The sequence below is a fragment of the Pseudomonas lijiangensis genome, assembly GCF_018968705.1.
GTDB classification, from domain to species: domain Bacteria; phylum Pseudomonadota; class Gammaproteobacteria; order Pseudomonadales; family Pseudomonadaceae; genus Aquipseudomonas; species Aquipseudomonas lijiangensis.
On sequence record NZ_CP076668.1, the window covers coordinates 916,963 to 974,633 of the forward strand.

The 57,671-nt window shown below is 57.5% G+C and carries 45 protein-coding genes, 4 tRNA genes, 3 rRNA genes and 1 pseudogene (2 of these 53 only partly in view); 27 read left to right on the forward strand and 26 right to left on the reverse strand.

All coding sequences use genetic code 11. From position 1 onward, the window contains the following. The 3 genes in view from mrcB to KQP88_RS04015 are tightly spaced (at most 16 nt apart) and all read left to right on the forward strand, a layout consistent with a single transcriptional unit that may run on beyond the window. Nucleotides 1–2,316 carry the 3' portion of a penicillin-binding protein 1B gene (gene mrcB / locus KQP88_RS04005; RefSeq protein ID WP_216704912.1) on the forward strand. It extends 9 nt beyond the left edge of the window, so only the last 2,316 of its 2,325 coding nucleotides appear in the window; its start codon lies off the left edge, out of view; its stop codon occupies nt 2,314–2,316. 16 nt (nt 2,317–2,332) lie between these two features. Then, the gene (locus tag KQP88_RS04010) at nt 2,333–3,070 is read left to right on the forward strand and encodes a tetratricopeptide repeat protein (protein WP_216704913.1); all 738 of its coding nucleotides are present in this window, start codon (nt 2,333–2,335) and stop codon (nt 3,068–3,070) included. Next, on the forward strand, nt 3,070–3,396 hold the full coding sequence (locus KQP88_RS04015) for a YqcC family protein (protein WP_200994733.1): 327 nt from the start codon (nt 3,070–3,072) through the stop codon (nt 3,394–3,396). Before KQP88_RS04010 ends, KQP88_RS04015 begins: the two co-directional genes overlap by 1 nt. Here KQP88_RS04015 and KQP88_RS04020 read toward each other — a convergent pair. Then, on the reverse strand, nt 3,393–3,812 hold the full coding sequence (locus KQP88_RS04020; RefSeq protein ID WP_200994732.1) for a DUF4124 domain-containing protein: 420 nt from the start codon (nt 3,810–3,812) through the stop codon (nt 3,393–3,395). The genes KQP88_RS04015 and KQP88_RS04020 overlap by 4 nt on opposite strands. A 401-nt stretch (nt 3,813–4,213) precedes the next feature. Here KQP88_RS04020 and KQP88_RS04025 point away from each other — a divergent pair, with 401 nt between their 5' ends. The 11 genes from KQP88_RS04025 to rrf all read left to right on the forward strand — a co-directional run bounded on the left by KQP88_RS04025 (nt 4,214) and on the right by rrf (nt 15,951). Then, nucleotides 4,214–5,938, forward strand: coding sequence for an acetolactate synthase 3 large subunit (locus tag KQP88_RS04025; RefSeq protein WP_025258537.1), 1,725 nt, complete (start codon nt 4,214–4,216; stop codon nt 5,936–5,938). A gap of 2 nt (nt 5,939–5,940) precedes the next feature. Continuing rightward, entirely contained in the window at nt 5,941–6,432 is a 492-nt protein-coding gene (gene ilvN / locus KQP88_RS04030) for an acetolactate synthase small subunit (RefSeq protein WP_025258538.1), read from the forward strand. 53 nt (nt 6,433–6,485) lie between these two features. Further along, nucleotides 6,486–7,502 (forward strand): ketol-acid reductoisomerase, encoded by a 1,017-nt coding sequence (gene ilvC / locus KQP88_RS04035; RefSeq protein ID WP_200994731.1) that lies wholly within the window; start codon nt 6,486–6,488, stop codon nt 7,500–7,502. Between the two features lie 145 nt (nt 7,503–7,647). After that, a complete protein-coding gene (pssA, locus tag KQP88_RS04040) occupies nt 7,648–8,505 on the forward strand; it encodes a CDP-diacylglycerol--serine O-phosphatidyltransferase (protein ID WP_117166407.1) in 858 nt (285 codons plus the stop codon). A gap of 63 nt (nt 8,506–8,568) precedes the next feature. Further along, nucleotides 8,569–9,582 (forward strand): protein-methionine-sulfoxide reductase catalytic subunit MsrP, encoded by a 1,014-nt coding sequence (gene msrP, locus KQP88_RS04045; RefSeq protein WP_200994730.1) that lies wholly within the window; start codon nt 8,569–8,571, stop codon nt 9,580–9,582. Then, on the forward strand, nt 9,582–10,202 hold the full coding sequence (gene msrQ, locus KQP88_RS04050) for a protein-methionine-sulfoxide reductase heme-binding subunit MsrQ (protein ID WP_216705885.1): 621 nt from the start codon (nt 9,582–9,584) through the stop codon (nt 10,200–10,202). Before msrP ends, msrQ begins: the two co-directional genes overlap by 1 nt. A 508-nt stretch (nt 10,203–10,710) precedes the next feature. Further along, nucleotides 10,711–12,249, forward strand: a 16S ribosomal RNA gene (locus tag KQP88_RS04055). 122 nt (nt 12,250–12,371) lie between these two features. Continuing rightward, nucleotides 12,372–12,448: transfer RNA gene (locus KQP88_RS04060), tRNA-Ile, on the forward strand. 29 nt (nt 12,449–12,477) lie between these two features. Continuing rightward, a tRNA-Ala gene (locus KQP88_RS04065) sits at nt 12,478–12,553 on the forward strand. 256 nt (nt 12,554–12,809) lie between these two features. After that, nucleotides 12,810–15,702: ribosomal RNA gene (locus tag KQP88_RS04070) — 23S ribosomal RNA — on the forward strand. 133 nt (nt 15,703–15,835) lie between these two features. After that, a 5S ribosomal RNA gene (gene rrf / locus KQP88_RS04075) occupies nt 15,836–15,951 on the forward strand. The 16S, 23S and 5S rRNA genes sit together here with 2 tRNA genes alongside, the layout of an rRNA operon. Nucleotides 15,952–16,000: 49 nt before the next feature. On the opposite strand, the gene KQP88_RS04080 is transcribed toward rrf, so the two are convergent. Further along, entirely contained in the window at nt 16,001–16,909 is a 909-nt protein-coding gene (locus KQP88_RS04080; RefSeq protein WP_198726613.1) for a LysR family transcriptional regulator, read from the reverse strand. A 133-nt stretch (nt 16,910–17,042) separates the two neighbouring features. Here KQP88_RS04080 and KQP88_RS04085 point away from each other — a divergent pair, with 133 nt between their 5' ends. Together KQP88_RS04085 and KQP88_RS04090 are read left to right on the forward strand one after the other, a co-directional pair. Next, nucleotides 17,043–18,098, forward strand: coding sequence for a tartrate dehydrogenase (locus KQP88_RS04085; protein ID WP_216704914.1), 1,056 nt, complete (start codon nt 17,043–17,045; stop codon nt 18,096–18,098). A 92-nt stretch (nt 18,099–18,190) separates the two neighbouring features. Then, on the forward strand, nt 18,191–19,528 hold the full coding sequence (locus KQP88_RS04090; protein WP_216704915.1) for a dicarboxylate/amino acid:cation symporter: 1,338 nt from the start codon (nt 18,191–18,193) through the stop codon (nt 19,526–19,528). A 27-nt stretch (nt 19,529–19,555) separates the two neighbouring features. Here KQP88_RS04090 and mksF read toward each other — a convergent pair whose 3' ends face one another. The 3 genes from mksF to mksB are packed head-to-tail and all read right to left on the reverse strand — an operon-like array spanning nt 19,556 to nt 24,349. Next, nucleotides 19,556–22,378: an Mks condensin complex protein MksF gene (gene mksF / locus KQP88_RS04095; RefSeq protein WP_200995340.1), complete on the reverse strand. Its 2,823-nt coding sequence runs from the start codon at nt 22,376–22,378 to the stop codon at nt 19,556–19,558. Next, nucleotides 22,375–23,079, reverse strand: coding sequence for an Mks condensin complex protein MksE (mksE, locus tag KQP88_RS04100; RefSeq protein ID WP_117182218.1), 705 nt, complete (start codon nt 23,077–23,079; stop codon nt 22,375–22,377). Before mksE ends, mksF begins: the two co-directional genes overlap by 4 nt. Beyond that, entirely contained in the window at nt 23,069–24,349 is a 1,281-nt protein-coding gene (gene mksB, locus KQP88_RS04105; RefSeq protein WP_216704916.1) for an Mks condensin complex protein MksB, read from the reverse strand. The genes mksE and mksB overlap by 11 nt, the downstream gene beginning before the upstream one ends. A gap of 144 nt (nt 24,350–24,493) precedes the next feature. Between mksB and KQP88_RS04110 the strand changes: the two genes are divergently transcribed. The 3 genes from KQP88_RS04110 to can all read left to right on the forward strand — a co-directional run bounded on the left by KQP88_RS04110 (nt 24,494) and on the right by can (nt 26,481). Next, nucleotides 24,494–25,300, forward strand: a complete 807-nt coding sequence (locus tag KQP88_RS04110) for an energy transducer TonB (protein ID WP_216704917.1) — start codon at nt 24,494–24,496, stop codon at nt 25,298–25,300. After that, nucleotides 25,293–25,745 (forward strand): ribosomal protein S18-alanine N-acetyltransferase, encoded by a 453-nt coding sequence (gene rimI, locus KQP88_RS04115; protein ID WP_117166920.1) that lies wholly within the window; start codon nt 25,293–25,295, stop codon nt 25,743–25,745. Before KQP88_RS04110 ends, rimI begins: the two co-directional genes overlap by 8 nt. A 100-nt stretch (nt 25,746–25,845) precedes the next feature. Next, complete coding sequence (gene can, locus KQP88_RS04120; RefSeq protein ID WP_038399747.1) at nt 25,846–26,481, forward strand: carbonate dehydratase; 636 nt, start codon at nt 25,846–25,848, stop codon at nt 26,479–26,481. A gap of 136 nt (nt 26,482–26,617) precedes the next feature. On the opposite strand, the gene KQP88_RS25500 is transcribed toward can, so the two are convergent. The 3 genes and pseudogenes from KQP88_RS25500 to KQP88_RS04130 form a co-directional block, all read right to left on the reverse strand. Continuing rightward, on the reverse strand, nt 26,618–27,496 hold the full coding sequence (locus tag KQP88_RS25500) for a methyl-accepting chemotaxis protein (RefSeq protein WP_374011528.1): 879 nt from the start codon (nt 27,494–27,496) through the stop codon (nt 26,618–26,620). A gap of 204 nt (nt 27,497–27,700) precedes the next feature. Then, a pseudogene (locus KQP88_RS25505) lies at nt 27,701–28,291 on the reverse strand (MCP four helix bundle domain-containing protein); the annotation flags it as partial. Between the two features lie 115 nt (nt 28,292–28,406). Continuing rightward, nucleotides 28,407–29,060, reverse strand: coding sequence for an HD domain-containing protein (locus KQP88_RS04130; protein WP_216704919.1), 654 nt, complete (start codon nt 29,058–29,060; stop codon nt 28,407–28,409). 141 nt (nt 29,061–29,201) lie between these two features. On the opposite strand from KQP88_RS04130, the gene KQP88_RS04135 reads away from it, so the two are divergent. The 4 genes from KQP88_RS04135 to KQP88_RS04150 all read left to right on the forward strand — a co-directional run bounded on the left by KQP88_RS04135 (nt 29,202) and on the right by KQP88_RS04150 (nt 31,955). After that, on the forward strand, nt 29,202–29,543 hold the full coding sequence (locus KQP88_RS04135) for a zinc ribbon domain-containing protein YjdM (protein ID WP_025258553.1): 342 nt from the start codon (nt 29,202–29,204) through the stop codon (nt 29,541–29,543). A gap of 124 nt (nt 29,544–29,667) precedes the next feature. Further along, complete coding sequence (locus KQP88_RS04140; protein WP_200995345.1) at nt 29,668–30,111, forward strand: thiol-disulfide oxidoreductase DCC family protein; 444 nt, start codon at nt 29,668–29,670, stop codon at nt 30,109–30,111. Further along, nucleotides 30,104–30,493, forward strand: a complete 390-nt coding sequence (locus KQP88_RS04145) for a DoxX-like family protein (protein ID WP_216704920.1) — start codon at nt 30,104–30,106, stop codon at nt 30,491–30,493. The genes KQP88_RS04140 and KQP88_RS04145 overlap by 8 nt, the downstream gene beginning before the upstream one ends. Nucleotides 30,494–30,746: 253 nt before the next feature. Continuing rightward, nucleotides 30,747–31,955, forward strand: a complete 1,209-nt coding sequence (locus tag KQP88_RS04150; RefSeq protein WP_216704921.1) for a sugar transporter — start codon at nt 30,747–30,749, stop codon at nt 31,953–31,955. 51 nt (nt 31,956–32,006) lie between these two features. On the opposite strand, the gene pcsA is transcribed toward KQP88_RS04150, so the two are convergent. The 4 genes from pcsA to KQP88_RS04170 form a co-directional block, all read right to left on the reverse strand. Next, nucleotides 32,007–32,726: a phosphatidylcholine synthase gene (gene pcsA / locus KQP88_RS04155; RefSeq protein WP_200995348.1), complete on the reverse strand. Its 720-nt coding sequence runs from the start codon at nt 32,724–32,726 to the stop codon at nt 32,007–32,009. A gap of 137 nt (nt 32,727–32,863) precedes the next feature. After that, a complete protein-coding gene (locus KQP88_RS04160) occupies nt 32,864–34,879 on the reverse strand; it encodes an alkaline phosphatase D family protein (protein WP_216704922.1) in 2,016 nt (671 codons plus the stop codon). A gap of 186 nt (nt 34,880–35,065) precedes the next feature. Next, nucleotides 35,066–37,456, reverse strand: coding sequence for a TonB-dependent siderophore receptor (locus tag KQP88_RS04165; RefSeq protein ID WP_216704923.1), 2,391 nt, complete (start codon nt 37,454–37,456; stop codon nt 35,066–35,068). A gap of 409 nt (nt 37,457–37,865) precedes the next feature. After that, nucleotides 37,866–37,942 (reverse strand) — tRNA-Met (locus KQP88_RS04170). 662 nt (nt 37,943–38,604) lie between these two features. Here KQP88_RS04170 and KQP88_RS04175 point away from each other — a divergent pair. Next, the gene (locus tag KQP88_RS04175; protein WP_200995366.1) at nt 38,605–40,662 is read left to right on the forward strand and encodes a methyl-accepting chemotaxis protein; all 2,058 of its coding nucleotides are present in this window, start codon (nt 38,605–38,607) and stop codon (nt 40,660–40,662) included. A 106-nt stretch (nt 40,663–40,768) separates the two neighbouring features. Here KQP88_RS04175 and KQP88_RS04180 read toward each other — a convergent pair whose 3' ends face one another. The 6 genes from KQP88_RS04180 to KQP88_RS04205 form a co-directional block, all read right to left on the reverse strand. After that, on the reverse strand, nt 40,769–42,763 hold the full coding sequence (locus tag KQP88_RS04180; protein WP_216704924.1) for a putative bifunctional diguanylate cyclase/phosphodiesterase: 1,995 nt from the start codon (nt 42,761–42,763) through the stop codon (nt 40,769–40,771). Between the two features lie 328 nt (nt 42,764–43,091). Further along, nucleotides 43,092–43,982, reverse strand: coding sequence for a glucose-1-phosphate thymidylyltransferase RfbA (gene rfbA / locus KQP88_RS04185; RefSeq protein WP_200995368.1), 891 nt, complete (start codon nt 43,980–43,982; stop codon nt 43,092–43,094). After that, the gene (gene rfbD / locus KQP88_RS04190) at nt 43,979–44,884 is read right to left on the reverse strand and encodes a dTDP-4-dehydrorhamnose reductase (protein ID WP_095067191.1); all 906 of its coding nucleotides are present in this window, start codon (nt 44,882–44,884) and stop codon (nt 43,979–43,981) included. Before rfbD ends, rfbA begins: the two co-directional genes overlap by 4 nt. Next, complete coding sequence (gene rfbB, locus KQP88_RS04195) at nt 44,881–45,957, reverse strand: dTDP-glucose 4,6-dehydratase (RefSeq protein WP_216704925.1); 1,077 nt, start codon at nt 45,955–45,957, stop codon at nt 44,881–44,883. Before rfbB ends, rfbD begins: the two co-directional genes overlap by 4 nt. A gap of 99 nt (nt 45,958–46,056) precedes the next feature. Then, nucleotides 46,057–46,368, reverse strand: coding sequence for a DUF7693 family protein (locus KQP88_RS04200; protein WP_122320377.1), 312 nt, complete (start codon nt 46,366–46,368; stop codon nt 46,057–46,059). Then, a complete protein-coding gene (locus tag KQP88_RS04205; protein ID WP_216704926.1) occupies nt 46,369–47,280 on the reverse strand; it encodes a LysR family transcriptional regulator in 912 nt (303 codons plus the stop codon). Between the two features lie 103 nt (nt 47,281–47,383). On the opposite strand from KQP88_RS04205, the gene KQP88_RS04210 reads away from it, so the two are divergent. After that, nucleotides 47,384–48,574, forward strand: a complete 1,191-nt coding sequence (locus KQP88_RS04210) for a TDT family transporter (protein ID WP_216704927.1) — start codon at nt 47,384–47,386, stop codon at nt 48,572–48,574. Nucleotides 48,575–48,681: 107 nt separating this feature from the next. On the opposite strand, the gene ychF is transcribed toward KQP88_RS04210, so the two are convergent. The 8 genes from ychF to KQP88_RS04250 form a co-directional block, all read right to left on the reverse strand. Next, complete coding sequence (gene ychF, locus KQP88_RS04215) at nt 48,682–49,782, reverse strand: redox-regulated ATPase YchF (RefSeq protein ID WP_200995371.1); 1,101 nt, start codon at nt 49,780–49,782, stop codon at nt 48,682–48,684. 21 nt (nt 49,783–49,803) lie between these two features. Next, nucleotides 49,804–50,388 carry an aminoacyl-tRNA hydrolase gene (gene pth, locus KQP88_RS04220; RefSeq protein ID WP_025258595.1) on the reverse strand — a complete coding sequence of 195 codons (585 nt, stop codon included), beginning with the start codon at nt 50,386–50,388 and terminating at the stop codon, nt 49,804–49,806. 164 nt (nt 50,389–50,552) lie between these two features. Next, on the reverse strand, nt 50,553–51,158 hold the full coding sequence (locus KQP88_RS04225) for a 50S ribosomal protein L25/general stress protein Ctc (protein WP_200995372.1): 606 nt from the start codon (nt 51,156–51,158) through the stop codon (nt 50,553–50,555). 137 nt (nt 51,159–51,295) lie between these two features. Continuing rightward, entirely contained in the window at nt 51,296–52,237 is a 942-nt protein-coding gene (locus KQP88_RS04230; RefSeq protein ID WP_025258597.1) for a ribose-phosphate pyrophosphokinase, read from the reverse strand. Between the two features lie 46 nt (nt 52,238–52,283). Continuing rightward, nucleotides 52,284–52,358: transfer RNA gene (locus tag KQP88_RS04235), tRNA-Gln, on the reverse strand. A gap of 40 nt (nt 52,359–52,398) precedes the next feature. Further along, on the reverse strand, nt 52,399–53,247 hold the full coding sequence (gene ispE / locus KQP88_RS04240; RefSeq protein ID WP_216704928.1) for a 4-(cytidine 5'-diphospho)-2-C-methyl-D-erythritol kinase: 849 nt from the start codon (nt 53,245–53,247) through the stop codon (nt 52,399–52,401). Nucleotides 53,248–53,249: 2 nt separating this feature from the next. Beyond that, a complete protein-coding gene (gene lolB, locus KQP88_RS04245; RefSeq protein WP_216704929.1) occupies nt 53,250–53,867 on the reverse strand; it encodes a lipoprotein insertase outer membrane protein LolB in 618 nt (205 codons plus the stop codon). A gap of 4 nt (nt 53,868–53,871) precedes the next feature. Beyond that, on the reverse strand, nt 53,872–55,599 hold the full coding sequence (locus KQP88_RS04250; protein ID WP_074569149.1) for a tetratricopeptide repeat protein: 1,728 nt from the start codon (nt 55,597–55,599) through the stop codon (nt 53,872–53,874). A 227-nt stretch (nt 55,600–55,826) separates the two neighbouring features. Here KQP88_RS04250 and hemA point away from each other — a divergent pair, with 227 nt between their 5' ends. Beyond that, nucleotides 55,827–57,104, forward strand: coding sequence for a glutamyl-tRNA reductase (gene hemA / locus KQP88_RS04255; protein ID WP_216704930.1), 1,278 nt, complete (start codon nt 55,827–55,829; stop codon nt 57,102–57,104). Further along, nucleotides 57,101–57,671: the 5' portion of a peptide chain release factor 1 gene (gene prfA, locus KQP88_RS04260; RefSeq protein ID WP_200995376.1), read on the forward strand. 512 nt of this gene lie beyond the right edge of the window; the window shows 571 of its 1,083 coding nt (coding positions 1–571); it begins with the start codon at nt 57,101–57,103; its stop codon lies beyond the right edge, outside the window. The genes hemA and prfA overlap by 4 nt, the downstream gene beginning before the upstream one ends.

Consider the following 57,671-nt stretch of genomic DNA (forward strand, 5'->3'; position numbering starts at 1 on the left):
TCTCGCACTTCTCGTACTTCCAAAAAACCAGCTCCCCGTGGCCTTCCCAAGTGGTTGGGCTGGGTGCTGAAGCTCAGTATTGTCGGTTTTGTGGCGCTGGCTTGCGTTGCCGTTTACCTGGACGCTGTGGTCCAGGAGAAGTTTTCCGGCAAGCGCTGGACCATTCCGGCCAAGGTCTACGCCCGGCCTCTGGAATTGTTCGTCGGCCAGAAACTGAGCCGCGATGACTTTCTCATCGAACTCGACGCGCTGGGCTATCGTCGCGAAAGCGTGGCCAACGGCCCGGGCGCGGCTGCAGTCAACGGCAATACAGTCGACCTCAATACCCGTGGCTTCCAGTTCTACGAAGGCACCGATCCCGCCCAGCAGGTTCGCGTGCGCTTTTCCGGCGACTATGTTGCGGACCTGACCTCTGGCAGCACCGGTGCAAAACTGGCGGTAGCCCGTCTTGAACCGCTGATGATCGGCGGCCTGTATCCGAAAAACCTGGAAGACCGGATCCTGATCAAGCTCGATCAGGCACCGCCTTATCTGCTCGATGCCCTGGTGACCGTCGAAGACCGTGACTTCTATAGTCATCTCGGGGTTTCACCCAAGTCCATTGCCCGTGCCATCTGGGTCAATACCTCGCAAGGGCAGATGCGTCAGGGCGGCAGTACGCTGACCCAGCAGTTGGTCAAGAACTTCTACCTGACCAATGAGCGCAGCCTCACGCGCAAACTGACCGAAGCCATGATGTCGGTATTGCTGGAACTGCATTACAGCAAGCAGGAAATTCTCGAGGCTTACCTCAATGAGGTGTTCGTCGGTCAGGACGGTCAGCGTGCGGTGCATGGTTTCGGTCTGGCCAGCCAGTACTTCTTCAGCCAGCCATTGTCGGAGCTGAAGATTCATCAGGTGGCGTTGCTGGTCGGTCTGGTCAAGGGGCCTTCCTATTACAACCCGCGTCGCAATCCCGAGCGTGCTCTGGAGCGTCGTAATCTGGTTCTCGACTTGCTGGAGCAACAGGGCGTTGCTACTGCGCAAGTGGTCGAGGCGGCCAAGAAGATGCCTCTGGGCGTGACCAAGACCGGCAGCCTTGCGGACAGCTCGTTCCCGGCATTCCTCGATCTGGTCAAGCGTCAGTTGCGTGAAGACTATCGCGACGAAGACTTGACCGAAGAAGGGCTGCGAATCTTCACCAGTTTCGATCCGATCCTGCAGATGAAGTCCCAGGCGGCCATGGACGATACGTTCAAGCGACTGGCCGGGCGCAAAGGGTCGGACGAAGTGGAAGCGGCCATGGTCGTGACCAATCCCGAGACTGGCGAAGTGCAAGCCTTGCTGGGCAGTCGTCAGGCCGGATTCGCCGGGTTCAACCGTGCCATCGATGCCGTGCGGCCTATCGGCTCGCTGGTCAAGCCGGCGATCTATCTCACCGCGCTTGAGCGCCCGAGCCAGTACACCCTGACCAGTTGGGTGGCCGACGAGCCGTTTCAGGTCAAGGGTGCGGATGGCCAGGTCTGGAAACCACAGAACTACGATCGCAAGGCCCACGGGAATATTTTCCTGTACCAAGGTCTGGCGCATTCCTACAACCTCTCGACGGCCAAGCTGGGCCTTGAGCTGGGCGTGCCCAACGTATTCAAGACCCTCGCCAAGCTGGGTGTGACACGCGAGTGGCCAGCGTATCCTTCCATGTTGCTGGGTGCTGGCGGCTTGAGTCCGATGGAAATCGCCACCATGTACCAGACGATTGCCAGCGGCGGCTTCAATACCCCGATGCGCGGTATTCGCAGCGTGTTGACGGCCGAGGGTGAACCGCTCAAGCGTTACCCGTTCCAGATCGAGCAGCGTTTCGATCCGGGCGCCATTTATCTGGTGCAGAACGCAATGCAGCGGGTGATGCGCGAAGGGACCGCCAAGTCGGTCTACAGCGTCCTGCCATCGACCTTGAATCTGGCGGGCAAGACCGGCACCAGTAACGATTCGCGCGACAGCTGGTTTGCAGGTTTCAGTCAGGATCTGCTGGCAGTGGTGTGGATGGGGCGTGACGATAACGGCAAGACACCGTTCACCGGTGCCAGTGGCGCCTTGCAGGTCTGGACCAGTTTCATGCGCAAGGCCGATCCTCTGCCGCTGGACATGGCAATGCCGGATAACGTGGTCCAGGCCTGGGTCAATGCCCAGACCGGTCAGGGGACGGATGCCAATTGCCCGAATGCCGTACAGATGCCGTATATTCGCGGCAGTGAACCTCAGCCCGGTGCCTCCTGTAGTGGTAGCCCGGCACCCGCCGCTGAAGTGCTGGACTGGGTCAAGGGTTGGTTGAATTAAGCAATGAGGGTGTGACGTGAATAAATGGTTGATTCCGGCTGTAACGACCCTGGCGTTGCTCAGTGGTTGTTCCAGCGTGCAGCGTGGCTCGATCCCTGTCGTGGATTCGGGCTCCAGGGTTTCTAACAGCGAGCGTGTTTCGGCTTCGCGCAATACAGCTTATCGAGCCAATACTGCCCAGGCTCCGCAGACCCAGGCCGTGCCTCAGGATTCCGGTGTGGTCGTGATGGTTCCGGGCAGTGGTGGTGCCGGTGCAGGTGCTGGCCAGAGCTTCTCTGCGCCTTCATCCCAGTCCTCGTTCACCATCGACACGCCTCCGGTTGCTCAGCAGCCAGTCAATTCGGCTCCGGTGAGCAACTACAGCATGCCGGCTGCGTCGGCACCGACCGGTATTCCGTCCGGTTCGTCCGGCCTGTCGGCTGACGAGCAACTGGATGGTCCGGTACTGGCTCTGTTGACCACCGCTCAGCAGCAGCAAGGCAGCGGCGACCTCAACGGTGCTTCGTCGAGCCTTGAGCGTGCCCAGCGAGTGGCGCCACGCGAGCCGCAAGTGCTTTATCGTCTGGCTCAGGTGCGTCTGGCCCAGGGTGATCCAGCCCAGGCAGAACAACTGGCCCGTCGCGCCCTGACCTATGCCAATGGTCGTGCAAGCCTGCAGGCGAGCCTCTGGGAACTGATCGCCCAGTCTCGTGAAAAGCAGGGTGATGCGGCTGGCGCAGCGCTGGCGCGTCAGAAAGCCCGGGTCAATCTCTGATGGATCAGCGTCTGCCTGAAGTGGCCGAGCAACTGCTGCTGATCGAACGTGAGTTGAGGGTCCTGGGCTGGTGGAGTGATACGCCGCCCAGCGAGGAAGCGCTTTCCAGCACCGAGCCGTTCAGCGTCGATACCCTGGAGTTCGAGCAGTGGCTGCAATGGATTTTCCTGCCGAGGATGAAAATCATCCTGGAGCGGGATCTTCCATTGCCCAACTCGTCGGGGATTCTGGAAATGGCCGAGATGGTCTACGCCAGCCGTCAGAGTGAAGCCCGCAAGCTGCAGGAACTTCTGGCGCAGTTCGACCAGTTGATCAGCCAGTCTTAACGGCAGTATTCGTCAATCGTCCTTTGCGTTTCTGCAACACGCGCCTTGCGTTCATCATCCGTAAGGCGCTTTGTTCCCCCCTCGGTCTGCTCACGCACTCGCGGATTGTTCTGCAGTTGCGCAAGGTTGGTGCGCAGGACTTCGCAGTTGTCGGCCATCTTGGCTTCCTGAGCCCTCACCTGTTTCCTGACCTTGGCATCGATCTCCTGCTGTTGAGGATCCGGCTCGCTGGCCGTTGATGCGGCAGGGGCGGGTGGTGGCTTTTGCACATTGATTTCTTCTACCTGCTGCCCGGCAGGCGGTTGCGCATCGAAATGCGTGACCCCTTGGGCATCGACCCATTTGTAGATGGGTGCGGCCTGGCTGGTTGTGCTTACCGCCATCGAGAGTGCAGCCGCGAGGATCATCCAGCGCATGGTACTTCCTTGAAAATTCTGTGCGTCGCAAAGCTACCATATACAGCGGTTCAGGGTGTGGGTCTGTCCCCCTTATGAGCCGCTTCCTGGAAGAAAGCTCACGGATTACTTGACTTGCGGGGGGCGAATCACAACAATTCAAAGTTCGCTGTAGAAGGACTGCCAGAAGCAGACCGTCTCGGTAGATCATGAGGCGCACACCCGCGCCGACCTGTAACACCCGCAACGCGTTACCTCGCGCTGGGTGGGAATGTTCCGCAACACTCAGGGACATCCCAATACTTGCTCAGTCAGTGCTGACGTAGTCGGCGACCACCGTCGCTCATGCTCTGCTTGGCAGTAAAACCTAATAAGACCCGTTCCGCAGTGAACGGTATTCTGGCGTTTTAGAGGTGAACAACGTGGAGCTTTTATCTGGCGCTGAAATGGTCGTCCGCTTCCTGCGTGACGAAGGCGTTAAGTACATTTACGGGTACCCGGGTGGCGCCCTTCTGCATGTCTACGACGCACTGTTCAAAGAACCGGCCGTAAACCATATTCTTGTTCGTCACGAACAGGCCGCCACTCACATGGCTGATGGTTATGCGCGCGCCACCGGCAAGGCCGGCGTGGTTCTGGTGACATCCGGTCCGGGTGCAACCAACGCCATCACCGGTATTGCCACTGCCTACATGGATTCCATCCCAATGGTGGTGCTGTCCGGTCAGGTTGCCAGCACCCTGGTGGGTACCGATGCGTTCCAGGAGACCGACATGATCGGTATCTCCCGTCCGATCGTGAAACACAGCTTCATGATCAAGCATCCTTCGGAAATCCCGGAAGTCCTGAAGAAGGCCTTCTATCTGGCGCAATCCGGTCGTCCAGGTCCTGTCGTCGTCGATATTCCGAAAGACATGACCAACCCGGCCGAAAAATACGAATACGTTTTCCCGAAAAAAGCCAAGCTGCGTTCCTACAGCCCGGCCGTTCGCGGTCACTCGGGCCAGATCCGCAAGGCCGTCGAAATGCTCCTGGCTGCCAAGCGTCCGATCATCTATGCCGGTGGCGGCGTGGTCATGGGCAACGGTTCCGAGCCACTGACCGAGCTGGCTAAACAGCTCAACGCTCCGGTCACCAATACCCTGATGGGTCTTGGCTGCTATCCGGGCACCGACCGCCAGTTCGTCGGCATGCTCGGCATGCACGGCAGCTACACCGCCAACCTGGCCATGCACCACACCGATGTGATCCTGGCCGTAGGCGCACGCTTCGATGACCGCGTCATCAATGGCGCGAGCAAGTTCAGCCCGAACGCCAAGATCATCCACATCGATATCGACCCTGCTTCGATCTCCAAGACCATCAAGGCCGACGTGCCTATCGTGGGTCCTGTAGAGAGCGTGTTGACCGAAATGGTCGCGACCCTCAAGGACATCGGCGAGACCCCGAACAAGGAGTCCGTTGCAGCCTGGTGGAAGCAGATCGATGAATGGCGTGCCGGTGGCGACCTGTTCCCGTACAACCGTGGCGATGGCAGTGTCATCAAGCCGCAGACGGTCATCGAAACCCTGTGCGAAGTGACCAAGGGCGAAGCCTACGTTTCTTCCGACGTGGGTCAGCACCAGATGTTCGCGGCTCAGTACTACCGCTTCAACAAGCCTAATCGCTGGATCAACTCCGGTGGTCTGGGCACCATGGGCTTCGGTTTCCCGGCAGCCATGGGCGTCAAGATGAGCTTCCCGGATGCCGACGTCGCCTGCGTGACCGGCGAAGGCAGTATCCAGATGAACATCCAGGAACTGTCGACCTGCCTGCAGTACGGTCTGCCGGTGAAGATCATCCTGCTCAACAACGGCGTGCTTGGCATGGTCCGTCAGTGGCAGGACATGAGCTACGGCGCTCGTCACTCCCATTCCTACATGGAGTCGCTGCCTGACTTCGTGAAGCTGGTCGAAGCCTACGGTCATGTCGGCATTCGGGTCACCGATCTGAAAGATTTGAAGCCGAAAATGGAAGAGGCCTTTGCCATGAAGGATCGCCTGGTATTCATCGACATTCAGGTCGATGTAACCGAGCACGTCTATCCGATGCAGATCAAGGACGGCTCCATGCGCGATATGTGGTTGAGCAAGACGGAGCGTACATAATCATGCGGCACATCATTTCCCTATTGCTGGAAAACGAACCGGGTGCGTTGTCTCGTGTCGTCGGGCTCTTCTCGCAGCGCAACTACAACATCGAAAGCCTGACTGTGGCGCCAACCGAAGACCCGACCCTGTCGCGTCTGACGCTGACTACAGTGGGGCATGATGAAGTGATCGAGCAGATCACCAAGAACCTCAACAAGCTGGTCGAAGTGGTCAAGCTGGTCGATCTGTCCGAGAGCGCTCACATCGAGCGTGAACTGATGCTGGTCAAGGTCAAGGCTACTGGCGCTCAGCGCGCCGAGATCAAGCGCACCACGGATATTTTCCGTGGGCAGATCGTGGACGTGACTGCCAGCGTCTACACCGTACAGTTGAGTGGTACAAGCGACAAACTGGACAGCTTCATTCAGGCCATCGGCACTGCCGCTATCCTGGAAACAGTACGCAGTGGCGTGACGGGTATTGCCCGTGGCGACAAAGTGCTGAGCATTTAATTAACTCAATTAGCAAATGGCCTGAAGGCCTAGATAGATAACAGGGGAATTCCATGAAAGTTTTTTACGACAAAGACTGTGACCTTTCGATCATCCAGGGCAAAAAAGTCGCCATCATCGGTTACGGTTCTCAAGGCCACGCTCAAGCGTGCAACCTGAAAGACTCCGGCGTTGATGTCACTGTTGGCCTGCGTAAAGGTTCGGCTACTGTCGCCAAAGCTGAAGCTCATGGCCTGAAAGTGACTGACGTTGCTTCCGCCGTTGCTGCTGCCGACCTGGTCATGATCCTGACCCCGGACGAATTCCAGGCTCAGCTGTACAAGAACGAAGTCGAGCCTAACCTGAAGAAGGGCGCAACCCTGGCTTTCTCCCACGGCTTCGCGATTCACTACAACCAGGTCGTGCCACGCGCTGACCTGGACGTGATCATGATCGCGCCAAAGGCACCAGGCCACACCGTTCGTACCGAATTCGTCAAAGGCGGCGGTATCCCTGACCTGATCGCTGTTTACCAGGATGCTTCGGGCAACGCCAAGAACGTTGCTCTGTCCTACGCTTCGGGCGTTGGCGGTGGCCGTACCGGTATCATCGAAACCACGTTCAAAGACGAAACCGAAACCGACCTGTTCGGCGAACAAGCCGTTCTGTGCGGCGGTACCGTTGAACTGGTCAAGGCTGGCTTCGAAACTCTGGTTGAAGCCGGTTACGCTCCGGAAATGGCTTACTTCGAGTGCCTGCACGAACTGAAGCTGATCGTTGACCTCATGTACGAAGGCGGTATCGCCAACATGAACTACTCGATCTCCAACAACGCCGAATACGGCGAGTACGTGACCGGTCCTGAAGTCATCAACGCTGAATCCCGCCAGGCCATGCGCAACGCTCTGAAGCGCATCCAGGATGGTGAATACGCGAAGATGTTCATCAGCGAAGGTGCTACCGGCTACCCATCGATGACCGCCAAGCGTCGTAACAACGCTGCGCACGGCATCGAAATCATCGGCGAGCAACTGCGCTCCATGATGCCTTGGATCGCGGCGAACAAGATCGTCGACAAGAACAAGAACTAAGTTCTTCTGTTCTCAAAGGACGCGGCCAATTGGCCGCGTTTTTTCGTTATGAGGCCAGTGTCTGGTATAAAGCTGCATCGTTTGCTGGCGAATCCTCGTCGCAGACACCTGTCGAACCTTTTCAAACCGCTGCAAGGTAATGTCCATGAGCGAACGTCCTGAAGAGCCGAACAAGGCCTCTGACGCCGAAAGTCTGCTACCTATCGATGAACATGTTGAGGAAGGCCACGACGCCGAAGGGCGCAAGGTCCGTCATCGCGGGATTTATCTCCTGCCGAACCTGTTCACCACTGCGAACCTGTTTGCAGGTTTTTACTCCATCATCAGTTCCATGAGCGCCCAGAGTGCCTTGAGCGCGGGTGATTCGGTCGCTGCGAGCAAGTACTTTGCTTTTGCTGCCATCGCGATCTTTGTCGCTATGGTCCTCGACGGTCTTGATGGGCGTGTTGCGCGCATGACCAATACCCAGAGTGCTTTTGGCGCCGAGTACGACTCGCTGTCCGACATGGTTGCCTTTGGCGTCGCGCCGGCATTGCTGGCATTCGGCTGGGCACTGGGTGATATGGGCAAGGTCGGTTGGATGGTCGCCTTCATCTATGTCGCCGGCGCCGCATTGCGACTGGCCCGTTTCAATACCCAGGTGGGCAAGGCTGACAAGCGTTACTTCATCGGTCTTGCCAGCCCGGCTGCGGCAGGTGTGGTTGCCGGTACGGTCTGGGCTTTCAGCGACTTCGGTATCCAGGGGTCGAAACTGTCTTTTCTGGTGGCCTTGCTGGTCGCCGCGGCAGGCATGTTGATGGTCAGTAATATCAAGTACAACAGCTTCAAGGAGCTGGACCTGAGAGGTCGCGTCCCGTTTGTTGCGATTCTGGTGGTCGTATTGGTATTCGCTGTGGTGTTTAGCGATCCGCCGCGCATTTTGCTGCTGATTTTCCTCGGTTATGCGCTATCGGGGCCTGTTCAATACCTGTTACATCTTCGTCGCCACAAGTCCGCCGACTGATCGGATATCCCTCATACTTCGTAGACTGTAGGTGCATAAGCTCACCAGATTTACGGAGTCATCATGCTGATCAAGTTACCTTCGACGTCCGACTCCAGAGAGTCGGACGTTACACCTGAAAAAATCTATCTCTCACGTCGCACGCTGTTGGCCAGTTCACTGGCTGGTCTGGCTGTTACGGCCATGCCGCGTCTGGTGAGTGCGCAGGACCCGTCGCGATACGCCGATGTCGAGGCGGGAAAGGCGCCCGCCTGGTTTTCCGAAAAACTGCCGGGTACCCGGTGGCAGGCCGTCAACGTCAAGGATGAGGCGATAACGCCCTTCAAGGATGCGACCCACTACAACAACTTCTATGAGTTCGGGACTGATAAAGGTGATCCGGCTCGCAACGCCGGCTCTTTGAAGACCGAGCCGTGGAGTGTGGTCATTGATGGCGAGGTGGCCAAGCCAGGTCGCTATGCCCTGGAAGACTTCATGAAACCCTACCAGTTGGAGGAGCGTATCTACCGGCTTCGCTGTGTAGAGGCCTGGTCGATGGTGATTCCCTGGATCGGTTTCCCTGTCTCGGCATTGCTCAAACAGGTGGAGCCGACCTCGAAGGCGAAATACATCCGTTTTGAAACGCTGCAGGATCCTCAGTCCATGCCTGGGCAACGATCCGACTTTGCCCTGATCGACTGGCCTTATGTAGAAGGGCTGCGACTCGATGAGGCCATGAATCCACTGGCCATCCTTGCGGTCGGCATGTATGGGCGGGAGTTGCCTAACCAGAACGGTGCGCCGCTGCGACTGGTCGTTCCGTGGAAGTACGGTTTCAAAAGCGTGAAATCCATCGTGCGGATCAGTCTGGTCGCCGAACAACCGAAAACCACCTGGCAAAGCATCGCGGCCAATGAATATGGCTTCTATGCCAACGTGAACCCTACGGTTGATCACCCGCGCTGGACCCAGGCTCGCGAACGTCGTTTGCCGAGCGGGTTGTTCAGTCCCAATCTTCGCCAGACCGAAATGTTCAACGGCTATGCCGAAGAGGTCGCTTCCTTATATGCCGGTATGGATCTGAGGAAGGACTATTGATGCGGTATCCGTTATGGCGTGTTGGCGTTTTTCTGGCAGCGTGCGCTGTTCCTCTCTTCTGGTTTTACCAGGCCTGGATATTTGCGTTGGGGCCTGATCCCGGGAAGGTGCTGATTGAGCGGTTGGGGTTGGGGGCTCTGATCCTGCTATTGATTACCCTGTCGCTGACGCCTTTGCAGCGAATGACGGGATGGGCAGGGTGGATCGCAGTCCGCAGGCAAGTGGGGTTGTGGTGTTTTGCCTATGTGGTTCTGCACATGACGATGTATGCGCTGTTTATCCTCGGGCTGGACTGGGGGCAACTGGGTGTCGAGTTGGTCAAGCGGCCCTACATCATTGTCGGCAGCCTTGGCTTTCTCGGGTTGCTGGCACTGGCGGTGACATCCAATCGCTACAGCCAGCGTCGATTGGGGGCGCGCTGGAAGAAGTTGCATCGGCTGGTTTACGTGATTCTGGGGTTGGGTTTGCTGCATATGCTGTGGATTGTCAGGGCCGATCTGAAGGAGTGGGCTTTATATGCCGTCATTGGTGCGTTACTGCTTACCCTGCGAATCCCAATGATTGCTAGGCGAATCCCCCGGTTTACTGCGCGTAAGACAGATAGTTCCATGAAAAGCTGAAATTAAGTGTTGACGGGCGATTTAATCTCTCTATAATTCGCCCCACTTCCGGCGTAGAAGGAACTGAAAAAGCCTTGTAAATCAATAGTTTGCAAGTTTTTAGCGGTTCTGGAGTCGGGCTGGAAGTGCTTCGATTGATGTTGGATCGACAGCGGTGTGAGAAAGCGTTTGACACAGCCTTCGGGTCCTGTAGAATTCGCCTCCCGCTGACGAGTAACGCGACGTTGATCGAAGCGCAAGTGGTTGAAGTTGCAAAGGAAACTTTGAAACGTGTTGAAATAACCGCTTGACAGATACAGGGGACGCTGTAGAATGCGCGCCTCGGTTGAGACGAAAGGCTCAACCCACCGCTCTTTAACAACTGAATCAAGCAATTCGTGTGGGTGCTTGTGGTGTAAGACTGAAGTCAACAGATTATCAGCAGCGCAAGTTACTCCGCGAGAAATCAAAGATGTAACCAACGATTGCTGAGCCAAGTTTAGGGTTTTCTCAAAACCCAACGATGTTTGAACTGAAGAGTTTGATCATGGCTCAGATTGAACGCTGGCGGCAGGCCTAACACATGCAAGTCGGGCGGCAGCACAGGTACTTGTACCGGGTGGCGAGCGGCGGACGGGTGAGTAATGCCTAGGAATCTGCCTGGTAGTGGGGGATAACGCTCGGAAACGGACGCTAATACCGCATACGTCCTACGGGAGAAAGCAGGGGACCTTCGGGCCTTGCGCTATCAGATGAGCCTAGGTCGGATTAGCTAGTTGGTGAGGTAAAGGCTCACCAAGGCGACGATCCGTAACTGGTCTGAGAGGATGATCAGTCACACTGGAACTGAGACACGGTCCAGACTCCTACGGGAGGCAGCAGTGGGGAATATTGGACAATGGGCGAAAGCCTGATCCAGCCATGCCGCGTGTGTGAAGAAGGTCTTCGGATTGTAAAGCACTTTAAGTTGGGAGGAAGGGTCGTTACCTAATACGTGACGATTTTGACGTTACCGACAGAATAAGCACCGGCTAACTCTGTGCCAGCAGCCGCGGTAATACAGAGGGTGCAAGCGTTAATCGGAATTACTGGGCGTAAAGCGCGCGTAGGTGGTTCGTTAAGTTGGATGTGAAATCCCCGGGCTCAACCTGGGAACTGCATCCAAAACTGGCGAGCTAGAGTAGGGCAGAGGGTGGTGGAATTTCCTGTGTAGCGGTGAAATGCGTAGATATAGGAAGGAACACCAGTGGCGAAGGCGACCACCTGGGCTCATACTGACACTGAGGTGCGAAAGCGTGGGGAGCAAACAGGATTAGATACCCTGGTAGTCCACGCCGTAAACGATGTCAACTAGCCGTTGGAATCCTTGAGATTTTAGTGGCGCAGCTAACGCATTAAGTTGACCGCCTGGGGAGTACGGCCGCAAGGTTAAAACTCAAATGAATTGACGGGGGCCCGCACAAGCGGTGGAGCATGTGGTTTAATTCGAAGCAACGCGAAGAACCTTACCAGGCCTTGACATCCAGTGAACTTACCAGAGATGGTTTGGTGCCTTCGGGAACACTGAGACAGGTGCTGCATGGCTGTCGTCAGCTCGTGTCGTGAGATGTTGGGTTAAGTCCCGTAACGAGCGCAACCCTTGTCCTTAGTTACCAGCACGTCATGGTGGGCACTCTAAGGAGACTGCCGGTGACAAACCGGAGGAAGGTGGGGATGACGTCAAGTCATCATGGCCCTTACGGCCTGGGCTACACACGTGCTACAATGGTCGGTACAGAGGGTTGCCAAGCCGCGAGGTGGAGCTAATCTCACAAAACCGATCGTAGTCCGGATCGCAGTCTGCAACTCGACTGCGTGAAGTCGGAATCGCTAGTAATCGCGAATCAGAATGTCGCGGTGAATACGTTCCCGGGCCTTGTACACACCGCCCGTCACACCATGGGAGTGGGTTGCACCAGAAGTAGCTAGTCTAACCTTCGGGGGGACGGTTACCACGGTGTGATTCATGACTGGGGTGAAGTCGTAACAAGGTAGCCGTAGGGGAACCTGCGGCTGGATCACCTCCTTAATCGACGACTCAGCTTTACCATAAGCTCCCACACGAATTGCTTGATTCATTGAAGAAGACGATTAGATGCAGCTTTAAGCTCCAAGCTGATAGCTCAAGCTAGCGGCTACACGCTCGAAATTGGGTCTGTAGCTCAGTTGGTTAGAGCGCACCCCTGATAAGGGTGAGGTCGGCAGTTCGAATCTGCCCAGACCCACCAATTTTGTGTGGTAACACCGGTAGCAATACGGGGCCATAGCTCAGCTGGGAGAGCGCCTGCCTTGCACGCAGGAGGTCAGCGGTTCGATCCCGCTTGGCTCCACCATACATTGGTCAGCATCAAGTGCTGCAGCAGCAACCACAGTCAAAGCTTAGAAATGAGCATTCCACCGCACGGTGCCTGAATGTTGATTTCTGATCTTTATCAGAATCGTTCTTTAAAAATTTGGGTATGTAATAGAAAGTTAGACTGTGCACCACTTTCACTGGTGGAACACAGGCTAAGGTAAAATTTGTGAGTGAATTGCAAATTTTCGGCGAATGTCGTCTTCACAGTATAACCAGATTGCTTGGGGTTATATGGTCAAGTGAAGAAGCGCATACGGTGGATGCCTTGGCAGTCAGAGGCGATGAAAGACGTGGTAGCCTGCGAAAAGCTTCGGGGAGTCGGCAAACAGACTGTGATCCGGAGATGTCTGAATGGGGGAACCCAGCCATCATAAGATGGTTATCTTGTACTGAATACATAGGTGCAAGAGGCGAACCAGGGGAACTGAAACATCTAAGTACCCTGAGGAAAAGAAATCAACCGAGATTCCCTTAGTAGTGGCGAGCGAACGGGGACCAGCCCTTAAGTTGATTCGAGATTAGCGGAACGCTCTGGAAAGTGCGGCCATAGTGGGTGATAGCCCTGTACGCGAAAATCTCTTGTCAATGAAATCGAGTAGGACGGGGCACGAGAAACCTTGTCTGAACATGGGGGGACCATCCTCCAAGGCTAAATACTACTGACTGACCGATAGTGAACCAGTACCGTGAGGGAAAGGCGAAAAGAACCCCGGAGAGGGGAGTGAAATAGATCCTGAAACCGTATGCGTACAAGCAGTGGGAGCCCACTTTGTTGGGTGACTGCGTACCTTTTGTATAATGGGTCAGCGACTTATATTCAGTGGCAAGCTTAACCGAATAGGGGAGGCGTAGCGAAAGCGAGTCTTAATAGGGCGTTTAGTCGCTGGGTATAGACCCGAAACCGGGCGATCTATCCATGGGCAGGTTGAAGGTTAGGTAACACTGACTGGAGGACCGAACCGACTACCGTTGAAAAGTTAGCGGATGACCTGTGGATCGGAGTGAAAGGCTAATCAAGCTCGGAGATAGCTGGTTCTCCTCGAAAGCTATTTAGGTAGCGCCTCATGTATCACTGTAGGGGGTAGAGCACTGTTTCGGCTAGGGGGTCATCCCGACTTACCAAACCGATGCAAACTCCGAATACCTACAAGTGCCGAGCATGGGAGACACACGGCGGGTGCTAACGTCCGTCGTGAAAAGGGAAACAACCCAGACCGTCAGCTAAGGTCCCAAAGTCATGGTTAAGTGGGAAACGATGTGGGAAGGCTTAGACAGCTAGGAGGTTGGCTTAGAAGCAGCCACCCTTTAAAGAAAGCGTAATAGCTCACTAGTCGAGTCGGCCTGCGCGGAAGATGTAACGGGGCTCAAACCATGCACCGAAGCTACGGGTATCACCTTCGGGTGATGCGGTAGAGGAGCGTTCTGTAAGCCTGTGAAGGTGAGTTGAGAAGCTTGCTGGAGGTATCAGAAGTGCGAATGCTGACATGAGTAACGACAATGGGTGTGAAAAACACCCACGCCGAAAGACCAAGGTTTCCTGCGCAACGTTAATCGACGCAGGGTTAGTCGGTCCCTAAGGCGAGGCTGAAAAGCGTAGTCGATGGAAAACAGGTTAATATTCCTGTACTTCTGGTTATTGCGATGGAGGGACGGAGAAGGCTAGGCCAGCTTGGCGTTGGTTGTCCAAGTTTAAGGTGGTAGGCTGAGATCTTAGGTAAATCCGGGGTCTCAAGGCCGAGAGCTGATGACGAGTGTTCTTTCGAACACGAAGTGGTTGATGCCATGCTTCCAAGAAAAGCTTCTAAGCTTCAGGTAACCAGGAACCGTACCCCAAACCGACACAGGTGGTTGGGTAGAGAATACCAAGGCGCTTGAGAGAACTCGGGTGAAGGAACTAGGCAAAATGGCACCGTAACTTCGGGAGAAGGTGCGCCGGTGAGGGTGAAGGACTTGCTCCGTAAGCTCATGCCGGTCGAAGATACCAGGCCGCTGCGACTGTTTATTAAAAACACAGCACTCTGCAAACACGAAAGTGGACGTATAGGGTGTGACGCCTGCCCGGTGCCGGAAGGTTAATTGATGGGGTTAGCGCAAGCGAAGCTCTTGATCGAAGCCCCGGTAAACGGCGGCCGTAACTATAACGGTCCTAAGGTAGCGAAATTCCTTGTCGGGTAAGTTCCGACCTGCACGAATGGCGTAACGATGGCGGCGCTGTCTCCACCCGAGACTCAGTGAAATTGAAATCGCTGTGAAGATGCAGTGTATCCGCGGCTAGACGGAAAGACCCCGTGAACCTTTACTATAGCTTTGCACTGGACTTTGAATTTGCTTGTGTAGGATAGGTGGGAGGCTGTGAAGCGTGGACGCCAGTCTGCGTGGAGCCATCCTTGAAATACCACCCTGGCAACTTTGAGGTTCTAACTCAGGTCCGTCATCCGGATCGAGGACAGTGTATGGTGGGTAGTTTGACTGGGGCGGTCTCCTCCTAAAGAGTAACGGAGGAGTACGAAGGTGCGCTCAGACCGGTCGGAAATCGGTCGTAGAGTATAAAGGCAAAAGCGCGCTTGACTGCGAGACAGACACGTCGAGCAGGTACGAAAGTAGGTCTTAGTGATCCGGTGGTTCTGTATGGAAGGGCCATCGCTCAACGGATAAAAGGTACTCCGGGGATAACAGGCTGATACCGCCCAAGAGTTCATATCGACGGCGGTGTTTGGCACCTCGATGTCGGCTCATCACATCCTGGGGCTGAAGCCGGTCCCAAGGGTATGGCTGTTCGCCATTTAAAGTGGTACGCGAGCTGGGTTTAGAACGTCGTGAGACAGTTCGGTCCCTATCTGCCGTGGACGTTTGAGATTTGAGAGGGGCTGCTCCTAGTACGAGAGGACCGGAGTGGACGAACCTCTGGTGTTCCGGTTGTCACGCCAGTGGCATTGCCGGGTAGCTATGTTCGGAAAAGATAACCGCTGAAAGCATCTAAGCGGGAAACTTGCCTCAAGATGAGATCTCACTGGAACCTTGAGTTCCCTGAAGGGCCGTCGAAGACTACGACGTTGATAGGTGGGGTGTGTAAGTGCTGTGAGGCATTGAGCTAACCCATACTAATTGCCCGTGAGGCTTGACCATATAACACCCAAGCAATCTGCTGACGCAGGTTGTGGTGAGTGAAGATGACGAACCGAAAGTTTGCGCCGCACACACATTCTATTACACACCCATTCGCGGGTACGTGAACCTTCACGCACCGGCTACCGAATTTCTTGACGACCATAGAGCATTGGAACCACCTGATCCCATCCCGAACTCAGCAGTGAAACGATGCATCGCCGATGGTAGTGTGGGGTTTCCCCATGTGAGAGTAGGTCATCGTCAAGATTACATTCCGAAACCCCCATCTGCTCAAGCAGGTGGGGGTTTTGTCTTTTCAGGCCTCGTCCAGATTGTCGATATGCCTGAAGCGTTCCACCAGGAAATCAATCAGGCTGCGAACCCGGGCCGACAGATGCAACTGCTGTGGATAAACCGCATACACATCCGCCCGAGTCGGAGTCTGGTCTTCCAGCACCAGACGCAACCGGCCGCTGCGCACATACCGGGCGATATCCCATTCGGCCCTGAGCAATATCCCATAACCCTCCAGCGCCCAGTTCAGCGCCACCTCGCCGTCATTACAGCCCAACGCTCCACGCACCTTGATGTTCTGGGTCTTCCCGCCGTTGGTAAAGCTCCACACGCCATGGGGCGTTTCGTTCTGCCTGAGGAAAATGCAGTTGTGCTGCTGCAGATCCGACAGGCGCTGCGGCACGCCATGCCGTTCCAGATACAGGGGAGAAGCGCACAGCAAGCGACGGTTGGATGCGATCTTGCGGGCATGAAAGGCGGCATCCGGCAGCGTGCCGAAGCGAATGCCCAGGTCAAAGCCATGGGTGGCCAGGTCCAGCGGGTGATCGGTGATTTCCAGCTGGATTTCCACTTCCGGGTAGCGTGAAAAGAACGCCGCCAATGCAGGCCCTATGTAACGACGGCCAAAGCCCAGTGATGCATTGACGCGAATCAGCCCTTTGGGCGTGGCTCGGCTGCTGCTCACCAACTGCTCGACCTCATCGATCTGAGTCAGGATGCGTGCCGCATGGGAGAAGTACAGCTCGCCCTCGGCAGTCAGGCTCATCGAGCGGGTTGTTCGGTTCACCAGGCGCACGCCAAACCGGGCTTCCAGAGCGCTCAGCCGTTTGCTGACGGCTGGAGGTGTGATTCCAAGCTCTCGTGCCGTGGCCGCGAGGCTTCCCTGATTGGCCAGCAGGTAGAAAAAAGACAGGTCCAGAGTCTGATTCATTCGTAACTCAAGGTTATGGATGTAGTTATTTTGAGTAACTCACAGCTTTGTGCTCACTACATATACTCCGCTCACACCCTGCTGAACAGCCTGTTCGGCAGTACAACAAGAACGAATCAAGAGTGAAGTGAACATGAGCGCATACAAGATTGCTGCAGTTCCAGGCGATGGCATCGGCGTCGAAGTGATTGCCGCAGGTGTCGAGGTGCTGCAAGCCCTGTCGAAAAAATCCGGCTTTGAAATCGATTTCAAACACTTCGACTGGAACTCCGATAACTACCTCAAGAACGGTTACTACATTCCCGAAGGCGGTCTTGAAGAGCTGAAAACCTTCGACGCCATTTTCTTCGGCGCCGTCGGTGCGCTGAACGTGCCTGACCATATTTCCCTCTGGGGGCTGCGCCTGCCGATCTGCCAGGGTTTCGACCAATACGCCAACGTGCGCCCGGCTCGTGTACTGCCCGGTGTTAAGAGCCCGCTGCATAACGGCGACCAGATCGATTGGGTTGTGGTGCGCGAGAACTCCGAAGGCGAATATTCCGGCAATGGCGGCCGCGTTCATAAAGGCCTGCCGGAAGAAGTCGCTACCGAGGTGTCGGTATTCACCCGTGCCGGTGTCGAGCGTATTCACCGTTTCGCTTTTGAACTGGCACAAAGCCGGCCACGCAAGCACCTGACCATGGTCACCAAGTCCAACGCCCAGCGTCACGGCATGGTGCTGTGGGACGAGATTTTCTATGAGGTCGCCAAGGACTTCCCGGACGTGAAGATCGACAAGGAGCTGGTAGACGCCGTCACCACCCGCATGGTGCTCAAGCCATCGACCCTGGACGTGATTGTCGCTACCAACCTGCACGCCGATATCCTGTCCGATCTGGCCGCGGCATTGTCCGGCAGTCTGGGCATTGCGCCGACTGCCAACCTGAACCCCTCGCGCAAATTCCCTTCCATGTTCGAGCCGATCCACGGTTCTGCCTTCGACATTACCGGCAAGGGTGTTGCCAACCCGGTCGCCACCTTCTGGACCGCCGCCATGATGATGGAGCACCTGGGCGAAGCAACTGCGGCCCGGCAGTTGATCTCGGCTATCGAAGCCGTGACTGAAAGCGGCCTGCATACACCTGACCTCGGCGGCAACGCTACCACCCGGCAAGTCACCGATGCGGTGATCGAGCTGATCAATCGTTGATTCAAAGTAGTACTGCGGCATAACGCCAGGAGGGCGACCATCGGTGCGCCTCCTGGCATTTCCTGACAACAATAAAAAATCAGGGCCCCGTCATGAAAAGATTTCTTTCCAAGCTTTATATACAAGTCCTGCTTGCCGTCATCCTCGGCGCCGTCGTCGGTGTGCTGGTTCCTGAAACCGGAACAGCGCTCAAACCCCTTGGCGATGCCTTCATCAAACTGATCAAGATGCTGCTTGCGCCGGTGATCTTCCTGACCGTCGTGACCGGCATTGCCCGCATGGAAAACATGAAGGAGTTGGGGCGCGTCGGCTTTCGTGCCCTGATTTATTTCGAAGTGGTATCGACCCTGGCGCTGGTCCTGGGTCTGATCGTCGTCGATGTGTTCAAGCCGGGTGCAGGCATGAACATCGATCCGGCCACGCTGGACACCTCCAGCCTCGCCACGTACACCACCGCAGCCAAACATGCCACGTTCATGGATTTCGTGATGAACATCATCCCCGACACCATCGTGGATGCCTTCGCCAAGGGCAATGTGCTGCAAATCCTGCTGTTCTCGGTGCTGCTCGGTGTTGCACTGGCGAATGTCGGTCCGCGTGGCAAGGCGTTCGTCGATACGCTGGATAGCCTCATGCACGGCATGTTCAAGATCGTCGGCATGGTGATGCGTCTGGCACCCATCGGTGCTTTCGGTGCGATCGCCTTCACCATCGGCAAATACGGTTTCGGCTCGCTGTTCTCATTGGGCAAGCTGATGGCCTGCGTCTACCTCACCTGCGCAGTTTTCGTGATCTTCGTGCTCGGCCCGATCTGCCGTTACAGCGGTTTCAGCCTGTGGAAACTCCTGCGTTTCATCAAGGAAGAGTTGTTCACGGTACTGGGTACCAGCTCGTCGGAGTCGGTGTTGCCGCAGATGATTTCCAAGATGGAGAAAGCCGGGGTTTCCAAACCGGTGGCCGGGATGATCATTCCGTCGGGCCTGACCTTCAACCCCGATGGGCAGGCGATCTACTACACCATCGCGGCGATATTTATTGCCCAGGCGACCAACACGCCACTGACCCTGACCGATCAGTTGATCGTGCTCGCCGTGCTGATGTTCACGTCCAAGGGCTCGGCCGGTGTGACCGGTTCCGGGTTCATCATTCTGGCTGCGACACTGGCATCGCTGGGGACTATTCCGGTGGCAGGCATGGTGTTGCTATTGGGTGTGGACCGCTTCATGTCCGAGGCGCGAGCCATCACCAACACCATCGGCAACGGTGTCGGCACCATGGCTATCGCCAAGTGGGTGGGAGCTCTGGATACGGAGAAGATGAACAAGGCGCTCAATGGCGAGCAGCAGGAGAGCAAACCTGAGACCGTGGCGCCTGCTGCGACCCCGACCCATGTTGTCTTGCCGGGAATGAAAGGCGCTCCTCAGGTTTGAAGGAGCGCCTCCCGGGCTTCGGCGCTGTTATTCAGCCAGCGCCGGAGCTTCTTGCGGTTTCACCTCTTCACGACGGCGGATGTACTTCCAGTCCGCTTCGTCGATGTAGATGCCATTAGGGCCGCTGCCGCCTTCAAGGTCGATGGCCACGTGGGCCGAGACTTGAGGCTTCACACTCGCCAGGATCGGCACGAAGCCCAGTTGCAGACTGGTTTCCAGCAGGGCGGCCTGGTTCTTCTCGTCGATGTCCGCCGCTTCATCCAGGTAGTACGGCAAGCGCACACGACCGGCCAGATCACGGTCCATCAAGTGCAGCAACAAGTACATGTTGGTCAGCGCCTTGATGGTCATGGTCGTACCGTTGGAGGCGGCACCGTCGATGTCGGTGTGAATGACTGGCTGGCCATGCACCTTGGTGATCTCGAACGCCAGCTCGAACAGGTCTTTCAAGCCCAGCTGGTTGTGGTTGGCAGCAACCAGTCGGGCCAGATATTCCTTGGCTTCCTCGTTCTTGTTGTCCTGCTCGGCGCTCTGAGTCAGGTCGAACACGGACAGGGTTTCACCTTCTTCATACTGACCGGCGCTGTGGATGATCTGGTCGATATGCTTGAGGGCTTCCTTGTTCGGCGCAAGGACTATGCGGAAGCTCGCCAGGTTGGAAACCTGACGTTTGTTGATTTCGCGGTTGAACAGTGCCAACTGGTGCTCAAGGCTGTCGTAGTCGCTGCGGATATTGCGCAGGGTACGGGCGATATCCGTAACGGCTGCACGACGCGCCTTGCCGAGGGTCAGGGCTTCGTCGGTGCGGTGCGCGTAAGCGTTGATCAGCAGTTGCAGGCGACGCTCCACATCTTCTTCGCTGTCGAACTTGGCAACACCTTTGAGGCGCACCTGAGCATACAGCGCTTCAATCTGGCCATCGCTGCGCAGCAGGCTCTGCCAACTGTCCTGATAGTCGTTGAGCAAGGGCAGCAGGTTGTCCATGGAATCGTCTACCGGGTCCATGAACGGCGTACCGAATGGCATGTCCGCTGGCAGCAACTGACGACGGCGCAGTGCGTCATCCAGTGTGCGTTGCTTGGCTTCCATGTCACCGATCTGGCGTGCGACCAGTTGCAGCTTGGCGGACAGTTGCTGGACGCGCTCGGTGAAGGCATCGCTGGAGCGCTTGAGTTCGTCCTGCGCGGCTTCCAGTTGTGCCAGCTCTTCGTGCTTGCCGGCTTCTTCTGCGCTCAGGGTCTGGCAGCGGCGGAAATCTTCCAGCGCCTTTTGAGCGTCCAGGACCTGTTGGTACAGGGCTTCTGTCTGGGTCTTGCTGGCAGCGCGGTCGGCGGCGACGGCCTGCTGGGTTTTCAGTTGCTTGAGCTCTTTTTCCAGACGCTCTTTCTGGTCGCGCAATGCCGCACGATCCGCCAGTGCCTGCAAGGCGGGCGGCTCGATATTCGACAGGTTGATCGACAGACCCGGCACCTGGAACTGGTCACCCTTGAAGCCATCGAGGATGGTTTCCAGAGACTTGACCCACGCATCGCCGTCGTCCAGCGCAATGCCTTGTTCACCCAGCGGCAGGCTGAACAGTGCGCTGTTGAACAGGCGCATCAGGCGCTCGACGTCCGGTTGCGAGAACTCTTCACGCAGGCGTGCATAGCTGTTGTTGTCGGCGTGATCGAGCTGCTGCTTGACCGACTTCAAGCGTTTTTCCAGATCCCGCAGACGCTCTTCCAGATCCTCGGCGCTGAACTGACGGGACTGGGCCAGCGCACCGGCCAGTTCGTCGTGAGCATCCTTGGCGGCCAGCAGTTGCTGCTCCAGCACCTTGACGTCATCGACCAGCGCAAAGCGGTTCTTGAGGACCGACAGCTCGCCGATCCAGCGCTGAATGCTGCTGATCTCACGTTCCAGACGCATCAGCTCCTGAGTGCTGTTGCGCTGATCGTTCTGCATCTCGTCCTGCTGGGCACGGAAATGCTCGGCCTGGGTGACCAGTTCTTCCTTGCGTGCGCTGGAGTAGTCCGACCAGGTGCCGAGCAGCGAGTCCAGCAGAGGCGACAGGCGATGCAGCTTGCCGCGCAGGATGTCGCGTTGCTTGACGCCAGCGGCCAGGGCTTCGACCAGCGGACCGGCGAGCACTAGCGAGTTGTAGTCCTGCTCCATGCGGCGCACATCGCGGAATGCTTCTTCGCAGGCAGCGATGTAATCGACGCTGCCGGAACGCAGGCTGTGCTCGAAAGCATCCAGGAACAACTGCTTGAGTTTGGCGGCAGTGATTTCGCGCATGTGCAGCAGGTTGATGAACAGTGCGCGGAAGGTCTTGAGGCTCTGCTCGCTGGTGGAGCGCAGCGGGATCAGCGTCAGGTCCAGCGGGATCGAGGTATGTCCACCCACCAGCAGGCGACGGAGTTCGTCCGGCTTCAGCTCGTAGGCTTTCAGGCCTTTGCTTTCCAGATTGCTGAACAGCTCTTTCTGGCGAAGGCAGGTGTCGTTCTTCTGGTAATGGCTCAGATCCAGTTCGCCGGCATAGGCGAAGAACTGGTGCCCGAAGCCGCCGCCCGGGCCGCGACCGACCACGCCTATCACGTGGGGGCCGTGGGGCAGGGCGACTTCCACCAGAATGTAGCTGGTGTCCGAGGCGAAGTAGAAACGGCGCGATTGCTCCAGGCTGTACTTGCCGAAGCTCATGTCCGACATGCGCGCCAGAATCGGGAACTGCAGGGCGTTGATCGAAGCACTCTTGCCCAGGTTGTTCGCGCCGTAGACCGACAGCGGGTTTTCCAGCGGGAACAGACCAAGGCTGTAGCCAGCGGTGTTCAGCAGGGCAAAACGGCGGATGCCATAACGTTCCTGGCTCATGCGTCCATCTCCTGTTGTTCTTCAGCGATTGCGCGTGCCAGGGCCTGCTCTTCGGTTTCTTCCTCGAACTCGGTCAGATCCAGCGGATCGTCGGTTTTCAGGAGTTTTTCGTCACTGTCGTCATCGATCAGGATCGGCGTCGGCAAAGGCAGGTCGCTGTGCAGGCTGGCGGCCAGATCACGGTCCTGCTGCACCGACAGGCACACGTCGAGGAAACGGTGCATTGGTGGCAGGAAGCGGTAGATGCCCACTTCTTCACTGGCAAAGCCCAGTTGGGTCATGCGGCGCATGATCTTCTCTTCGAGTTCTTCCTGGGTCTGGACTTCAGCCTGGAGGAACAGATCACGGTATTTATCCAGCATCGAAGGCAACTCGTCGCGGCCCAGTGTGCCGCCGTCGAGCACGGCCATCGGGTCGCGACCCTGGTCGGCCAGATGCTCGACCAGGATGAAGGTGAACAGTGCCAGACGCTGTGCGGTCTTGTTGACCTGAGCGGCGGCCAGTTCCGGGACGAAGTAGTAGAAGCCACGGGTATCGCAGACCAGCTCGAAGCCCAATGCCTTGAACAGTGTGCGGTACTGGTCCTGGGCATTGGAGAGTTGGGCATACAGCTCCGGGTCGCGGCGGCTGATGTGATAGCCCTTGAACAGCTCGCGAAAGATCGGCGCAAGCTGGGACATTTCGGAAAGATCAAGATGCATTGAGGGAGCTCTCGGAATTCTCTGGCTGCTCGTCTCGGGTCGAGAGCAGGGCGAAGGAGCGCAGGCTGACGCGGTGCTCCTGAGTGAAATACTCGCGACGCTCCAGGCGTTCACGGGCGAAGCGCTTGTCACGGGACAGGCGCGAGAACCAGTACAGCAACTCGTCGGTAGCGCCGTTGGGTTCCTGCTCCAGCAGCCAGACCATCAGGTCCGGCATGGGCAGAGCGTCTTCGCAGCGTTCGAGCATTTCCTTGACGGTGCGCGGAGCCTGAGGCGGTACGCCCTTGCGTGCAGTGCCGCTGGCCTTGGGGAAGCGTGCGGGTTTGGGCTCGAAGCGGGCCAGTGCGTAGACATACGCCTCGACCTGGCTGGCGCTGCCCAGAAACGTACTCTGCGGGCGCGTGAACATCGGCATCGCCGCTTGCGGCACGGCATCCAGCCCTTTGCGGCGGATGGCCGACAAGGCCAGTGCGGCACCACGGGTCACGGCGTTATGGCGACGGGCTTCCTCGCGCAGCGGCAGCAGCAGCTCACGTGCGTGGCGCAGGGTGAGCTGGGCGCTGGTCTGCATTTCCAGGATGCGCGCGTGGGTGCGCAGCAGCATGTCGTCGTCCACCAGATGACCCAGACGCTGCTGTTCGGTCAGCAGGCGCAACAGGACGTTCTCGACCTTGCGCACGCCTTGCTCGAATGCTCCGTCGGCGTTGACCAGCTGGATCATCGGTTCGACGTATTCGTCCCATGTCGCCAGTACCTCTGCATAGCGCTGGCGCAGGGGAATCTGGCGGTCGCTGGTCTTGGCGCGATCGGCAACGGCCACCAGTGCCTGTTCGTCGTTGGCGAGCTTTTTCAGGACATCTCGCACGCGCATGTCCAGCAGGCGCAACTGGCGAGCCAGATCGTTGGCGTCGCGAATGTCGAAGGCATCCTGAATGTAACCGGCCAGTCGCTCCAGATGGCGCAGATAGGCTTCGATTTCCAGGCAAAGCCCCAGGCGGTGCTCGCGGCGCAGATAGGACAGGAAGTCATGGATCTGGGCATTGAGCTCGAAACGGTTCGGGCTTTTGGCGACAGGCACCAGAATGTCCAGACGAATCCACACATCCAGCAGGTTGGTGATGTCTTGCGGTGTGCTGTCCAGCTGCTGAGCGGCCAGTTGCAGACGCAGTTCGCTCAGGCTCAGGGTGCCTTGGTCGAAGTGTTCGCATAAAGGCTCGAGTAGTGCCCAGTGCTCGGCAAGGGCGCGCAGGACGCGCTTGGGTTCGATCATTGGTAGGCCGACTGTTGGCAAGTGAAAAGGAGCGATTGTACTGCATCAGCCACTGAAGATTTCACCTCCCGGCGATCAACTGCGGCGCGAATCTGCGAAGAGCGCTAGAATTGCGCGCTTAACTTATCCACAGGTGGCCGACCTTTGCTGAACGAGTCCCGTCGCCGCGCCTATCTGACTGCCATGCAGGTGGTCAATTGGCTGCCGCGCACTGAACTGCCTTTCGCTGCCCCGTCCCGTCCGGAGCTGCTTGCGCCGTTGCCGGTCGAGGTCGAAAGCGTTGCGCCTGTCGTGCCTGAAACGCCGGTTGCCGCCCAATCTCCGGTGGCTCCGAGTGCAGCGCCGGTTGCGCGTCAGGTCGAGCGGCCGAAGATCGAAGTGCCTCGTCCATCTTCCGCCAGCAAAAGCGCGCCAGTGGCTGTGGCAGAAGAGGCCGAGGCTGCGCCTACGGTCAAGGCCGTTGTCGTGCCGCCACCGCGCTTTTCCCTTCAATTGCTGCGGGCCGGGCGTTGCCTGCTGCTGGTGGAGTTGCCCACCGGGCAGCCCTTCCAGAGTCGCGACCCTGCCTATCTGTTGCTCAAGGACATGTTGCGCGCTGCCGGTTTGCCCGACAGCCCGCAGATCATCGGCGAGCCTGTGCGCTGGCCGCTTCTGGTTCGCGGCAACATGGATCAGGGGCCCGATGCAGCGCGTGATTTCGTGCAGGGCTTTGTCGCCGCCCGCCTGGAAGACGAGCCTTGTGCCTGCCTGTGGCTGATCGGCCTGCCCGCCGTGCGCTTTGCCGGTGAGGCCGAGGCCGAAGCTTTCAACCGTGAACTGCAGGTCGAAGGCCTGGGGGCCGCCTGGGCGCTGCCGGGCCTGGAATTACTGATGGACGAGCCGAATCGCAAGGCTGACGTCTGGCAAGCCATGCGTCGGCTGATGGCGCGCTGGAAATCCATAGATGAGTGACGCAATAACCTTCCGGCCCATGACCGAGGCCGATCTGGATGCCGTATTGAAGATCGAATACGCGGCCTTCAGTCATCCCTGGACACGAGGCATCTTTCTCGAAGGCCTGAAATCCTATGACATCTGGCTGATGTTCGAGGGGGCGCAGCAGGTGGGGCATGGTGTCATCCAGGTCATCATCGACGAAGCGCATCTGCTCAACATCACCATCAAGCCGGAAAGCCAGGGCCGTGGCCTGGGCCTGCGCCTGCTGGACCACCTGATGAAGCGTGCCTACCAGCTCAATGGCCGTGAATGTTTTCTGGAACTGCGCGACAGCAATCGGGCTGCGTATCGGTTGTATGAAAACTACGGTTTCAATGAGATCGGCCGGCGTCGGGATTACTACCCGGCTGTCGGAGGACGCGAGGATGCAGTCGTGATGGCCTGTACGCTGCTCGAGTAATCGCCACCGGCGCAAATAGCTCGAAAGTAGTGGCACCTTGGCGTGACTTGGCGTGTGGAGCGCGAGTCAAATCTGGGCATCATTATCGAGGCGTCATAGCATGAACGATCTACAAGACCTGATTGATAACAACGAGCGTTGGGCCGATGCGATCAAACAGGAGGACCCTGAGTTCTTCGCCAAGCTGGCTCGCCAGCAAACTCCTGAATATCTCTGGATCGGCTGCTCGGATGCACGCGTTCCCGCCAACGAGATCGTAGGCATGTTGCCTGGCGATCTGTTCGTACACCGCAACGTGGCCAACGTTGTGTTGCACACCGACCTGAACTGCCTGTCAGTCATTCAGTACGCGGTTGATGTACTGAAGGTCAAACACATCCTCGTGACCGGGCACTATGGTTGCGGTGGTGTGCGCGCTTCCATGCAGGACCGTCAGTTCGGCCTGATCGATGGCTGGCTGCGGACAATTCGCGACCTGTATTACGAAAAGCGTGAAGAGTTGGCGAAACTGCCGACAGAGGAAGAGCAGGTTGATCGCCTGTGCGAACTCAACGTGATTCAGCAGGTGGCCAACGTCGGTCATACCAGCATCGTGCAGAACGCCTGGCATCGTGGCCAGAGCCTGTCGGTGCATGGCTGCATCTACGGCATCAAGGATGGCCGCTGGAAAAGCCTGGACACGACCATCAGCGGCCCTGAGCAACTGCCGCCGCAATATCGTCTGCGTCCGCTGTAAAACCAGCTTGCGGGATCACAATCCGTGGGAGGGGCCTTGGCCGCGACAGCCTGTTTGAAGACGCTGAAAATGTGTTGCCTCCAAGCAGGTCGTCGCGGCCAAGGCCCCTCCCACAATTGGCAGGTCCACGCTGCTCTTAGAGCACAAACCTCTGCACCATCATGTTCAGATCCGTTGCCAGCATCGACAATGCGTTGCTGGCCACGGTGGTCTGTTGTGCGCCGGAAGCGGTCTGGCTGGACAGGTCGCGAATGCTGCTCAGGTTACGGTCCACCTCACCGGCCACCTGGGCCTGTTGTTCGGCGGCGCTGGCGATCATCAGGTTTCGGTCGTTGATGGTCGTGGTCGAGCTGATGATCACTGTCAGGGCTTCACCCGTTGCCGCTGCCTGTTCTAGCGTCTGGTTGGCCTGGGTCGCGGTATGGCGCAGGGCGTTTGCCGTTTCCTGAGTGCTTTGCTGAACGCCGTTGATCAACCCTTCGATTTCCGTTGTCGAGGCGCTGGTGCGTTGCGCCAGAGAACGCACTTCATCGGCGACAACCGCAAATCCGCGACCCGCTTCACCGGCCCTTGCCGCCTCGATGGCCGCGTTGAGCGCCAGCAGATTGGTCTGGTTGGCGATTGCGCGAATCACATCGAGAATGCTGCTGATGTTCTGGGTCCGTTCGGCCAGTCCTTCTGCCTGATGGGATGAGTCCAGCACATTGCTGGTCAGTTCCTTGATCGAACTGATGGTGGCCGACAACCTGTCCCGACCTTGTGCGGCCGCGTGATTGGAGGCTTCCGATTCGGTCACGGTATTGCTGGCATTGCCTGCCACTTCAACCGCTGCCTGGCTCATCTGGTTCACGGCGACGGCGGCCTGTTCGATTTCATTGTTTTGCATCTGCAGGTTGAGCGCGCTGGCCTCTGCGATGGTGCCCATTTCCTGCACCGACTGGGAAAGCTGGGTCGCAGCGGCATAAATCTGGTCGATGGTGCCGTGCAGGTTGCTGCGCATGCGCCCGAGCATCATGAGCAGTTGCGCGGGCTCGTCCTTGCCCTGAGGGATGGCCTGTTCGGTCAGGTCGCCTTCGGCGATGGTGTTGGCGATGTGCAGCGCATGACGCACCGGATGAATGATGCTCACGCTCAAACGCCAGGCCAGCAAAAGGGTCAGTGCCAGGGCCAGTGCGATGGCGCTCAGGGCAATGATGCGGGTCTGGTTGTAGCTGGCGCCAGCGGCTTCGACGGCAGTTGCCGCGCTTTGTTTGTTGAGTTCGCGCAGCAGTTGCACCTGCATGTCCATCAGGTCGCCCTGCAAGGACAGCAGGGTGTTGGAAAGCATCCGCGCTTCGTCCAGCTTGCGTTGTTCGATCAGGCCTATCTCGTCCTGCAGGCCGGGCATGAATGCGTTATAGGCTTCCTGCAAAGCGATGATCGAATCATGCTCGGTGCCAGCAGGCACACGGGCCAGATAGTCGGCGAAGCCTTTCTCGACTTCATTCTTGAGCTGTTCGACATTGATCTTGCTGTTGATCACCGCACCGGGATCGTCGGCATTGGCAATCAGGCGCGTGGTTTCGCTGCGCAGCTTCACCAGGTTGATCGCAATGGCATCGGCCATCGCAATACTGGGCAGGGCGCCGCTTTCAACGGCTTCTCCCTGATTGCGAATGTCTTGCATCTGAAACAGGCAGAAAGCTCCCAGCGCAACCATCAGCAACGAGGTGATGCCGAAACACAGCACCAGGCGCGAAGTGATCTTGAAGCGGCGCAATACCGTCGTTCCGGATTGCTTGCGCAAAAAACGAGGCAGGAATTTTTTCACGGCAAACAACCCCTATAGGCGGCATTTTGAAGAGCCGTTTATAAGGCTGTTGTGTGATGTCTTTATGACATCGAATGGTCTCGGGAGATTTTGGCGTCAAAAATCAGCAACATGCTCAGGATGCGCCTATTTCTTCCATCAACTCATCCAGAAACCGCTTCAGTCGTGCATGCCGGACCTGCGCCATTTGCGCGCCGGTACGGGTCTGGAAGCCATCGGCCAGATTCAGCAGTTTGGTGTGAAAGTGATCGACCGCAAAATGCTTGTCGTCATAAGGCCGATCGGTAGCCTGAGGGTCCTGTGAGTCATAGAGAAAGCCCCCCATCCGTCCCGACACATAGAACACGCGAGCCACGCCCACCATGCCCATGGCGTCGAGCCGGTCGGCGTCCTGCAGGATTCTGGCTTCGAGTGTCACCGGGGTAATGGCTGCCGAAAAACTGTGGGCTTCGATGGCATGGGCCACAGCGGCGATTCGTGTCTCGTCCCAGCCTGTTTCGGTCAGCAGCTCAGTTGCCTTGGCGGCCGCCAGCCGTGAGGCGCTGGCGCGAAAGGGCGAATCCTTTTCGACGCTGACACAGTCATGCAGCACGGTCGCTGCCAGAAGGATTTCCTGATCCCCGCCCTCATGATCGCGAATGGCGCAGACGTTCTTCCAGACCCGCAGCAAGTGAGAGATATCGTGTGAGCCATCGAACCTCTTCGCTTGAGTGTGCGGGATCAGCAATCTGGCGAGGTCTTGAAAGGGAGTGAAACCGGCGTATGTCATCGATGAAATCCTGAAGAAACCTGTACAAGTAAAGCACCCTCTGCAACGGCGTTCGACAGGGTTGCAGATGGCTATCCCCCTGAAAGCGGAAAAACCCTTTATAATCCATGGTTTTTCCCCACCTTCGATGTGAGAAACACTGTGAGCTTACCGTCCTGCCCGAAATGCAATTCCGAGTACACCTATGAAGACGGCGCAATGCTGGTCTGCCCGGAATGCGCCCATGAGTGGTCTGCTGACGGCAGCAGTGCAGAGTCTTCCGAAGATGTGAAAGTCATCAAGGACTCCACCGGCAACGTGCTGCAGGACGGCGACACCATCACCGTGATCAAGGACCTGAAGGTCAAGGGCTCTTCGCTGGTGGTCAAGGTCGGCACCAAGGTCAAGAACATCCGTCTGGTGGACGGTGACCACGATATCGACTGCAAGATTGACGGCATCGGCGCCATGAAACTGAAATCCGAGTTCGTGCGCAAGGTTTGAATCTGCTGCAACATCGCTTGACCTGAACGCCTCGCCGGTCGTTTCCCGACCGCGAGGCGTTGTTGTTTTCAGGTTCATTCTGCCGCGCTGCGGTAAAGTGACGGCTCTTAAAGGAGAGAGCCACATGCCTTCTACCCCCGCGCCTTATTTGCAGGCTGATGAGTGCGTCGTGCTATTCGATGGCGTCTGCAAGTTGTGCAATGGATGGGCGAAGTTTCTCATCCGTTACGACACTTCCCGGCGTATCCGTCTGGCCACCGTGCAGTCCACCGAAGGGCAGGCGCTGCTGAAGTGGGCGGGCTTGCCGGTCGATCAGTTCGACACCATGGCGGTGATCGTCAATGACCGCGCATTGCTGCGCTCCGATGCCTTTCTGTACGTCATGCGACAGATGCCGGCGCCCTGGTCCTGGCTGGTCGCGTTGCGCATTGTGCCGCGCCGCCTGCGCGACTGGGGATACGACCGCATTGCCCTGAATCGCTATCGCCTGTTTGGCCGTTACGACCATTGTCTGCTGCCGACGGCTGACCATGAGCAACGCTTTCTCAAGGCTGCTGCCCATGAGTGAGTTGCAACGCATTGCCTGGGTCGCCCGTGCCGGTCTGGCACTGATGTTTTTCTACCATGGGCTGGTGCCGAAGATCCTGTGGCTCAGCCCGGGTGAACTGGAGATGATCCAGGTCCACGGTTTTGCTGATGCGCGCTGGGTGGCCATGTTGAGTGGCGCTGCGGAAATCGGGCTGGCGGTCTGCTTGCTTTCGGGGTATTTCAAGCGAGCTTCGGTGATTGTCAGTGCGGTCGTGCTGGCCGGGCTGTTGATCGATGTGGCCCTTGTCAGCCCTCACTTTCTGGTTCAGGCGTTCAATCCCGTTTCCCTGAACGGTGCCGGTCTGGCCTTGTGCGCCGTGGTCTGGCTGGCCGAGCGCCCGCAACGAAAGCCGGCAGGCTGAACGGCTACCGGCTGTCACCGCACAGGCTCACGTGTTGTGATCCATGCGATCCAGACGTAGAATTCGCCTCATCTGGTTGTATCCCCCATACCCACAATAATCCACATCGCACGCTGCGCTCGTTCATGCATTCACGAGCGGGGCTTTTTTGCGTTTGTTGCCGAAGGGGGCTGGCCTGATTTTGCGGTACAGGTGCCATGCGGGATTCATATGCATGGCGAACGGCTACTCCTTTGAGCGTTGCACATTCTTGATGAATACCCCTCCAGAGGTTCGTACCGGTAGCTGGCTTGGCGTGATTGCCCTGGCGCTGGCTGCCTTCATTTTCAATACGACCGAATTCGTGCCTATTGGCCTGTTGAGCAATATTGGCGAAAGCTTCGACATGACCACGGCGCAGGTCGGCCTGATGCTGACGATCTATGCCTGGGTTGTTTCGCTGATGTCCCTGCCGATGATGCTGATTACCCGCAACATCGAGCGGCGCAAATTGCTGATCTGCATATTCATGTTGTTTGTCGTGAGCCATATTATTTCGGCCACGGCTTCAAGCTTCGGCATGTTGCTGGTCAGCCGTGTCGGCATTGCCTTCGCTCATGCGATTTTCTGGTCGATCACCGCATCCCTTGCCGTGCGCATTGCGCCGCCGGGCAAGCAGGTCCAGGCATTGGGCTTGCTGGCAACAGGCACTTCGCTGGCCATGGTGCTGGGTATTCCGTTGGGCCGCGTGCTGGGCGAGGCGCTGGGGTGGCGCACGACCTTCATGGGGATTGCCGGGATTTCCGCACTGACCGTATTGCTGCTGAGCCGTACGCTGCCGCTGTTGCCCAGCCAGAACTCCGGCTCGCTCAGAAGCCTGCCGATCCTGTTCAAGCGTCCACGGCTGGTAGCCATCTATGCACTGACCGCGACCGTCGTCACTGCGCATTTCACCGCTTACAGCTACATCGAGCCCTTTGCCCAGACCGTGGCGCATCTGAGCGGCGAGATGACGACCGTGTTGCTGCTGTTGGCCGGTGGCGCAGGGGTTATCGGTTCCATCGTGTTCAGCCTGTTCAGCAGTCGTTTCCCCAATGGCCTGTTGATCGCCTCCATCACGCTGGTTGCGCTGTGCCTGCTGATGTTGCTGCCGTTCTCGAGTCAGGCGGCTGCCCTCGGTTCATTGAGTGTCGTGTGGGGCATGGCCATGATGTGTTTCGGGCTGGTGCTGCAGGCCAGAGTCCTGACCCTGGCGCCGGATGCCACCGATGTGGCGATGTCCCTGTTTTCGGGCATCTTCAATATCGGGATCGGCGGCGGTGCCCTGCTGGGCAGCGTGGTGAGCAGCCAGTTGGGCGTGGCAAATGTGGGGATCGTGGGCGGCCTGGTGGCCGTTGGCGGGTTACTGCTGTGCTGCGTGAGCACTTATCTGTTCAGCAGGCAGGATTCTGCTGCTGCGCTGCAGGTCGACAGCAAGTGTTGACCTGATCGGGGCTGTTGAAGATCAACAGCCCTGCGTTTCCTTCCTCTGGATTCAGGCCTTGAGCCTGCCCAGCCACTCCAGGGATGTTCTCCAGATACAGATCCCCATGAAGTAAGCCGACATGGCGAACCACAGCCCCATGATCACCGGCCCGTTGTGTGGGTGGTTGATGATCAGCGAGGCGCTGCACAGCAGCCAGACCGTGGTGACCGCAATATTGATCGGCATGAACTTGCGCACACGAAACGGGTGCAGGAACTTCATGCGGGTCAGTGTCAGGAGTGCCAGGGCGACAATGGTGATGAACGTCATCCATGGCGATGGCGAAAGGATATACAGACTCAGGGCGACGACGTTCCAGGCAGCCGGGAAGCCCTGGAAATAGTTGTCCTTGCTTTTCATATCCACGTTGCAGAAGCAGAACAGCGACGAGACCAGAATGATCGATATGCTTAACAGCAGGGTGAATTCCGGCAGCGGGATATAGCGATAGATGAACAACGCCGGGATAAAGACGTAGGTCAGATAATCGATTACAAGATCGAGTGCCGAGCCGTCGAAGTGCGGCAGTACCGAGTGAGTGTTGACCTTGCGCGCCAGCGAACCGTCGACACCGTCCACGATCAGGGCGACGCCCAGCCAGAGCAGGCAGGCCTTGGGTTCATTGTTGAACAGTGCAATGGTTGCCAGAAACGCAAGGACTACGCCTGTGGCGGTAAAGCCGTGAGCACCCCATGCGTTAAGCCTGGCTATGCGTTGATTGGTTATCACGGGACGCTCTCCAGAAAGTAATGCGTGTCAGTGTTACAAAAATGACCTTCAGATTATGTGAAAACGCAGCAGCGCCGGGCGCAGGAGTGTTCACAAAATCTGGTAGCTACTATCGACCCGGCAATCGTCGATAAGGTTCAGCGGTGACTATCGCTCGTTTTGCCGTCATTTTCCAGAAAACCGCTGCCCGGCGAGGACCGCTCGTCCTTGTACTCTTGCGGTTCGACGAAGCAGGTGGGCGCAGAGCCATTGGCGTTGAGCTGATTGATCAGGGTCGGTTCGCCACGCTCATTGAAGAAGACCTGGCCGATGCCTGCCGAATTCCATAACCGCTCACCGGCCTTGCTGTGCTGCGGCGTGCGCGGAATGACTTTCATGCGACGACGTTTTGTGAACCAGTTGAGCGGCGAGCGCGGCGAGTAGAGCCAGCGGTTCAGGCGATCGAAGGTGTCGAGCAGGCGGCGGGGAAACTCGTTCTTGATGCCGCTGCTGGTGATCTGCCAGATGCGTGGCCCGCCGCTGCGCTTGCGAATCAGGATTTCGTAGACGAACGAATAATGCACGTCTCCGGAAAGAATGACGTAGTTCCCCGGCGTCCTGGAGTGACCAAAGATATTGAGAATGACCTGTGCGGCCCCGCGATGCGCCATCCAGTTTTCCGCATCCACCAGCAACGGATAACCGAGCCAACTGAATACCCGCTGGATAGCCTCTATCAGCTTGACCCCGAACACGGGCGCTGGCGACACGATGATTGCGGCCTTGTGGTCGAGCAACTCCTGCTGCAGTTCGCTGAGCGCTTCCCAGTCCATCAGGCCTGAGGGCTGACTGAAGTTCCACTCACTGCGCCAGCGCCGGGTACGGGTGTCGAGCACCACCAGCGCCGGGCTGGTGGGTAGAACGTAGTGCCATTGCTGGAAGTGCAGCAGTTTGTCGATTACGGCATCCTGGGTCTTGCTGGCCCAGCGGTTGTCATGGTTCTTGACCTCTGCACTCAAGGCCTCGACCTGCTGGATGAGGTCATCAAGCGCATCGGGATTGTTGCCCCAGCCCTGGCATAGCAGGTAGGCGAGCAGCGCGTTGCCGATGATGCGTTTGGAGAATGGATGGCCGTAGGCGCTTTCCTCCCAGTTGGCTGACAGGTTCCAGTCATCGGTGATGTCGTGGTCATCGAAAATCATCATGCAGGGCAGATGCGCCATGGCCCGCGCTACACCACCCAGGCCGCGTTTGAAAGCGTCGATCAGGTGCTGTTCTCTGGTGTAGCGTTCGCACTGTTCGGCATCGAGCTTCGGCATGTCCGGATTGATCAGTGTCCAGGGTGTCGGCGACCAGACCAGCAGATACATCGCCATGACTTCCGCCAGCGTGACCAGATGGTTATCCGCCGAACTGCTGGTGAACACAGGTTTACTGACCCCACCAAAGAACCGCTCGCGCAGCGTTTCGTTGCTCTTGAGTGCCGGCAGCAGATCGGCGCGCTGGTAATAGCTGGCCGGGTGCTGATAGAGATCGACGCTGTCATCGATCACTGCACCTTCAAGCCGCTCCCCGAACAGGCCAAGGCGCTCGATCAAGGCATGAATGGCACGCAGCATGGGGCCGGCAACATCGTCGGCGTAAACCTGATCACCGCTCATCATCAGCAGGGCAGGGCGCTCCTGCGGGTCTTTTGTGTCGGCCAGCAGGCGGTCGACACACAGCAGGCCATCAGCCGCAGGATGATGCGGTTTGCGGCATGAGCCATGGAGCATATGGTCGATCTTGCTGCGCACCACAAAGTTCGGGCTGCCGGTTTCGGCGTACAGCAGGTGTGGCGCCCAGTCGGCGATGCCGCTGTGCGCTTCGCCATCGATCAGCAGGTCGTAACCGATCAGGGTGTCTCTGGGGAGTTCGGTATCCAGCTTTACGTCGATCAGGTGCACAAAGGCATGACGACCTACCGCGATAACCTTGCATTGCCCGGCGTCGAGCGGATAGTCCGTGCAGACCTGCGCCCCGTTGGCGTCAGTGAATTGCAGACGCAAAGTCATGGAAAGCGCTCGCGAGCCTGTCAGCCAAAGCACCAGACGGTTTGCTTCCTGACGACGCAAGACAGGACCAGCGAGTACAGCAGGTAGGTTTGAAGACGGTTCGGCGGGGTTTACGGACATCCTGGTTTCAGGCTCTGACTGAATTTCGACCAGAAATGGTAACGCAGGCGGTGTGAAAAATTCCTACAGGTAGCGTCAGGCATGCGGAGCAGAATGTTTCAAAACAATACCGAATGGCAGGCATGAAAAAGCCGATGCCAGAAGCTCTGGCATCGGCTTTTCAGAGTTTTCAGTGCGTCCGATGGATCAGAGAGTCCACTTCAGCGAGAACATCAGATTGCGCGGGTCGCCGTAGACGCCCATACCGCCGCCCTCGGGAATACCTTGCCAGTACTTGGTATCAAATACGTTATTGAAATTGACGCGGCCATCCCAGTGCTCGTCGAACTTGTAGCCAGCCATCAGACCGACGACGGAGTAAGCATTCTGAGTCGCATAGCCGTTGCCGACCCGCTCAAAGGTTTCGCTTTGAGCAAGAACGTCCGCCCCAACGCGCCATTTGTTCAGATCACCCTGCAGGTTATAGCTGGTGACGGCCTTGAACAGATGCTTGGGTTGATCCGGCGAGAAGTTACGACCTTCGTTACGCTCTTCGGCGTCTTTGACGTACTGGCTCAGCAGATAGGTATAGGCTGCGGAGAACTGCCAGTTCGGGGTCAATGCACCACTGATCTCGGTGTCGATACCGCGACTGCGTACTTCGCCCGCAGCGCTGTAACACCGGGTGGCAGGGAAGCTTGGGCAGTTATCCGTGGTCTGGTTGGCAATTTCATACGCGCGGTTTTCCTGAGTCATATCAAAGAGCGCTACCGATGCGTTCAGTGCGCCATTGAAGTACTCGCCTTTCAATCCGATTTCGTAGCTTTCACCGGTCATTGGATCAAGCACAGAGCCTGAGGCGCTTTTATTGTCCTGCGGCTTGAAGATTTCGGTATAGCTGGCGTAGACCGAGTAGGTATCGTTCAGGTCGTAGATAACGCCCGCATAAGGGGTGACTTCCTGTGTGACCTTATAGTCGCTGGTGCCGCTGCGGTCATCGTAGTCATACCAGCTCAACCGGCTACCAACGATCACATGCAGTTTATCGGTCGGGTTAAAGCGTGCGGCTGCATAAACAGCCTCTTCTGTCGCCGTGTTTTTGCCTTGGTAGAAGTTCCAGTTACTGTCACCACGTTCTGGTTTCACAATAGTGCCAGGGGTGATAGCAAAAGGATCTACGGTATAGGCATTCCACCAGCCACCGACCTGATCGAATTTTTCCTGGCGGCGGCTCGCACCGAGTGTCAACTCATGCTCTCGGCCAAACAACTGGAAGGGGCCAGTAAGCGTGCCATCCAGGTTGGTTTGCACATCCTTGGTGTCATAGGCACCTGCCCCTAGCGTGTATCCAGTAGAGGATGTGGAGTCGAGTTGCAGATAGTTGGAAAAGCTTTCTGACTTGGCCCAGATTTTCGCTGCTGCCAGTTTTGCGTTCCAGCCATTGTCGAAACGGTGAGTCACGTCAGTGAATACGCTGACATTATCCCTGTCCCAATAAGCCCAGTCGCCGCTTAAAAAGGTCGAGCGCGAAAAGTGCAGATTTTCACCGTTAGGGCCTGATGGCAGGCTACCCCAGTCCGAAGTCGTATCGTCACGTTGCTTGGAGGCACCAATGCTCCAAGTGGTGGCATCGCTCAGATCGGCTTCCAGAATTCCGTAAAAGGTCTGGCGTTGTTTGTTGCGCTCGTCGACAAAACTTTTGTCATCCTGATAAGCAGTCACAAAGCGTCCACGAAGGGTGCCGGACTCGTTGAGCTTGTTGGAAGCATCGACTTCAGTGCGGTAACGGTCCCAGCTTCCAGCGCTGGTGGTGATGCTGACTTGCGGCGTCGCGGTAGGACGCTTGCGCACCATATTCAGGGTCGCCGACGGATTGCCTGCACCGGTCATCAGGCCCGTGGCACCACGAACCACTTCAACGCGGTCGTAAATGGAAAGGTCAGCTTCGGCCAGGGTGTCCTGAGTGAAAGTACTCAGGATGCTCGGCAAACCGTCGTACATCACGTTATCGATGGTAAAGCCGCGAGCCAGGAACTGCTGACGGTCCTGACCGAACTTGCGCAGAGTCACGCCCGGTGCATATTTGACGACGTCATTAAGGTCATTCATGCCTTGGTCATCCATGCGCTGGCGCGTGATGACACTGACCGACTGAGGGGTTTCACGGATCGACAAGGGCAACTTGGTCGCCGTGTTCATCGAGCCCGTAGTGTAGGAATTGGTGCCTTCGGTGGTCGCAACCCCCGCAATGCCCGTGTCGGCATCGATATTCACGTTACCCAGCGATACCGGACCTGCGGCCTGCTGCTGGAATACCTGCGCAGAATTACCCTGCACGGTTGCACCCAGACCGCTACCGGCCAGCAACTGATTCAGCGCTTGCGCCGGCTCCAGATTGCCCCGCACCGCGGGTGCCTGCTTGCCTGCGACTGAACGGGCATCGAAATTGACTTGCATACCACTGGCCTGACCCAATTGGGTCAGAGACGACGATAGGGACTGAGATGGCAGATTCAAGCTGACAGGAGCAGCCAGGGCAGCGGCCGACAAACCTAGTGCCAAGGCACCGGTCAACGTGGGGATAAAGGGACGAAGCATCTCGTGATTCCTAGAGGGGCATGAAGGCATGGCGGCTTTGCGAGAGGCGTAGCGAGGGTCGCTCGGCATGGCAAAGTGCAACGTGAAGCGCAGGATTTAACAATTTTTTCACAAGCATGTAAATACAAACGATTTGCAATTGCTCCTTTGTTTGTGTTCGTTTCTGAGCCAATGCCTGGCGTACCTGATGGTGAGGCATTCTGTGATGCAAGCCTGGCTGGGTTGTGGGCATGCGGAGGACGAAGAGGCTCAGCCTAGAGCCTTGGCTTTATCCGACAGGTGGTGGAATCAGAAGGGAGTGGCGCAGGATTATCGAGCGGGCGAATTGGGGGTATTAGAGGAGGGGGAGAGCGGATTGCTGAACGCCAAAAACAAGAAAGCCCGCACTAGGCGGGCTTCTTGTTGAAGTTGGTGGCTACACAGGGACTTGAACCCCGGACCCCAGCATTATGAATGCTATGCTCTAACCAACTGAGCTATGTAGCCAAGTGGCGCGCATTATTCGCGCAGAACGACTATGTGTCAAGCGTCGATATGAAAAATAATTGCGATTGATCAATCGGTTAGCTCGGAGCTGCTGCAAAGTCTCGGTTTTCAGGGGCTTTGGAGGGTACGGTTATTTGTCTTGCGGCCTGGTTAACCTGTTCGCATTCGGTGGCGCGTGTCGGTCGCGGGCGTCTCCTGCCATTCACTTCGACTGTTTCTTCCAGTGACATGTTACGGGACTCATTTTTCAGGCCGCTACGAACGCCGTTTTCGAACGGCTGATGTTCGGTTTTCCGAATGCTGGAAGGTGTTTTTGTCGGTGGGGCAGCGAGAGTTTTTCCTCAAAGGGAACCGCCGGGCCTGTGTTGTCCACGCAGGTCGTCCACTTTATGCACTTTGGGTAAGTTTTCTGCGTCATTTGTGGAGTTTTACTGCAAAAAGGGCTGCGTCGGTCCAGTTCTTGCTTTGTTCCGCGCAATGCACTGAACAAGATGCTTTTCGTGCCTTTAAAACATGGACGACTTCGCTTTTCGGATAAACGAGTAGCGGTGGCTATCGTCATCAAATCAATAACATGGCATTTTGCTATTTGGCTTTTTTGAAAACGGGCATCTGCACGGGTCTACCCGGTTTTTGCAGCGTGTCACAGGGGGATGGCGGACATGAGTGGGCTTTTATCACCAGGTATGCGCCTGATGGGGCATTTTGGTTTCGCGCGTAAGTTTCAGGTCCTGTTCTTGTTGTTCATGCTGCCCCTGGTGGGCAGTGTATGGATGATTGCTCAGGATTATCGCAACAAGCTTGCGGTGATTACGGGCGAACAGTCAGGTGTGCGTCAGTTGCTGGTTCTCGATGACCTGGATTTCGAGCTATCGACCCAGCGTGATAACGCGGCGCGCTGGAAGGCTGCCGATATTCTTCGTGAACCCACTCCTGCGGCCAAGGCTGCGATTGCCAAGCTTGATGCCAATGTCTCGAAAATCTCCCAGGCACTGGATGCCGTAGGCGCCAAATTGGCGCAGGAAGATGCTACTGCTGAAACCATGGAGCGTTACAGGGCATTGCAGGCGTCCGTGAAGGGCCTGGACTCGGCTTCGTTGCGCACGGTTGGCTGGTGGCCGGATGGTTATGATCGTTTTACTGCGTCCCTGAGCCTGACCCAGGCCCTGCGTGAGCAGATTGCGATGGACAGCGGCCTGATCCTCGATCCCTGGCTGGAAACCTACATGCTGATGCAGCTTTCCACTCAGCAGATGCCGGATCTGATCGAGCGTATCGGTCGTATGGCCAGTATCGGTCAAACTTCCGTGGCCACAGGTCAGTTCAGTCTGCAAAGTCGTTTGCAGATGCGTGACCTGCGCGGTCGCATCGATGATGCCAAGGATCAAATGCACAAGGCGGGCAACCTGCTGTTGTCCAAGCTGCCGCCGGAGCTGGAGCCCTGGGCTGTAAAATACAAGGCGACTTCCGCGATGCTGGACGCCGAGCTGAAAGTGCTGGATGAGGGCGTATTCGGTGGCAGCATCAAGCTCAAGCCCGAAGAGTTCGAGCGCAGCATTGATGCCCTGCTGGGCGGGATGGCTCAGTTGCGCAAGCAGTCGCTGGTTTCTCTGAACGATCGGCTCGAGTACTACCGCGATACTTCCAATATGCAGTTCATTCCGATGGCCGTGGCCTTTGGCGTACTGCTTCTGGCAGCGCTCTATCTGTTCGTTTGCCTGCAATCTTCAATTCGCCGTAGTGCCAGCGGCATTACCACGCTCGCCGAATCGCTGCGTGACGGCAATCTGTGCGTCGAGGTTTCGGTGCAGGGGCGTGACGAGCTGGCCGCGATCAGCAAGGCGCTGAACGTTGCGGTGGTGCAGTTGCGCACCAGTCTGTTGGGCGTCAATCACGAAACCCGGCAACTGGGTGATGCAGTGCTGACCCTCAATACCCAGTCCAATGGCACGCTCAGTGAAGTCGAAGAGCAGCAGTATCAGATCAGCCAGATTGCAGCCGCGGCCACCGAGCTGGCGGCAACCTCTCAGGGTGTGGCCAGAAGCTGTGAACAGGCTTCCGACAGCGCACGCCAGACCCGCAAGATTGCAGAAGAAAGCAGTCGCGACAGCCGACGCACCACCGACAGCATCCAGCAGCTCAATCAGCGCCTGACGGATACGGCTGCCGCTCTGGGGCGTGTCAGCGAGCAGGGGCAGCAGATCCAGTCGGTCGTTGATGCGATTCGCGGCATTGCCGAACAGACCAACCTGCTGGCGCTCAACGCGGCCATCGAGGCGGCGCGGGCGGGCGAGCAGGGGCGCGGGTTTGCAGTGGTGGCCGATGAGGTCCGTAGCCTGTCGCAGCGCACTCAGGCTTCCACGGCGGAAATCGCCGGTACTGTGGACAGCTTGCGCTCTACCGTGACGCAGGCCGTCAATCTGATGGAAGCGGCTTGTGGTCAGGCGGTCAACGATGCTCAGTCCGTGACCGGGCTGGGTTTGCGGTTGGGGGAAATTGCTTCTGCCGTGCAAGGCGTGACCGACACCCTGGTGCAGATTTCCACTGCGGTCGAAGAACAGGCTTCGACGGCCGATGAGGTCAGCAACAATATTCAGCAGGTGGATCAGGCAGCAGGTCGTTTGCTCGAGGGTGCCCGTGCCGTCAATCAGGCGGCCGATACCCTGAGCAAGGGCAGCCGTGCGTTGAACGACAATACAGCGCGCTTCCAGTTGGGTTGATCGGGTCTTACCGAACGCTTCACTCGATGACACCTCAATCGCCAGGTCCGGCGGTTGAGGTGTTTTGCATTGGGGAGCAGGGTCTTGCGTTTGACTCGTGGTGCCGTCAAACGGCTAATGCAGGCTCGTTGATCCAGGTGGGCGCAATACTTTGTAGCTGCACCCAGGGTTGCGGTTTGCCCAGCAGGTAACCCTGGAATTCGTCCACTCCCATTGCATGCAGGCATTGCGCCTGGGTATGGGTTTCGATCCCTTCGGCAACGATCTTCAACGAAAAGCGCTTGGCGATGAGGACTGCACTTTCCACCACGGCCAGTGCCCGGTCATCAAGCTGGGCGACGAATGAGCGGTCGATCTTGATGCCATCGATGGGCAGCTCACGCAATCTGGACAGTGAGGAATAGCCGGTGCCGAAGTCGTCGATGTGGATATGCACACCCAGTTTTCTCAAGTGATGCAGCGATTCGAGAATGCGATCCTTCCAGGCTTCGTCAAACACCGACTCGGTGACTTCCACAATCAACCGGGCAGGGGACAGACGCTCTATCGCGAGCGTCTGGGCGACGAAGCGGGTGAAGCCCGGCGTCACCAACTGGCGAATGGAAACGTTCACGGCAATCGACGGCAGTTCCGGGCCGGTTTTCTCCCAGGTGACGGCTGCGCGGCAGGCCTGCTGCAATACCCAGGCGCCGAGTTCGACGATCAGGTCGGACTCTTCGGCTATGGGAATGAATTCCTGCGGGCCTACAGCGCCCAGCAGAGAAGGGTTCCAGCGCAGCAAGGCTTCGATGCACATCACTTCGCCGGTTGTTGCCGAGATCAGGGGCTGGAATACCAGGGACAGGCTTTCATCATGCACGGCCTGGCGCAGGGCGATGTTGATGTCCAGCTTGCGACGCTGAATGCGCGCCAGTTCCTGATCATAAAACACGATACGGCCACGGCCCTGTCGCTTGGCTTCCGCAGATGCCAGGTCGGAGGCTTGCAACAGGGTTTCAATGTTGTCGCCATCGTCGCCCTGAATGGCAATGCCGATGCTGACGCCGATGCGCAGGGAGGCAGAGGCGACCTCGAAGTTCTTTATCAGCGCTTCCCCGAGGTTCTCAGCCAGTTGCCAGGCCTGGGTGCGGATATCGAGTAATGCTGGCGTCACGACAATGAACTCATCGCCTCCCCAGCGGGCAATGGAAGAGCCGTCTGGCAGCAGGGATTTCAAACGCTTCGCGACGCCCTGAAGGATTTCATCGCCACAGGCATGTCCCAGCCCGTCATTGATCTGCTTGAAGTGATCCAGGTCGAGAAACAGGACGGCGCGCAATTGGGGAGCGGAATCCGGCAGCGGGCTCAAGTCGTACATCAGGCCGCGGCGGTTAGGCAGGCCGGTGAGCGGATCGTGATGAGCCAGATTGTGCAGGGAGCGTGTTCGGTCGGCGACGCGCTCTTCAAGCTCTGCATTGGTGGCGAGCACTTCCTCGGTGCGCTGGGTCAGTTGTTCGACCAGGTCCGAGTTTTCATACTTCAATTCGATGGAATTGCGCAGCCGTTCATAGTTGTTGCGGTGCCCGGCAAGCATCAGGCCATAGAACGCCACGCCAATGACGCTGAGTATCCACTGCGATGGAGTCTGTACGGCCAACTGGTAGCAGACAGGCAGCATCATGAGCCCGAAATACACCGGGCCCATCACGCGCATGGGCGCAAGTATTCCGCTGGCACCGCCTGCCATGGCCGATATCACCATGGTGATCAGATACTGTTGGGCATGTGGATAGGTATTGAATTCGCTCAGGATGAGGACTGCCCACAGAAAGCCGGTGGCAAACAGGCCGGCTCCCTGAAGCTTCCAGGCTCGATCAAGCCATTCGATCGATTGACCTCTGGGAGTATTGGCGACTTTGAGCAGGTAGTGATGCAAGGCATACCTGAACCCCAGAGTGGTCACGACGATTGCCAGCCATGTCCAGTGACATTCGCGGTCGACTTCCGATGTCTGGACCAAGAGCACCATACCGATTGCCGCGATCAGTTGAGCCCATAGACCTGCAAGGTTGCTGCCTAACGTGTATTGCAGAAGCTCAGCCTTCAGATGGGCCTTGTTCATCTTGTCTTTCTCGACAGGTACTTTCTATGGGAGTCCGTGTGTGAAGTGAGATCCATGAGTGAAGGCAGACTGCATTCATGTAGCGAGTCTTGCCAGATGCGATGCAAGGCTCTGGGCTGAATGCATCTTTGATCTAAATGATGGCCAAATGCAATTACTATAAAGCAGTGGTGGGTGGGGTTTTTAAATGCGCGGTCATGCCGTTATCGGCCGCAAGCGTTCAGAGCTTGAGGTGCCGGTCATCGGACAGATGGTAAGAGGAAGGCGTTGCAGAGAGATCGCCTTTGGCCACGTGATGCAGCCAAAGGCAGAGGCGGAGCGCTGCGGGTCAGAACGAACCGTGTTTCAGCAGCTTTTGCAGGTATTGGCCGTAGCCGGTCTTTTTCAGTTTTTCAGCCTGATCACCCAGTTGCTGAGCCGTGATCCAGCCATTGGAGTAGGCGATTTCTTCGAGGCATGCCACTTTCCAGCCCTGGCGCTGTTCGATGGTATGCACGAAGTGGCTCGCTTCCAGCAGCGATTCGTGGGTGCCCGTGTCGAGCCAGGCGAAACCGCGGCCCAGAATTTCCACCGTCAGGCTTTTCTGTTCCAGATAGGCCCTGTTCACGTCGGTGATTTCCAGTTCGCCACGCTCGGAAGGCTTGATGTTTCTGGCGATTTCGACAACCTGGTTATCGTAGAAATACAGCCCGGTAACGGCATAGCTGGATTTCGGATTGGCCGGTTTCTCTTCAATGCTCAGTGCCCGACCGCTGTCGTCGAACTCCACCACGCCAAAGCGCTCGGGATCGGAAACGTGATAGCCGAATACCGTCGCACCGCTGCTTTGCCGGGTGGCGGCGTGCAGTTTTTCCGAGAAGTGCTGACCGTAGAAAATGTTGTCGCCAAGGATCAGGCAGCATGGATCCTTGCCAATGAACTCTTCACCGATCAGGAAAGCCTGTGCCAGGCCATCGGGGCTGGGTTGCTCTGCATAGGTGAGTTCGATGCCGTACTGGCTGCCGTCTCCCAGGAGCTTGCGGAAAGAGGGCAAGTCGTCCGGCGTGGAGATAATCAGGATTTCACGCATTCCTGCCAGCATCAGCACCGACAGAGGATAGAAAATCATCGGCTTGTCGTAGATCGGCAGCATTTGCTTCGAAACGCCGAGGGTCAACGGATGCAGACGAGTGCCCGAGCCTCCGGCCAGGATGATGCCTTTACGGTTGGTCGTGATCATTTATTCAGGGTTTCCATGAGCATTCGGGTTACACCACTTTGCCAATCCGGCAAGTGCAGGGAAAAGGCGCTGCGCAGTTTTGTTGTGTCCAGGCGCGAATTCAAAGGCCGTTGCGCGGGAGTCGGGTAGTCGACGGTCCCGATGGGGTTTACGGCCTCTACTGCCAGTTGCTCGCCATTGGCTCGGGCAAAATCGATGACATATTGCGCGTAGGCATGCCATGACACTTCGCCTGCCGGTGCCAGATGATAGATCCCGCCGAGTTGCGGGCGTGCCAGTGTCTGTTGCAGGGCAACTGCCGTTACATCCGCCAGCAGCTCAGCGCCTGTGGGGGCGCCGATCTGATCGCTGATGACATTGAGCGTCGGACGATCCTTGGCGAGTCGCAGCATGGTCTTGGCAAAATTGTTGCCGCGTGCCGCGTACACCCAACTGGTACGAAAGATCAGGTGTTTGCAGCCCGATGCAGCAATGAGCTGCTCACCTTCGAGTTTGGTTGCGCCGTAATGGTTGATGGGCGAAACAGCATCGGTTTCTTTCCAGGCGTTTGTGCCTGTGCCATCGAACACATAGTCGGTCGAGTAGTGAATCAGCAGGGCGTCGAGCTGGCGTGCTTCTTCAGCCATGACCTGGCTGGCCAGGGCATTGACCCGGTGTGCCGCTTCACGCTCGCTCTCGGCCTTGTCGACGGCCGTATAGGCCGCGGCATTGACGATGACCTGGGGCTGGACACGACGAATCGTATCCCGCAGGCCGGTCAGATCAGCCAGGTCGCCAGCCAGCTCGCCGCAAGTGGTCTGTGCAGGATGTCTATCCAGCGCTATCACTTCGCCAAGCACTGCCAGCGAGCGCTGCAACTCCCATCCGACCTGACCGTTTTTCCCAAGTAGAAGTATTTTCATGCTTTCCCGGTGCGCGATGCGTAGTTTTTATCGATCCATTGTTGATAACTACCGCTTTTCACATGAGCGACCCACTCAGGGTTATCGAGGTACCACTGCACGGTCTTGCGGATGCCGGACTCGAAACTTTCCTCGGGAACCCAGCCCAGCTCACGCTGAATCTTGCTGGCGTCGATTGCATAGCGTAGATCATGCCCGGGGCGGTCCTGAACATAAGTGATCAGGTCGGCATGGGGGCGGAAGGCCGAGTCGGGACGAAGCTGGTCGAGCAGGGCGCAGACAGTGTGCACCACTTCGATGTTCTGTTTTTCGTTGTGACCGCCGATGTTGTACGTTTCGCCGATCTCGCCCTCGGTCACCACCTTGTAGAGTGCGCGTGCGTGATCTTCCACGTAAAGCCAGTCACGGACCTGATTGCCTTTGCCGTAAATCGGCAGTGGCTTGCCTTCCAGTGCATTGAGAATGATCAGCGGGATCAGCTTCTCCGGGAAGTGGCAGGGGCCGTAATTGTTCGAGCAGTTGGTGACCAGTGTCGGCAGGCCGTAGGTCCGGCTCCAGGCGCGCACCAGATGGTCGGAACTGGCCTTGCTGGCCGAGTACGGCGAGCTTGGCTGATAAGGCGTTGTCTCGGTGAACAGGTCTTCAGGCCCTTCAAGGTCGCCATACACTTCATCGGTGGAAATGTGGTGGAAGCGGAACGCTGCCTTGCGCGTATCGTCCAGTCCGTTCCAGTAGCCGCGAGCGGCTTCCAGCAGCGCGTAAGTGCCGATGATGTTGGTCTGGATGAACTCCGAAGGCCCGCTGATGGAGCGGTCCACATGGGACTCGGCAGCCAGGTGCATCACCGCATCGGGCTGGTGATCGCGAAAGACCCGGTCGAGCTCTTCACGGTTGCAGATATCCACATGCTCGAAAGCATAACGCTCGCTCTTGTCCGCCGACTGGAGGGATTCGAGATTACCGGCGTAGGTCAGCTTGTCGACATTGACCACAGCATCGGTCGTGTTGGCGATGATATGGCGAATGACCGCCGAGCCAATGAAGCCTGCACCACCTGTTACTAAGATCTTCACGAGAGTTTTTACCTTGGATTCTGACAAGACTTGAGTGCGCCCACTGGAGGTCGCGACTGTAAGGGACAAGCTGACCTGACGATAGTACAAGGCAGCATTTTACATGGAAAAATCGCTATCGCAGGCCTGAAGCAGCAATCGCTCGATCTGTGCCAGCTCCCAGGTGCTCAGCAGGCTGACCGGATCTGTACCGTAACGCTGGGTTTCCAGATTCCACTCCCTGCCATCCGGGGCCCGGCAGCGTTGGCAATGGTGCAGATGCCTGTCACTGAAGTCGAGGGTCAGGCACCAGCCTTCGAGCGTGATTTGCAGCAGACCCGAGTCAAGGTGCTGCGCCAATTGCAGGGAATGAATGCCCTGAGCCGTGTCCCGCAATTGCTGATAAACCTCGCGTGCGCTCAAAGGCTGCATCTATGTCACTCCCTGCAAACGGTTTTCCTCGAACTGGCTGCAACTGTTCCAGAAGCGCTCAAGCCCCGCGGAGATGAATTTCTCCCGATGGCGAATCATGAAAAAGCGTCGGGTAAAGGGTGGAATATCGCCACTCAGCGCCTTCAACTGCTTTGATGCCAGCAGATCGGCAACCACCCAGCGTGAGAGGCAACTGATACCGATGCCTTGGGCCAGCGTGTGCTTGATGGCTTCGGAACTGCCGATCTGCCGGATATCGGACAGGCCATGCAAATGCCTCAGCAACAGTTGCTCGACGACTTCACGAGTGCCCGAGCCCGGCTCGCGAAGCAGCCATTCGGCATCCTGCAGGTCGCTCAGGGTGACGTGCTCTTGCCTGGCCAATGGATGCTGGCTGCCAGCGACTGTCAGCAGCTCATCCACCAGCCAGGGTTCGGCGCTCAGTTCGGGCAGATGACAGGGGCCTTCGGTCAGGCCCATGTCGATTTCAAAGTCGGCGACTTTTCTGGCGATGGTCAGGCTGTTGCCCATTTCGACATCGACTTGTAGCTGAGGGGCTGACTGGCGCAGCTCGCCCAGAATCAGCGGCAGCACATAGTTGCCTATGGTGGTGCTGCATCCCACTCGCAGGCGTGTTTTCATGTCCGCATTACCGGGCTGAAAGCCTGCTTCGATCTGTTGTGCGCTTTCGAGCATCTTTCTGGCCTGAGGCAGCAAGGCCTGACCGTTGTCGTTAAGCACCAGCCGCTTGCCCACTCGGTCGAACAGACGGGTTTCAAGGGCGCTTTCCAGCTCATTCAATGCCGCGCTGGTGGCCGATTGCGACAGCGATACCGCCAGTGCAGCGCTGGTGGTACTGCCATGCTGGCTGATAGCGCAGAAAATCTGCAATTGACGAAGGCTCAGCTTCACTCGATCTACCTGTAAAACGGGTAAGAGAAACCTATATTACCCGTTTTTATAATTATTATGGTTTCCCTAGACTTTGCTCATGTCATCAGGCGGGAGCATTCACATGAGCAACATCGGACCAGCAGCGATCACGGGGCGCGGTCGACCATTGGCTGCTCTTTCGAGCCCTCGGGAAGCCATCCGTCAATTCACGCCCAACTGGTTCGCCGTCACCATGGGCACCGGCATTCTGGCCCTGCTGCTGGGGCAACTGCCTTTTGCCGCGCCATTGCTCAAGTCTCTGGGCGAGGCTCTTTGGCTTTTCAACATCGGTTTGTTCGTGGTGTTCAGCGTGATGTATGCGAGCCGCTGGGTACTGTTTTTCCATGAGGCCAAACAGATTTTCGGCCACTCCACTGTCTCGATGTTCTTCGGGACGATTCCCATGGGGCTGGCCACGATCATCAGCGGGCTGCTCCAGTACGGGTTGCCGCGCTGGGGCGCTTCGGTGATTGCCCTGGCCGAGGTCTTGTGGTGGGTCGACGTTGCGATGGCACTGGTTTGCGGGGTACTGATTCCTTTCATGATGTTTACCCGCCAGCAGCACAGCATCGACCAGATGACGGCCGTATGGCTCTTGCCCGTCGTAGCTGCCGAGGTGGCCGCTGCCTGTGGCGGTCTGCTGGCTCCTCACCTGACAGATAGCAGTTCGCAGTTCATGGTGCTCATCACCAGTTATGTCCTGTGGGCGTATTCGGTGCCGGTTGCCTTGAGCATTCTGGTGATCCTGCTGCTGCGCATGGCCTTGCACAAGTTGCCTCACGAAAGCATGGCGGCATCGAGCTGGTTGTCCCTGGGTCCGATTGGAACCGGCGCCATGGGTATGCTGGTACTGGGTGCCGATGCGCCAGCCATCTTTGCTGCTCATGGTCTGGCAAGCATCGGTGACGTTGCCAAAGGCCTCGGCCTGATCGTCGGCATTCTGTTCTGGGGGCTTGGCTTGTGGTGGCTGACGCTCGCCCTGTTGATCACCCAGCGTTACTTCAGGACTGGCATTCCGTTCAACCTGGGCTGGTGGGGATTCATTTTTCCGTTGGGCATATACGCAGCCACGACCCTGAAGCTGGGAGCGATGCTGGATCTGGGGTTTTTCAACGTGACGGGCGTCGTGCTGGTGATGCTTCTGGCAGTGATGTGGCTGATCGTTTCCTGCAGGACATGGGCCGGGGCTTATCGCGGCAACTTGTTTGTATCGCCCTGCATTGCTTCGGCGGGGAAGGGGTGTAATCAGGTGGGCAGGCTCAGTCCCAACTGATTTTCCGGATGCCTGTATAAACCTGTAGAAACACAAAACCCCCGAATCGCCAGGCGATTACGGGGGCTTTGAGGTGCATCAGCGTCCGTGGCAAGCTACGGCTGGCGTCAGACGTTGAAGCGGAAGTGCATCACGTCGCCATCCTTGACGATGTATTCCTTGCCTTCCAGGCGCCATTTGCCGGCTTCCTTGGCACCGGCTTCGCCCTTGAACTGGATGAAGTCTTCGTACGCGATGACTTCGGCGCGGATGAAGCCTTTTTCGAAGTCGGTGTGGATCACGGCAGCGGCTTGTGGTGCGGTGGCACCTACGCGGACGGTCCAGGCGCGGACTTCTTTCACGCCAGCGGTGAAGTAGGTCTGCAGGTTGAGCAGTTCGTAGCCTGCGCGGATCACGCGGTTCAGGCCTGGCTCTTCGAGGCCCAGGGCTTCGAGGAACATGTCTTTCTCTTCGCCTTCTTCAAGCTCGGCGATTTCGGCTTCGATCTTGTTGCAGACCGGTACCACGATCGCGCCTTCTTCTTCGGCGATGGCCATGACGACGTCCAGGAACGGGTTGTTCTCGAAACCGTCTTCGGCAACGTTGGCGATGTACATCACAGGCTTGCTGGTCAGCAGGTGGAAGCCGCGGATAACCAGCTTCTCGTCGGCGCTCATGCCTTTCATCAGGCTGCGTGCCGGCTTGCCTTCAGTGAAGTGCGGGATGAGTTTTTCCAGTACGGCTTTCTGGGCCACTGCATCCTTGTCGCCGCCCTTGGCGTTGCGAGTGACTTTCTGCAGTTGCTTCTCGCAGCTGTCGAGGTCGGCAAAGATCAGTTCGAGGTCGATGATTTCGATATCGCGTTTCGGGTCGACGCTGTTGGAGACGTGAATCACGTTCTCGTCTTCAAAGCAGCGGACCACGTGGGCGATGGCATCGGTTTCGCGGATGTTGGCCAGGAACTTGTTGCCCAGGCCTTCGCCTTTGGAAGCACCGGCAACCAGACCGGCGATGTCGACGAACTCCATGGTGGTCGGCATGACGCGCTCGGGTTTTACGATGGCGGCCAGAGCGTCCAGACGCGGATCGGGCATCGGCACGATACCGGTGTTGGGTTCGATCGTGCAGAAGGGAAAGTTCTCTGCCGCAATGCCGGACTTGGTCAGGGCGTTGAACAGGGTGGACTTGCCGACGTTAGGCAGGCCGACGATTCCGCAGTTGAATCCCATGGTGTTTCCCCTCGAGTGATGTCAGGCCTTCTGGCTGTGCAGGTTTTTCATCGCCCGGTTCCATTCACCGGCGAAGATATCCGGCAGCACGCCGAGGGCAAAGTCGATACTGGCATCCAGTTTTTCCTGTTCGGCGCGTGGCGCTCGACCCAGGACAAAACCGGAGACCTTGCTGGCATCGCCTGGGTGGCCGATGCCAAGCCGCAAGCGATGGAAAGTGTTCTGGTTACCGAGCTGCGCGATGATGTCGCGCAGACCGTTGTGACCGCCGTGCCCGCCGCCAACTTTCAGTTTGGCAACGCCGGGAGGCAGGTCGAGTTCGTCGTGCGCTACCAGAATGGAATCGACCGAAATGCGGTAGAAGCCGGCGAGTGCCGCTACAGCCTGACCGCTGCGGTTCATGTAGGTAGTAGGAATCAGCAGACGAACATCCTGACCCTGATGCGTGAAGCGTCCGGTCAGGCCAAAGAATTTGCGCTCGGGAACGAGGTTGACTCGTTGCGCCGCAGCAATACGCTCAACGAAAAGAGCCCCTGCGTTATGCCGGGTCTGTTCGTATTCAGTGCCAGGGTTTCCCAGGCCAACGATCAGTTTTATGGCGGTCACGACAGGGGCTCTTCCTTGGAGTTGTGGATAACACCGCTTGCGAAAGCGGCAACGGTGGACGAAAAGTGCTCATTTACCATGATGTAAACTCCGCGATCCCGCCCGCTTTGCCTGCTATCGCTCGCGATGTTTCCTGAGCAACTCCGACGTTACCAAGTAATGAATTACTCGGCAGCGCCTTCTTCTTTGGTGTCTTCTGCAGCTACGCGTGGAGCGTGGACGTTGGCGATAGCCAGGTCGGTGCCGTGCGCCAGTGCGACGAACTCAACGCCTTTTGGCGCCTTGAGGTCGGACAGGTGAACGTTGGAACCGATTTCCAGAGCGCCCAGATCGACTTCGATGAACTCAGGCAGATCTTTAGGCAGGCAGGAAACTTCCAGCTCGGTAGTGGTGTGCGAGATCTCGCCGCCTTTCTTGATCGGAGCTTCTTCGTTGATGAAGTGAACCGGAACGATGGCGGTCAGTTTCTGGCCGGCAACAACACGTACGAAGTCAGCGTGCAGTACGTGACCTTTTGCTGGGTGACGCTGCAGTGCCTTGATCAGGACGTTCTGCTTCTTGCCACCAACATTCAGCTCGATAACGTGGCTGAAAGCAGCTTCGTTTTCCAGCAGTTTGGCAACTTCTTTGGCCAGCATGCTGATGGACTCAGGGGCTTTGTCAGCACCGTAGACAACAGCTGGAACCAGGCTTGCGAGACGACGCAGGCGGCGGCTCGCACCTTTCCCCAGGTCGGAACGCAGTTCAGCATTCAGAGTGAAATCATTCATTTTGTTTCTCCAAAATAACCACACTCGCTTTGGCGTTTGCGACCAGCGCCAATGCGATATGGGCAAAAAAGCCCCGCCCTGACCGGATGCCAGGGCGGGGCGCTTTTCGTCGACGAGATGAACGCCAGGGAAAACCCTTAGCGGAACATCGCGCTGATCGATTCTTCGTTGCTGATACGGCGAACCGCTTCAGCGACTACCGGTGCGATATCCAGTTGACGGATACGGCTACAGGCTTGTGCAGCAGCGGACAACGGGATGGTGTTACTCACCACCAGTTCGTCCAGCACGGAATTTTCAATGTTTTCGATCGCCCGACCCGACAGCACAGGGTGTGTGCAGTAGGCAAAGACCTTGGCAGCGCCATGCTCTTTCAGGGCCTTTGCCGCATGGCACAGAGTGCCGGCGGTATCGACCATGTCGTCGACCAGAATACAGGTACGCCCTTCGACATCACCGATGATATGCATCACTTCGGAGTGATTGGCTTTCTCGCGGCGTTTGTCGATGATCCCGAGATCGACGCCCAGGGATTTGGCAACAGCACGTGCACGCACGACGCCGCCGATATCCGGGGAAACGATCATCAGGTTTTCAAAGCGCTGATCTTCGATGTCATCCACCAGAACAGGGGAGCCGTAGATGTTATCTACAGGAATATCGAAGAAACCTTGTATTTGGTCAGCATGAAGATCAACCGTGAGAACACGATCGATACCCACCACGGTCAGCATGTCAGCAACGACTTTCGCGCTGATGGCAACACGTGCGGAACGCGGACGGCGATCCTGACGGGCATAACCAAAGTAAGGAATCACAGCAGTGATTCGGGACGCTGAGGAGCGGCGGAAGGCATCAGCCATCACGACGAGTTCCATCAGGTTATCGTTGGTCGGAGCGCAAGTCGGCTGAATAATGAAGACATCTTTACCGCGGACGTTTTCATTGATCTCAGTGCTGATCTCGCCGTCGGAGAATTTACCGACAGAGACGTCACCGAGAGGGATATGCAGCTGACGTACTACACGCCGAGCCAGATCGGGGTTAGCGTTCCCCGTAAAGACCATCATCTTGGACACGCGCAGTACCTGGAGGCTGAGGGTATACCTGGATGAGTATAGAAAATGGCAGGGGCGGCTGGATTCGAACCAACGCATGGCAGGATCAAAACCTGCTGCCTTACCGCTTGGCGACGCCCCTGTATTGAATCAATCCGAGTGCCTGGCACTCGATTCCTTTTTCACAGAATCTGTAGCTTGCGATGCAACATCGAAACGTTGCTTCCTTTTGCTACGAACCCTGTAAGGGTCTCTGTAAGAAGGGCCGAGACTTTATCAGCTTCAGCTTTGTTTGGGAAGGCCCCAAACACACAACTTCCAGTTCCGGTTAATTTTGCTTCGGTAAAATTACCTAACAAATTCAAAGCGTTACGTACATCTGGATAACGCTTCTCTACAACCGCTCTACAGTCGTTTTGACTGTTTCCCTTGGGAACGGGGCGCACTTTAATGGGAGGAGTGTCACGTGTCAACAGTGGATCTGAAAAAATTTCTGCTGTACTTACAGATACTTGCGGCACAAGTACCAAATACCACGGTTCTTCGGGGTTTATAGGGGTGAGAATTTCTCCCACACCCTCTGCAAATGCGGCACGCCCACGCACGAAAACCGGGACGTCGGCCCCGAGAGTCAGGCCCAGAGCGGCCAGGCGATCTTCGTCCCAGCCAAGATTCCAGAGATGATTCAGGCCGAGCAGGGTGGTTGCCGCATCGGAACTGCCGCCACCGATGCCGCCGCCCATGGGCAGGCGTTTTTCCAGCCAGATATCCATGCCCAGCGTGCAGCCGGACTGTTTCTGCAAGGCCCTGGCAGCCCTGACGATCAGATTGCTGTCGTGAGGAACGCCGGGAACATCGGTTTGCAGGCGTATTTCACCGTCCTCGCGAACGGCGAAGCCGAGTTCGTCGCCGTAGTCGAGAAACTGAAAGATGGTTTCCAGCTGGTGATAGCCGTCAGGACGACGGCCAAGAATGTGCAGCATCAGGTTCAGCTTGGCAGGAGCAGGCAGGGTCAGGGTTGGCGTGCTCATGCTTATTGCCCCAGTTTGCGGGGCTGCCAGTCCTTGATGACCAGCGTGACGTCCAGATCCTGGCCGTGCAGCTTGATGCGTTCAGGGAGCCAGTAACCGTTCTGCTCGGCATAGCTGAGGTATTCCACCTGCCAGCCATCCTGTTCGAGGCTGGCCAGACGGCTGTCGTCATCCAGGGTCAGGCTGCTCTTGCTGTCGGGAGCGGGAAGGCCGCGTACCCACCAGACGAGGTGCGAGACCGGAAGTTTCCAGCCCAGTTGATCCTGCAACAGGGTTTCCGGGCTGGTCGCTTCATAGCGACCCTGATTGGCCACTTCGAGAGTCACGCCGCCGGGACGCCCGGTCAGGCGTGCCGCGCCACGTCCCAGAGGGCCGGAGAGGCGGATGTCGTAATAATCCTGGCGTTGCAGCCAGAACAGGGTCCCGCTGCCGGAGTCCCTGGGAGCACGAATGCCGACCTTGCCGTTGATCTGCCAGCCGTCGAGGCTGCTCAGTTGTTGCTTGTGTTCGCGCCATTGCGCGGCGTCGCCCTTGCCCTGAAGGGCTTCGCGGGAAGTCAGGCCGGCACAGCCGGTGAGCAGGGCAATGAGGCTGAATACGATTACATGGCGCAAAAACATAACGTCAAAGATTCTCTGATCCGGTCAGGCGCAGCACGGTGCTACGCAGAATAGGGCTGTCAGGTTGCTGTTCCAGGGCTTTACCCCAGACTTTACGGGCTTCACGCTGTTCGCCCTTGGCCCAGAGCACTTCGCCCAGGTGAGCGGCGACTTCGTGGTCGGGGAAGCGTTCGAGCGCCATGCGCAGCAGGCGCTCTGCCTCGTCCAGGTTGCCCATGCGGTAATTGACCCAGCCCAGGCTGTCGAGCACGGCAGGATCGTCCGGTGTCAGGGTGTGAGCCTTTTCGATCAGCTCCCTGGCTTCGGCGTAGCGGGTCGTGCGATCCGAAAGGGTGTAACCCAGGGCGTTCAGGGCCATGGCGTTTTCCGGTTCGCGCTTGATGATTGCCCGAAGGTCTTTTTCCATCTGCGCCAGGTCGTTGCGCTTTTCAGCCAGCATGGCGCGTGTGTAAAGCAGGTTCACGTCGTCCGGATACTGTTTGAGCGCCTGATTCAGCACTTGCCAGCCACGGTCGGGCTGATTGTTGCTGGTCAGGGTTTCGGCTTCGATCAGGTACAGCTGGATCGCGTAGTCCGGCTGCGAGTCGCGGGCTTCGGCGAGGCGTTTGGAGGCTTCGGCGGCATTGCCGTTGCTCATCAGAATGTCGCTCTGGCGAAGCTGGGCGGACAGGAAGTCACTGCCCGGCCCGACCTGTGCGTATTCGGCAAGGGCGCTTTGCGGGTCGTCGCGCTCTTCGTGGATACGGCCCAGGTTCAGGTGCGCGGAGTCGACATGCGCGCCTCGTTCCACCAGCTCTTCCAGATAAACGGCTGCCTCGTCCCAGGCCTTGGCTTCCAGGCAGACCAGCGCCAGGGAGAAACGCAGTTCGTCGTCATCCGGGTATTGTTTCAGAAGGCTGGAGAACTGCACCTTGGCGTCTTCCATGCGGTTCTGTTCGACCAGCATGCGGGCGTAGGTCAGGCGCAGGCGTTTGTCTTCCGGGTATTTCTTGAGGCTTTTTTCCAGGATCGGCAGTCCTTCCTTGCCACGACCCATGCCTTGCAGCAGGCGGGTGCGCAACAGGATCGGCGCGATTTCGCCATCCTTGGGCGGATTGTCTTCAAGCAGGCGCAGTGAGCGTTCGGAGTCTCCGTTCTGCTGGAGCAGCAGCGCCTTGCCGAAAATCAACTGGCCGTTGTTCGGGTATTTGCCCAGCAGCCGGTCGAAACTCTTGAGCAGACCATTGCGGGTATCGGTGTCGGTTTCTGCGGCAGAGAGCGCCAGGAAGTCGAAATGCGTATCGCCCTGACCCTGCAGAACCTTCTCCATGTACATCATGGAGTCGTCATAGCGTCCGGAGCGTGCCAGCTGAATCGCAGCGGCTCTTTGCGCTTCCAGGTTGGTCGGGTCGTTGCGCGCCCAGATCATGGCGGTATCCAGAGCGGCCTGATCGGCGCCCAGATACTCGGCGATGCGATAGGCCCGCTCGGAAACGCCCGGATCCTGGGTCTTGACCGCCTGGGTGACGTAATTGTCGAGCGCAATGTCGAAACGGTTACGCTGGCCTGCCAGTTCGGCACTGAGCAGGCTGACCAGGGTGTCCTGAGTGAACGAGCCATAGACCAGCGGCTTTGTTTCAGGCGCGGGAGGTGTGTCTTTCTGTTCAGTCACAGGTTGCTGTGAGACGGGAGCCATGGACTGGCAGCCGCCGAGAAAGACAAGGGCGAGGAACAACGCGGAGGATCTAGTCATATATAAGAAAGGCGGCTTACCTGCGGTTTGGAGCATCATGACACAAGGCTGTCGGCAAAACCCACCACCGGTGGAAAAACTACTGCAACAGCGGTTCTGACGGCGTCGCCACCCCAAAAAGGGGGCCTGCGACGAGCGATTCTAGTGGGACAATAATATGCAGTGGTTGTTCTGAGCTTATTGAAGTAGGACAATTGCTGGCTTCACGTCACCACCAGCGACCCTGAATGGCCTTCCTTGCACTTGGTATTAACCATAAGACTGCCTCGGTAGACGTTCGCGAGCGCGTGGCATTTACGCCAGAACAGCTGGTCGAGGCCTTGCAGCAGCTTTGCCGTCTTACCAGCAGTCGCGAAGCCGCGATCCTCTCGACGTGTAACCGTAGCGAGCTGTATATCGAGCACGACCAGCTCGCAGCCGACAGCATTCTGGCCTGGCTGGCGGACTACCATCACCTGAGCCTCGATGAACTGCGCGCCAGTGCCTACATTCATGAAGACGATGCCGCCGTGCGTCACATGATGCGCGTGGCTTCGGGGCTGGACTCTCTGGTACTCGGAGAGCCGCAGATTCTCGGGCAGATGAAATCCGCCTATGCCGTGGCCCGTGAGGCGGGAACCGTTGGTCCGTTGCTCGGGCGTCTGTTCCAGGCGACCTTCAGCGCCGCCAAGCAGGTGCGCACCGACACGGCCATTGGTGAGAACCCGGTATCGGTGGCGTTTGCCGCCGTCAGCCTGGCGAAACAGATTTTCAGCGATCTGCAGCGCAGTCAGGCGTTACTGATCGGCGCGGGCGAAACCATCACGCTGGTTGCCCGGCACCTGCGTGATCTGGGCGTAAAGCGTATTGTGGTTGCCAACCGGACCCTGGAGCGTGCCAGTATTCTGGCTGCCGAGTTCGGCGCCCATGCGGTGCTGCTTTCGGATATTCCGGCAGAACTGGTGAACAGCGATATCGTGATCAGTTCCACCGCCAGCCAGTTGCCGATTCTGGGCAAGGGCGCGGTGGAAAGCGCCTTGAAGCTGCGCAAGCACAAGCCTATTTTCATGGTGGATATCGCTGTTCCTCGCGATATCGAGCCGGAAGTCGGCGAGCTGGACGACGTTTACCTCTATAGCGTCGATGATCTGCATGAGGTGGTCGCTGAAAACCTCAAGAGTCGGCAGGGTGCTGCCCTGGCGGCCGAACAGCTGGTCAGTATCGGCGCCGAGGACTTCATGTCCCGTTTGCGCGAACTGGCGGCCGTCGATGTATTGCGTGCCTATCGTCAGCAAAGCGAGCGACTGCGCGACGAAGAGCTGAGCAAGGCGCAGCGCATGCTGGCCAACGGCAGCAATGCCGAAGAGGTCTTGATTCAACTGGCCCGTGGCCTGACCAACAAACTGCTGCACGTTCCCAGCGTTCAGCTTAAAAAGCTGTCTGCCGAAGGCCGCGTCGATGCGCTGGCCATGGCTCAGGAACTTTTTGCCCTCGGTGAGGGCTCGACGGATAAACCTTCGCAATGAAAGCTTCACTGCTCAATAAGCTGGATGTGCTCAGCGACCGTTTTGAAGAATTGACCGCGCTGCTTGGCGATGCGGAAGTTATCAGCGACCAGACCAGATTTCGTGCCTATTCCCGTGAATACGCCGAGGTAGAGCCGGTTATCGAGACTTACAGGCAGCGCATCAAGGTGCTGGCCGATCTGGACGGTGCCCAGGCGCTGCTCAAGGACAACGATCCGGACATGCGGGAAATGGCCGTCGAGGAAGTCCGTGAAGCCAAGCAGCAGTTGCTGGAGCTGGAGGCGCAGTTGCAACGCATGCTGCTGCCCAAGGACCCCAACGACGGGCGCAACGTGTTCCTGGAAATCCGTGCCGGTACGGGCGGTGACGAGGCGGCTATCTTCTCCGGCGACCTGTTCCGCATGTACTCGCGCTATGCCGAGCGTCGTGGCTGGCGCGTGGAAATCCTTTCGGAAAACGAAGGCGAGCATGGCGGCTATAAAGAAGTCATTGCCCGTGTCGAAGGCGAAAACGTCTACGGCAAGCTGAAGTTCGAGTCCGGCGCCCACCGCGTACAGCGTGTGCCCG

What these genes read in the sequence shown, in the direction of transcription:
- KQP88_RS04015 (WP_200994733.1), top strand. Translation starts at nt 3,070, where the DNA reads ATGGATCAGCGTCTGCCTGAAGTGGCCGAGCAACTGCTGCTGATCGAA.
- KQP88_RS04020 (WP_200994732.1), bottom strand. Translation starts at nt 3,812, where the DNA reads ATGCGCTGGATGATCCTCGCGGCTGCACTCTCGATGGCGGTAAGCACA.
- ilvN (WP_025258538.1), top strand. Translation starts at nt 5,941, where the DNA reads ATGCGGCACATCATTTCCCTATTGCTGGAAAACGAACCGGGTGCGTTG.
- ilvC (WP_200994731.1), top strand. Translation starts at nt 6,486, where the DNA reads ATGAAAGTTTTTTACGACAAAGACTGTGACCTTTCGATCATCCAGGGC.
- pssA (WP_117166407.1), top strand. Translation starts at nt 7,648, where the DNA reads ATGAGCGAACGTCCTGAAGAGCCGAACAAGGCCTCTGACGCCGAAAGT.
- msrP (WP_200994730.1), top strand. Translation starts at nt 8,569, where the DNA reads ATGCTGATCAAGTTACCTTCGACGTCCGACTCCAGAGAGTCGGACGTT.
- msrQ (WP_216705885.1), top strand. Translation starts at nt 9,582, where the DNA reads ATGCGGTATCCGTTATGGCGTGTTGGCGTTTTTCTGGCAGCGTGCGCT.
- KQP88_RS04080 (WP_198726613.1), bottom strand. Translation starts at nt 16,909, where the DNA reads ATGAATCAGACTCTGGACCTGTCTTTTTTCTACCTGCTGGCCAATCAG.
- KQP88_RS04085 (WP_216704914.1), top strand. Translation starts at nt 17,043, where the DNA reads ATGAGCGCATACAAGATTGCTGCAGTTCCAGGCGATGGCATCGGCGTC.
- KQP88_RS04090 (WP_216704915.1), top strand. Translation starts at nt 18,191, where the DNA reads ATGAAAAGATTTCTTTCCAAGCTTTATATACAAGTCCTGCTTGCCGTC.
- mksF (WP_200995340.1), bottom strand. Translation starts at nt 22,378, where the DNA reads ATGAGCCAGGAACGTTATGGCATCCGCCGTTTTGCCCTGCTGAACACC.
- mksE (WP_117182218.1), bottom strand. Translation starts at nt 23,079, where the DNA reads ATGCATCTTGATCTTTCCGAAATGTCCCAGCTTGCGCCGATCTTTCGC.
- mksB (WP_216704916.1), bottom strand. Translation starts at nt 24,349, where the DNA reads ATGATCGAACCCAAGCGCGTCCTGCGCGCCCTTGCCGAGCACTGGGCA.
- rimI (WP_117166920.1), top strand. Translation starts at nt 25,293, where the DNA reads ATGAGTGACGCAATAACCTTCCGGCCCATGACCGAGGCCGATCTGGAT.
- can (WP_038399747.1), top strand. Translation starts at nt 25,846, where the DNA reads ATGAACGATCTACAAGACCTGATTGATAACAACGAGCGTTGGGCCGAT.
- KQP88_RS25500 (WP_374011528.1), bottom strand. Translation starts at nt 27,496, where the DNA reads ATGATGCTCGGGCGCATGCGCAGCAACCTGCACGGCACCATCGACCAG.
- KQP88_RS04130 (WP_216704919.1), bottom strand. Translation starts at nt 29,060, where the DNA reads ATGACATACGCCGGTTTCACTCCCTTTCAAGACCTCGCCAGATTGCTG.
- KQP88_RS04140 (WP_200995345.1), top strand. Translation starts at nt 29,668, where the DNA reads ATGCCTTCTACCCCCGCGCCTTATTTGCAGGCTGATGAGTGCGTCGTG.
- KQP88_RS04145 (WP_216704920.1), top strand. Translation starts at nt 30,104, where the DNA reads ATGAGTGAGTTGCAACGCATTGCCTGGGTCGCCCGTGCCGGTCTGGCA.
- KQP88_RS04150 (WP_216704921.1), top strand. Translation starts at nt 30,747, where the DNA reads ATGAATACCCCTCCAGAGGTTCGTACCGGTAGCTGGCTTGGCGTGATT.
- KQP88_RS04160 (WP_216704922.1), bottom strand. Translation starts at nt 34,879, where the DNA reads ATGTCCGTAAACCCCGCCGAACCGTCTTCAAACCTACCTGCTGTACTC.
- KQP88_RS04165 (WP_216704923.1), bottom strand. Translation starts at nt 37,456, where the DNA reads ATGCTTCGTCCCTTTATCCCCACGTTGACCGGTGCCTTGGCACTAGGT.
- KQP88_RS04175 (WP_200995366.1), top strand. Translation starts at nt 38,605, where the DNA reads ATGAGTGGGCTTTTATCACCAGGTATGCGCCTGATGGGGCATTTTGGT.
- KQP88_RS04180 (WP_216704924.1), bottom strand. Translation starts at nt 42,763, where the DNA reads ATGAACAAGGCCCATCTGAAGGCTGAGCTTCTGCAATACACGTTAGGC.
- rfbA (WP_200995368.1), bottom strand. Translation starts at nt 43,982, where the DNA reads ATGATCACGACCAACCGTAAAGGCATCATCCTGGCCGGAGGCTCGGGC.
- rfbD (WP_095067191.1), bottom strand. Translation starts at nt 44,884, where the DNA reads ATGAAAATACTTCTACTTGGGAAAAACGGTCAGGTCGGATGGGAGTTG.
- KQP88_RS04200 (WP_122320377.1), bottom strand. Translation starts at nt 46,368, where the DNA reads ATGCAGCCTTTGAGCGCACGCGAGGTTTATCAGCAATTGCGGGACACG.
- KQP88_RS04210 (WP_216704927.1), top strand. Translation starts at nt 47,384, where the DNA reads ATGAGCAACATCGGACCAGCAGCGATCACGGGGCGCGGTCGACCATTG.
- ychF (WP_200995371.1), bottom strand. Translation starts at nt 49,782, where the DNA reads ATGGGATTCAACTGCGGAATCGTCGGCCTGCCTAACGTCGGCAAGTCC.
- KQP88_RS04225 (WP_200995372.1), bottom strand. Translation starts at nt 51,158, where the DNA reads ATGAATGATTTCACTCTGAATGCTGAACTGCGTTCCGACCTGGGGAAA.
- ispE (WP_216704928.1), bottom strand. Translation starts at nt 53,247, where the DNA reads ATGAGCACGCCAACCCTGACCCTGCCTGCTCCTGCCAAGCTGAACCTG.
- lolB (WP_216704929.1), bottom strand. Translation starts at nt 53,867, where the DNA reads ATGTTTTTGCGCCATGTAATCGTATTCAGCCTCATTGCCCTGCTCACC.
- KQP88_RS04250 (WP_074569149.1), bottom strand. Translation starts at nt 55,599, where the DNA reads ATGACTAGATCCTCCGCGTTGTTCCTCGCCCTTGTCTTTCTCGGCGGC.
- hemA (WP_216704930.1), top strand. Translation starts at nt 55,827, where the DNA reads ATGGCCTTCCTTGCACTTGGTATTAACCATAAGACTGCCTCGGTAGAC.